This is a genomic window from Paenibacillus sp. FSL R7-269 (assembly GCF_000517865.1).
Lineage (GTDB): Bacteria > Bacillota > Bacilli > Paenibacillales > Paenibacillaceae > Paenibacillus_AQ.
The window spans coordinates 57672-108640 of sequence record NZ_ASPS01000014.1 but is presented as its reverse complement, the minus strand read 5'-3'; the positions used below and the strand labels follow the sequence as shown (position 1 = coordinate 108640).

The window sequence follows — 50969 nt, the reverse complement described above, 5'->3', positions numbered from 1 at the left end:
AAGAAGCGATATAACAGATAAGAGTCATGTAACAGACAAACCCCCGCCATTTTCAGTGAGATACTGAGAATGGCGGGTTTTTTTTAGATCGGGTTTAGCATTACTGTCTAGTAGTATTACTGCAAGTTGCAAGTCGATTACGAGCGGCCCGCTTTAGCCGCTGGACGGCTGGACGGACGACCGCTCTGGCTGCCGCCAGGTCTGCTGCCTGATGGGTTTGAACGGCCATATGAGCCGCCGGGTGATTTCTGACTCTGGATGCCACTAGGACGGCCGCTGGCATTAGCCTGACTCCCCGAAGCACCTCTCGCTCCACCGCCAGCATACCCGCTGCCCGATGCACTTCTAGTTCCACCGCCTGCATTACCGCTGCCCGATGCACCCTTAGCGCCACCTGCGTTACTGCCGCCCTGCTGTTTGCCTTGTGCGAACCATTCCGACTTCGGCTTGCGGGGCGGATTCGTCTTGGCTTTCTGCGACGGTTTGACCGGTGCTTTGCCGGGACGGTCTGCCAGCAATGCCAGATTGCTCTTAGACATCGGGTACGCATGATCCTTGACCTCCGGAATCGTCTTGCCGATCAGCTTCTGGATATCCTTCAGATACGGAATTTCCTCCGCTTCGCACAGCGAGATGGCGATACCGCTCATCCCCGCACGGCCGGTCCGGCCAATCCGGTGAACATAGGTTTCCGGGATATTCGGCAGATTGAAGTTGATAACATGAGATAGCTCATCAATATCAATTCCGCGCGCAGCGATGTCTGTAGCTACCAGCACGCGGGTCGCTCCGCTCTTGAAATTTCTCAGCGCATTCTGGCGCTCATTCTGTGATTTGTTGCCGTGAATGGCCTGTGCTGTAATATTAATACGGGTTAAATCCCGGGTTACCCGGTCCGCGCCGCGTTTGGTGCGTGTGAATACCAGTGCCGATACAATCGACGGGTCCTGCAGCAGACGGTTCAGCTGATTTTGCTTATTTCCGTTCTCCAGCAGATAAATCGACTGTTCAATTCTGTCTACTGTGGAGGATACCGGAGTGATCTCGATTTTCACCGGATTGACCAGCAGTGTCTTGACCAGCTGCGAAATCTCTGTAGGCATGGTCGCCGAGAAGAACAAGGTCTGCTTCTTGAGCGGCATCTTGGCGATAATCCGCTTCACATCATGAATGAAGCCCATATCCAGCATGCGGTCCGCTTCATCCAGCACCAGAATCTGCACATGCTGCAGATCCACACGCTTTTGGCTGATCAGGTCAATCAGTCGGCCCGGTGTAGCAATCAGAATGTCGGCACCGATGGCAAGCGCCCGCTCCTGCGCCTTCTGTGATACTCCACCGACAATGGCTGTCGAACGGATCGTTGTGAACTTGCTGTAGGCCTGAATGTTCTCCTGAATTTGCAGCGCCAGCTCACGGGTAGGCGTAAGAATCAGGGAACGGATGCGTTTGCCTCCGCCGGTTCTGCCCGGCTGCTGGCTCAGCAGCTGAATAATCGGCAATGAGAAGGCCGCCGTTTTACCGGTACCGGTCTGTGCACAGCCCAGGATGTCTCTGCCGGCTAATGCCGCAGGAATAGACTCTTCCTGAATAGGGGTTGGGGATGTATAGTTTTCCAGGCTAAGCGCCTTAAGAATCGGGGGGATCAGGTTCAAATCGTTAAATGTCATTTTATCTCCTTCATTGTGCATACATATATTGGTGAATCCTTAATTCCAGTACTGTGTATTCCTTTTGCGGCGTCTCCACATAGCGCTCAGCAAAGTTATAACACATAATGATAACACAGAAAAGCGAATATGAAAACTTTCATTTCTTTCATTTCAAAAAAATATATAACAAAAAAGCAGAGGATGGGTCCCCTGCTCTTGTCTTCACTATAATAAAATACTAGTCTAGGATTTCAGCGGTATCGCCATTATTGGCACCTGCAGCGTTAGCTTCATCGGTATCGATGTGCATATCCAGCTTGAAGCTGTCGGATACGCGTGCAATCACGTTCTCCAGCACCAGGCCGCGTTCGCCGCCCAGACGTACCTTCAGGAGCTGCTTATCGGCAATGCCCCAAGCTTCTGCTTCGGAAGTGTGGAAGTGGATGTGGCGCGCTGCTACAATAACGCCAGTCTCCAGCTCAACTTCACCGGCAGGTCCTTTAATCGTAATTCCTGGTGTTCCTTCAATATTGCCGGATTCACGGACAGGTGCCTTCACGCCGAGGCTGAAGGAGTCTGTGCGGGATACTTCCAGCTGCGAAGCCGGACGGGCAGGTCCGAGGATTCTAACTTTGTCGAACTTCCCTTTCGAACCAATTACAGCCACTTGCTCATTCGCTGCGAATTGTCCGGGTTGGGACAGAGGTTTGAACTCGGTCAATTGGTAACCTGGGCCGAACAATGCTTCTACGTGCTCCTGCGTAAGGTGAATATGCCGGGCCGACACACCTACGGGTACAGTCTTGCTCATTTTTAAGTCACTCCTTGTATTTTCTCTAGTATCTGTACAAGCCACTGAACATTATACATCTATTTACCCACAAATAAAAAGACCCGCATCACAATGCGAGGCTTTTTTCCGGGCATATTACGATTCTGTGAATGCTTCATCCTGGTTTTTCCAATTCATAGTCACTTCCTGGCGAGAACAGAGGCTCTATCTGCGGAAGAAGGCAGTTGTTCCCTCAAGAACCCTAGCGCATTCTCATATAGCCAGCCCCGTACATCAGCTTCGGGATAGTATTTCAGCAGCATATCGGCGAACTCCGCATATTGTCCCGGATGCTCCAGCCCTTCTACCCACGAGTCAATCCCGTCAAAATCCGAGCCGAACATCAGCTGTCCGCTCCCGCCAAGACCACAAACATGCTCAATATGCCTCCGCATATCCTCCCGCTTGGTCCCTCCTCCATCCCGCACGAACCAGGGGACAAAGGTAAGCCCGATTCGCCCGTCCTTGACAATCAAAGCCTTCAGCTGATCATCACTCAGATTGCGGGGATGACTGCAGACCGCAGCGCAATTGGAATGCGAAGCAATGAACGGACGGGCACTGAGCTCCTGCAGCTCCCAGAAGCCTGCCGGGGCTAAATGCGACACATCCAGCAGCATTCCACTCCGGTTGCACCAGTCGATCAGCTTCCGGCCATGCTCGGTGAAACCGCCATTCCGCCGCTCCAGCACGCCGTCCGCGGCCCAGTTAGCATAGTTCCAGGTAATCCCCAGGCAACGCACACCCAGCTCGAAGCATAACTGGGCATAGAACAGATTGCCCTCCAGACCGTCTACGCCCTCCAGAGAGAGCATTCCATAGGCTGAAGCAGTTAAGCTGCCTTCCTGCACTTCCTCCTTCCATCGCAGCCACTGAAGCCCTCCAGGACCAGTAACCTTTTGGTGAAAGCACTCGATTTGCCCCAGAATATCCTCGAATTTGGCCCTTCCGCGCACCGCAGACAAGTAGATGGCAAAAACCTGCAGTCCGACATTCCCCTCTGCCAGCCGCTCTGCGGTCACATCCAGCCGGGGATCATTCCTGAAGTCTATCCCTGGATTCGCCTGCAGCTTACTCAGAGCATCACAATGAAAATCCGCTACCCGCAGCTTCCTGTTTCCCATCATAGGTCAGCTCTCCTTCTTCCTTCACCTTATGAATATCTGAATGAACCGTTGACGGCCCAGTGTCTATTTTATATATATGCGCCTAACGGAAGCAGCAGTCAGCACAGCAAAAAGCCTGTTTACAGTGTAAACAGGCTTAATCTAAATGATTCACATTCACTTGATTATCTAGGTTCTACAATAAGTTTGATTGCCGTCCGGTCTTCCCCATCAATCACTATATCCGTAAAAGCCGGAATACAGATCAAGTCCACTCCGCTAGGTGCGACAAATCCCCGGGCGATGGCAACGGCCTTAACGGCCTGGTTCAGTGCTCCTGCTCCAATAGCTTGTAGCTCGGCCGATCCACGTTCGCGAAGAACACCTGCTAATGCGCCAGCAACGGAATTTGGATTGGATTTAGCTGATACTTTTAATACATCCATAGTAAGTACCTCCCCTGGGAAAATGATGGTGTTCTTCTTCCACTACAGTAGATGTTATTCGCTTCAGAAGAATTAATTCCTTCTTTTTGCGGACCTCTCCGGAGAAAATAGTTCAAAAGATACTCTTTTTCGATATAATAAATATCACACTTTACCCAAAACAAAATGAGTTTTACCGAATTAGCTCATCACCCATTCATCCTCACGCAGCCGGATCTTCTCCAGTCGTGTCGCTCTGCCTGTAGCTTCATCAAGTTCTGCGAATAGACCATGCAGCTGCCACTTGCCTTCGTCGACTACAAACCGGGAGGGAAGCTGAGTTGTAAATTTATAGATGATCGCATCCTTTTCCATACCCAGAATCCCTTCTCTTGAACCAACCATACCCGCATCTGTAAGATACGCTGTACCTCCAGGCAGGATCACATCATCGTTGCTCTGCACATGAGTGTGTGTGCCGACTACAATCGAAGCCAGTCCATCCATAAAATAGCCCATCGCTATTTTCTCAGAGGTTGCTTCCGCATGGAAATCCACCAGAATGCACTTATGCTCTCTGCGCAGCTCTTCCACAATCTCCTCGCCTACCCGGAACGGATCATCGATCGCCGGAAGAAAAGTGCGGCCCTGCAGATTCACAATCGCCAGCTGCTTGCCATTTCCCTTAACGACGGTGTACCCCCGGCCCGGTGTTCCCGGCGGGAAGTTAGCCGGACGGATAATCCGCGGCTCGTCGTCGATGAACTCAAAGATATCCTTGTTGTCCCAGGTGTGGTTGCCCATCGTAATGCCGTGGACACCCCAGTTGAAAAATTCGTTAGCGATGGCAGCGGTGATTCCTCTTCCGGCAGCGGCATTCTCACCATTGGCAATGATGATATGCGGCTGATATTTACTTTTCAGGGATGGCAGCATTTCACGCAGCGCTTTTCTGCCTGTATTGCCTACAATGTCTCCGATAAATAAAACTTTAATAATCTTCTCCTCCTAAATTTTTGGTTTGTGTATGCTCTGCCAACCATAAATCGCTGCTTAAGTATAATTTCACCTATTCTGCTTCATTCCAAACTCCACGGCGCGAGTGGCGCCTGGTAGAGCCTATTAGATAGTTCAGCAGGCTCCAATGTGAATGGGTATACCAGCAACTCACGGCGTGCACGCAAGAAAAAAGGCCCCGCAAGGGGGCCGATTTCCTTATTTATTTCGCATATTCTACAGCGCGTGTCTCGCGGATTACCGTAACCTTGATATGACCCGGATAATCCAGCTCACTCTCAATCATCTTCGTAATATCGCGGGCCAGACGGAAGCTTTCGGCATCATCAATCTTCTCAGGCTGTACCATTACGCGAACCTCGCGGCCCGCCTGAATGGCATAGGATTTCTCGACACCCTCGAAGGATTCCGAGATCTCCTCCAGCTTCTCCAGACGTTTGATGTACGTTTCCAGGGTCTCACGGCGTGCACCTGGACGGGCAGCCGACAAAGCATCAGCAGCTCCAACCAGCATAGCAATAACCGAGGTAGCCTCGCAATCTCCATGATGGGACGCGATACTGTTGATAACCACCGGATGTTCCTTGTACTTCTTCGCCAGTTCGACGCCGATTTCAACATGCGAACCTTCCACTTCATGATCAAGCGCTTTGCCGATATCATGCAGCAGTCCGGCACGTTTTGCAAGCACGATGTCTTCCCCAAGCTCACCGGCCATAAGTCCAGTCAAATAAGCAACCTCCATGGAGTGCTTAAGTACGTTTTGACCGTAGCTCGTGCGGAATTTCAGGCGGCCCAGAATTTTGATCAGATCCGGGTGCAGACCATGAACGCCAACCTCGAAGGTAGCTTGTTCACCGTATTCGCGAATCCGTTCATCTACTTCTTTACGGGATTTCTCCACCATTTCTTCAATACGTGCAGGATGGATACGTCCGTCTGCCACCAGTTTCTCGAGTGCCGTACGGGCCACTTCGCGGCGGATCGGATCAAATCCTGACAGAATAACGGCTTCCGGCGTATCATCAATAATAAGATCAATGCCGGTCAGAGTCTCCAGCGCACGGATGTTACGTCCTTCACGACCGATAATCCGGCCCTTCATCTCTTCATTCGGCAAGGTAACGACAGATACCGTAGTTTCAGCCACATGATCAGCCGCACAGCGTTGAATCGCCAAGGTGATAATCTCGCGGGCTTTCTTGTCCGCTTCTTCCTTGGCCTGCTGTTCAATTTCCTTGATCATCTGAGCAGTTTCATGGCGAACTTCCTGTTCTACATTGCTGAGAATGATACTTCTGGCATCATCGATGCTCAGATTGGAGATACGTTCCAGTTCAGTAACCTGATTCTTGTAAATAACATCAATTTGCTGTTGGGTTTCATCAATTCGTTTCTCTTTGTTAGCTACTTGTTCTTCTTTTCGTTCAAGCGATTCCATTTTTTTATCCAGCGATTCTTCCTTTTGCAGCAAACGTCGCTCTTGCCGTTGGATTTCATTCCGACGTTCACGAGTTTCTTTCTCAGCTTCGGTACGGATTCTATGAACTTCATCCTTAGCTTCGAGTACCGTTTCCTTCTTCAGCGCCTCCGCCTCTTTCTTCGCGTTCTCCACGATGACTACGGCTTCTTTCTCTGCGCTGGAAATCTTAGCTTCTGCAAGGGATTTACGAATAAAATAACCGAATCCAAAGAATGCTGCAGCTACAACGAGAACGATAATGACCCAGATCAATGGTTCCATCTGTTCACCTCCTCGTTGATATCCTCCAAGGTTCTTCCCTTGGGTATTTGTGCAGTTGTTAAACTATCCGTTCATCACCATACAAAAAACCGGTAATACACCGATTGCCATACTGCACATGCTGCACATGCACATTGCCCGCCTTATCCGGCGATTACATTTCATATGAGTTGTACGCGAACCGGAACATAAGAGTCTGCTTTTTGGGAAGGAAAAAGGATTCTTAGTTTATGCCGATTCATGTTATATTTTATTATTTATAAAAAGACCTTGTCAAGAGAGTCGATAACCGCATTAAAGTCAAGAGAATCAATCCGGGAAGTAAAACTCCTCTTCTTCCCCCTCAGAATCCTGCTCATCCCGCAAAATCCCGATCACCTGGCGTACCATTTCACCTGAGAATCCCCGGCGCATCAGGAACGCCCCTGTCTTCCGGCGTTTGTCGTTCACATCTCCCCGGATCATATTCCATTTCTTCCGTCCGGTCTGCAGTGCGCTCTCCAGCTCCTGCTCGGGTGTGATCTCATCCAGCGCTTCCGCAATCAGCGACTTATCGATCCCCTTCTCGCGCAGCTCCTGCCTGATCCACATTTTGCCCTTACGCTGATTCACAATCCGCTGCTCCGCCCACTGCTTAGCGTATAAGGGATCATCAAGCAGACGTTCCTCCTGCAGCCGGAGCAGAACTTCGGCAATAACAGTCTCCCCTATTTCCTTCTCCCTTAAACGGCGGGCCATCTCCTGTCCCGTTCTGGGCTTGCGCTCCAGATACCTAAGCCCCTCCACATACGCCCGCTGGCGCTCGTCTGCGGCAACGATATCCTCCAGATCCGCTTTTACAAAAGTACTCCCGGTAATCATCCGGTATTTAATCATGACATCTTCATGAACAGTCATGTTGTAGTCTCCGAAATGGATCAGATAACGATAGTTAGACTTCTTGAGCCGCTCCACCCGTGTAATTACCAGCTCTTGATCTCCCGGGAAATCCGCCAGCACCTGCTCATCCTGTTCTTCGAATTCCTCATCCAATTGTATAACCATCCTGCCAATCACCTACTTAAGCTGAAATATTTGCGAAAAGGCACCCTGTTACATCTTCACAGGGCGCCTATCCATCTTGACTTCATTATTCAATTAGAAGTAGAGGGGGATTTAATTACTCAATCTCAAGCAACAGCTTCTCTTCTTCCTCTTGCTCCGCAGCCACAGCCGCTTCGGATGGTGCCTCTACCAGAGTCGTGAGATTACTTGCCTCACGGATCTTGTTCTCGATCAGCAGGGCAATATCCTGATGTTCCTTCAGGAACTGCTTGGAATTCTCACGTCCTTGACCCAGACGTTCCCCTTCATAGGAATACCAGGCACCACTCTTGTTAACGATATCCATCTCTGTACCGATATCCACAAGGCTTCCCTCTCTGGAAATCCCTTCGCCGTACATGATATCTACATCTGCTTGCTTGAACGGAGGCGCTACCTTGTTCTTCACAACCTTGATCTTCGTACGGTTACCCACGACATCATTACCCATCTTGATACCCTCTACCCGGCGCACATCCAGACGGACGGAGGAGTAGAATTTCAGAGCGCGTCCACCCGGAGTGGTCTCAGGGTTACCGAACATTACCCCGATCTTCTCGCGAAGCTGGTTAATGAAGATCGCAATGGTGTTGGATTTGTTGATGGCACCTGACAGCTTCCGCAATGCCTGAGACATCAGACGGGCCTGCAAGCCTACGTGAGAATCACCCATGTCGCCTTCAATTTCTGCCTTCGGTACCAATGCTGCTACAGAGTCAACTACAATGATGTCTACTGCTCCGCTACGTACAAGCGCTTCAGCGATTTCGAGGGCCTGTTCACCTGTATCAGGCTGGGACAGCAGCAGTTCATCAATGTTAACGCCAAGCGCCTTAGCATACTTAGGATCAAGCGCATGCTCAGCATCGATGAAGGCAGCTTGTCCGCCCTGCTTTTGTACTTCTGCGATCGCATGAAGTGCAACCGTCGTCTTACCGGAAGATTCCGGTCCATATACTTCAATAATACGTCCTTTGGGAAGTCCGCCAATACCTAGTGCAATATCAAGTGCCAAAGATCCGCTAGGTACAACTTCCACTTTCATGTGAGTGGATTCTCCCAGTTTCATTACCGAACCTTTACCGAATTGTTTTTCTATTTGACGAAGCGCCATATCAAGCGCTGCACGACGATCTGACAATCAGACCACTTCCTTCACTGTTTATAGTATTATAATAACGTGTATTGAAGGTCTTGCCAAGTCTTTTTTCGAACATACATTCGTTTTTTTTACTCACAGGGATAATACTCCCTTTTATTGTAAGACATAGGCCTCCTTCCGGATGCAAGACTTTTGCAGGTACCTCTCTTCTGCTCATCACGTGAATAGGAACAACCTTAGGATAATTTGTTATACATAATATAAAACAAAAAACCGCAGCATGATTGCTCAAGCCACGGTTCTTCCGCATACATAAATTATATACCGCCTTGAACCGTTATTGCAAGGCCGAGCCTTCCAGGGGAGTGGCAACCTTGCGTTCTTCCAGCCGGCGCCACAGGCGGTACAGCAGCGCCTTAACGGTGCGCAGGCGGATGTTATCACGGGTGCCCTTCAGATTCAGCTCGTATACCTCTGTCTTGCAGCCCCTCTCAGCCAGTCCTACGAACACAAGCCCCACCGGCTTGCGCTCGGAATATCCCGGTCCGGCTACACCGGTAACCGATAAGCCGAAGTCCGTGTCACCGATCATTCGCACCTGCTCAGCCAGCACCTCCGCAACCTCGCGGCTCACGGCTCCCGGGGCATCCGGGCCTTCAAGCATAGCGGAGGGCACATTCAGCAGTTTTTTCTTAATATCATTGGAATAACACACGATCCCCCCGGCAAACATGGAGGCGCTGCCCGGGATATTCGTAATACTCTCCATCAGCAGCCCGCCCGTACAGCTCTCGGCAGCACTCAGAGTGAGCCCCGCATCCGCCATCCAGTCCACAATCAGCTGCTCCAGCGGCACATCGATGTTGGCATACAGATTCTCCGGCAGAATATCCGCAATCGTCTTCTCCAGAGCATCGAGCTTGACCATAGCCTCCCGTTCGGACGGCGCCTTGGTAGAGATGCGCACGGTCACTTCGCCTTCCTTGGCATACGGGGCAATCGTAGGATCACTCTGGCTGCGGATCAGATCAATCAGCTTGTCCTCCAGCAGCGACTCGCCAATCCCGGCGAACTTCAGCATCTTCGAGTAGAGCGGCATTTCACTAGTAAGTGCATGCTGCTGAAGCCATGGCTTGGCCTTATCCGTGAACATCGGCTTCATCTCCCGGGGCGGACCCGGCAGCACGATATAATATTTGTCCTCTTCTGCAAAAGCAATCCCTACCGCAAGGCCTGTATCATTGGACAGAGGAGTCGTCCCTTCAATGACAAGCGCCTGCTTGCGGTTATTCTCAGTCATTACAATCTTGCGGTCATCAAAGAAGCGCTGCACATGATCCATGGCCAGCTGGTCAATGTGCAGGGTCCGGCCAAGCGCCGCAGCCAGCGCATCCTTGGTCAGATCATCCTCGGTCGGACCGATGCCACCGGTGAACAATATAACATCCGCCCGGCTCTGAGCAATCCGGATCGCTTCCAGCAGGCGGCTTTTGTTATCTCCCACAACGGTCTGAAAATAAACGTCAATGCCTAATGCAGCCAGCTCTACTGAAAGAAACTGGGCATTGCTGTTCACGATTTGTCCAAGTAATAGTTCTGTTCCAACGGCAATAATCTCTGCTTTCATAGCTGACGTTCTCCTCCTGATTGTAGGTATTCTGCAAGGTTCAACCTGTTCCAGCATCTCAGGCTTTGTTCAAATCCAGCAGTTCCTTATTCTTCACGAAATAATCAATGCCAGAGTAAATGGTAATGATGGCTGCCGCCCAGATGGCAATGTCATCCACAGGAATGCTGACGAACTGGAACGGGAAATTGTTAAGCAGCAGCAGTGAAATGGCAACAATCTGAATCACTGTTTTTACCTTTCCCCATTTGCTTGCAGCCACTACCTTCCCTTCCAGCAGTGCCACCTGGCGCAGGCCGGTCACGGCAAACTCACGGCTGATGATAACAATGGCAATCCAGGAATCGCATCTTCCCATCTCGACCAATGAGATCAGCACGGCCGAGACCAGCAGCTTATCCGCTAGGGGATCGAGCAGCTTGCCCAGATTAGTGACCATGTTATATTTTCTGGCTATGTAACCGTCAATTCCATCGGTACTGGCTGCCAGCAGAAAAATAACCGCCGCGACCAAGTGATTAATTGAAAGCTGAAAGGAGCCCCAATGTATCGGTTCCGGATAGAAGCTGAAGTCCACCAGCAGAAAAAACATCATGATTGGGATAAGGCAAATACGCGCTAATGTGATACGGTTGGGTAAATTCACTGAAGGTTCCTCCCCTAGTCCATACGAATCCGGTATTACAGCATGTTCTTCAAAACTGCTTAGCTAGTATATTATAGCCATAAATAAGTGTCAAAAAAACATAAAGCACCCCGCAAGTAAGGTAAGTATACACTGCGGGGCACATGATCTTACTTTAAATTGTTAAACTGTAAATCAAGCGGCAAATCAGCCTTGCGTAAAAGCTGGATAATCTGCTGGAGATCGTCGCGGCTTTTACCGGTCACACGGATCTGATCACCCTGAATGGTGCTCTTGACCTTCAGCTTGGAATCGCGGATCAGAATATTGATCTTCTTCGCGTTCTCCTGGTCTATCCCTTGCCGCAGCCCCAGCCGCTGGCGCACCGTGCCGAGCGAAGCCGGCTCCACTTTGCCGAAATCCATATTCTTCAGCGTGATTCCCCGCTTCACCATCTTGGTCTGGAGGATATCAATTACTGCGTTCAGCTTGTATTCATCCTCTGAGGCGACTACAAGCGCATCCTTCTCCAGCTTCAGGCTGCTCTTGCTGTTCTTGAAATCAAACCGGTTCTCAATTTCCTTCTCGGTCTGATGAACCGCATTGGTCAGCTCCTGCATATCCATCTTGGATACGATATCAAATGAACTTTCTGAACTCATGGTTCCACATCCTTTAGTTACAATTAGTCTGTTCCTATTATATGAGATAGGCGCTCCTAAGTCTAATATTGGAAAAGAGTCAAGTGGAAACGGCATTCCGTCCTTTGTAAGGACGGTACCGTTTCAGCGAGAAATAGAAGGATAATTTATAGCGTGAACATATAAATTCTTATATTTGCACCTAAAAACACGCCTCCCGGAACCCGCCCGGGAGACGCTCACCTAAATATTATCTGCTGCGTGCAGGAGCCCGGAACATATCCAGAATCCCCAGCAGAACATGTGCCAGTCCAAAGCCCAGAATACCATATCCCCAGGCGCCCGGTGTCAAATAATACCCCAGGAGACTGACAATAATACCAAGCCCTGTTACAATCCAGCTGACGGTCATGAGAGAATACACCTCACTTTGGCGAGAAAACTGTTAAACACTTCTAGGTTCTCCAATCTGCCAAAGACTATACATTGGATCTACTATTCTCCGGTAGTACTCCCGCCAGTAGCGCCGTCCGTCCCGCTATCCAGTTCAAGCAGCAGACGCGAGGAGGTTTTGCCGTCGGTGATTGCCTGTCCGTTGACCGAAATGGCCGTAGCCGGTGAATATCCCGACTTGATATACATGCCTTCGCTGTCCAGCGTGAAGCTGAGATTATCGCCGGCCTTGGTGTTCCCGAAGCTGAGCTTTTCCCCCTTGGAGTTCTCGCCCTTGTACACTTCAAGCCAGCTGACTCCGGTTGAGGCAATCACTACTTGAACCTGGCTTCCGGCAGGCGCAGAGACCTTATAGATCGTCGTCTTGCCCGATTTACGGTCTTGAGTAACGGTAACAGCCCCCGGAGCAGCCGATGGAGACGGCTCTGGAGTAGCAGCAGGCGCAGTGGTTGCCGCCGCTCCTGCATCAGGTGTAGCTGCCGCATCTGCTGTCGCTGAAGGCACTGCACCTCCGCCAGCGGCAGTAGGTGAAGGCTTCACCTTGGCCGGATCTTGCGTTGCCGAAGTCATGTCTGCGGTATCCGCCTGCTTCGGGTCCTGTTGATTACTCGATGAAGTAGCATATAAATAGATGACCACCAGAATTAAAATCGGAAAGGTCCACATAAGCAAGGTCGGCAGCCACTTGGCGTTACGCTCCGTTTCAGGCTTACGGCTCCGCTTCTGGATCACGGTCTCCATAGTAGTATCGACGGGGGCGGCAGGCATATTGCCGTGCTCCTCCATCAGTTCATCCGGGTTAACCCCGACCGCCTCGGCATAGGTTTTAATAAAGGCCCGGACATAAAAACTGCCCGGAAGCACTTTATAATCCCCTGCTTCGATGGCTTCCAAATATTTTTTTCGGATCTTTGTTACTTCCTGGACATCATCAAGACTCATCCCCTTTTGCAGACGAGCCTCCTTCAAATGCCGGCCCAGTTCCGACATACCATCACCTCCTGAATGTTGTGTGAGCAATGCTCCTGATTAAATATATTAAAGATCTTCACTGTAGCTTGTCGTAAACGACTCGTACAATATCTCTTCGTTCGGTGCGTTGCGCAGCTCAATAATGATATCGAAGTCATCGAAGGTGAATTCGGACTCCCGCACAAAAATATCAGGATGCTCAATCACCTTGGTGCTTGCCATACTCATGACATTCTGCAGCAGGTTATAATGCTTCTCGTTCGAGCGGATAGTGCTGACGATCCCGTCAATGATAAATACATTATGCGGATTCATTTCGTCTTCGGCGAGCTGGCTGCGGACCGTCTGGCGCAGAAGTGTTGAGGAGACAAACGTCCAGCGCTTCATCGCACAGACGCTGCCGGCAATGATTGATTCCGTCTTGCCTACCCGCGGCATGCCACGTAGTCCTATAACCTGATTACCTTCTTTTTTAAACACCTCACCGAGGAAATCCACCAGCAGCCCGAGCTCATCGCGGGTGAAGCGGAAGGTCTTACGGTCATCTGAATCACGGTCGATATACCGTCCATGCCGGACGGCCAACCGGTCTACAAGCCGCGGTGTACGGAGTGCCGTAACCGTTATATTATCAACTTTCTTGAGCATCTCGCCCATCAGCATGATCTTCTCATCGTCGCTTGTTTCCAGCAGCATTCCGCGCGTCTTGCCTTCTACGCCGTTAATCGTCAGAATATTGACTTCCAGCATACCCAGCATAGAAGCGATGTCGCCTAACAGACCGGGTCTGTTCTTATGTATCTTATACTCCATATACCATTGTTTATATTCCACTTGTGCGCACCTCATAGATTCCTTTTCCCTGCATGTTGTTTCAGATACACGGGTCATGTTAATGATATAGAAAAAAAAATTGAAAGGCAAGGACACGATTGTAATAATTGCAGAAAAGCTCCCGCAAGGGGAGCTTCTTCCGCGCAACTATGCGTTTTTCTTCGCCAGTTTGACCATGAGTCCGGCAATGGTATGCTTCTCATCATCCGTTCCGACATCCCACAGCTCTTTAATGGCCCGGTTGGAATAGTTGCCCGGATCGACCTTCTTGTCGAGGAATTCCCCGATTTCGAACGCCAGCTTGGTGATGGTCTCGTCGCTCATCCCCATTTTTTCGGCCTGAATGACCCGGTCTCCCAAAAAGCTTTTCCAGGTATCAAAGTTCTTCACTACGGAATCTGTTGACATCTTAAATCCTCCTCAGGTTTGTAATGATATTGAGATTTAGAAGCAACAGTTATAATATGTCTCAAGCCGGAAGTTCTTATGCTGGAGCATTTCTCCAGAGCAGGCTCATGGTTCCTGGCATTATACCGGTAATTAAGTAATCCAGCCGCCGTTCGGACTGATGACCTGCCCCGTAATATAACCCGATTCAGGCAGCGCCAGAAAATAAACAAGCGAGGATATATCCTCAGGGGTAGCCAGTCTCCCCGCAGGGATCTCGTCCTCCAGCATCTTCAGCTCATCCGCTTGCAAATTGGATAGCATGGCCGTGTGGACCGCTCCAGGCGCAACAGCGTTCACAGTGACCTTGGAGGGGGCCAGCTCCTTGGCGAGCGCCTTGGTAAAAGCATTCACTCCGCCCTTGCTTGCTGAATAAGCCACTTCACAGGATGCGCCCGAGATCCCCCATACGGAAGACACATTAATGATCCGGCCGTAACGCTGCGTGACCATATAAGGCATGAAAATCTGGCTGCACATGAAGGTGCCCTTCAGATTCACCGCCATGATATCGTCCCACTCCTCCTCGGTCAGATCGGCTAACATGCCATAATGAGCTTTCCCGGCATTATTGACCAGGATATCCGGCATCATGCCGCTGCTCTCCAGCCTTTCGGCCATGCGTACGAGCTGACTGCGGTCTTTCATGTCCGCCGCTACGGTCATTACCTTTGCCCCCAGCGCCAGACAGCGCCGGGCCACATCATTTGCCGCTTCATGCGAATTCATATAATGTATCACAATGTTCATTCCCACCGAAGCAAAACGCTCAGCGATCGCGCCGCCGATTCCCCCGCTGCCCCCGGTAATGAGCACTGTCATTTCGCCAATCGGTTTGCTGTCCTCTCCCGGTAACATCATTAAGGACTCACCACCAGCGACACGGCCAGCTGCTCCCAGTTCACATGGGCATGAAGCCGGACATTGACTTCATCCAGAGTGATCGATTCATACAGGGGAAGCACTTCAAACAGATCTCCTCCACGGAACTGGTACCGCGTGAACTCATGGGCAATGCTCTCCGGCGAATTCAGCATCCGCAGGAAGCCGCCGATTTTCTTTTTGCGGGCCCGTTCGAAATCCTTCTCCGCGAAGCCCGTCTCCAGAATACGTAGAACCTCTTCCTTAATCCGTTCAAGCAGCAGTCCCGGATCTTTGGTATCGCCGCCGATCGCCGAGAATGCATACTCCGCAGAGCTGTTAAATTCATGGCCGAAGCTGTCCGAGATCAATTCCTCGTCATAGAGCTTCTGATACAATGCCGTACTGCTGCCAAACAGCAGGTCCAGCATCAGCTTCGTGGTCAGATCACGGCGCACCGCTGCTTCACCGCTTAGACCATCCACCTTATCCTTGAATCCGAACATCATTTTGGGAATGGAAACAGCAAGTCTGCTCTCCACATGCTTTGAGGCTACCTGATCAGGCTCCTCCGCGAAGATACGAGTAATTTCACCCTGCTTCTCATAGCTCTTGCCCTGCTGATTGCTGCGGATCAGTTCAAATACCTGCTTGGGGTCCACCCCTCCGACAACGAACAACAGCATGTTGCTGGGATGATAGAAGGAATTGTAGCAGGTGTACAGCGTTTCCTTCGTGATGGTTGAGATGGATTCGATAGTTCCGGCAATATCAATGTGAACCGGGTGGGTAGCATACATCGCTTCAATCAGCCCGAAATAGACGCGCCAGTCTGGATTGTCGGCATACATATTGATTTCCTGCCCAATAATCCCCTTCTCCTTCTCCACGTTCTCATCGGTGAAATAAGGACGCTGCACAAAATCAACCAGGGTGCTGAGATTCTGTTCAATATTCTCTGTGGCCGAGAAAAGATAGACCGTCTGGTCGAAACTTGTGAAGGCGTTCGCCGATGCGCCATTGGACGCAAAGGTAGCAAATATGTCGCCTTCCGGCTCCTCGAACATTTTATGTTCCAGGAAGTGGGCAATTCCGTCCGGCACTGTAGTCTCCTCGCCGCCTGCAACCTTGAAGTGATTGTCTACTGATCCATATTTCGTGGCAAAGGTGGCGTAGGTTTTGAGAAAAGCCGGCTTCGGCAGCACATACACCTGCAGTCCGTTATCCATAACCTCGTGATAAATTGTTTCTTGAAGCCGTTCGTAATGGAGCTTCTCCATTCCTATTCCTCCTTCCCTGTCAGGAAATAAATCGTATCCAGCTCAAAAGTATCCGCAGCCGCCTCAACTTCAGCTGCCCCCATACCGTCAACCTGCTCCATCAGCTCCTGGGCAGAACGGTCTTTGCCGGATAGCTGGCGGTTGAAATCAAAGGAGATCATCTCAAACGCCGAATCCTGAATCTCGGACAACAGGTTGCGGATCATCGCCTTGGTCTGGCTAAGCTCCAGGTCAGTGATATTGCCGGCCTTCAGCTCATCCAGCTGCTTGCGGATAATATCAACGGCTTTGCCGTAGTTCTGGGTCTCAATCCCCGATTGAATCGTCCCGATGCCTTTATGCCCGTCATAACGGGAGGAGGCGTAATACGCCAGACTCTCCTTTTCACGCACGTTGACGAACAGCTTCGAATGCGGGTAACCGCCAAGAATGCCGTTGTACATCAGCGCGGAAGCGTACCGGTCATCTTTGTAGGTAATAGAGGTCCGCAGCCCCATATTCAGCTTGCCTTGATTCACATCCAGCTTCTCCTCCACCGTCCGCACTTCCGTAACCTTTACTGGAGTGAAGTCCGAGGTGTAGCCTCCGGCTTCAGAGTGATGGGCCCGGCCGAAATGAGCTGTCACCAGCTTCTCGACTTCCTCAGGTGTGGTGTCGCCCACTACATACAGATCGAGCGTAGCTCCATTCAGCCAGGAGGTATAGCTCTGGTACAGCGTCTCAGGCGTAATAGCATCCAGATCGGCCCGTTGGCCGAGGGGATGAAGCCGGTAAGGCTCGTTGCGGCACATTTCCTCAATGCAGCGTTCTGCCGCGTAGCGGATTTTATCATTCACAATGGATTCCAGCTTCTTGCGGATCGTCTCGCGTTCTGTAGCTACATAAGAAGCCCGGAAGCTTCCACTCTCAAGCAGGGGACGGGTCAATACTTCTCCCAGAAAGGCAAAGGATTCCCCAAGCAGGCTCTCCTTGCTCTGCACAAAGGAATCATTGATGGTATCCATCCGGAACTGGACAATCTGGTAATCCCCGCGTTTGTAAATATCGAAGCCGAAGCCTGCACCGTACAGCTCCTCCAGACGCTCACGGAATTGGGTAGTCTCCGGGTAGGACGCTGTCCCCCGGCGGAGTACAAACGGAACCAGTGCTGTTGAGGTTACTGTACTTTCTTCAAGCGGAACGCCTGCATACAGTGAGATGGCGAACGTCTTGAACGCCTTGGTCGGCAGAACATGTATACGCATGCCTGCGGCATGGCCATGTTGAAATCCATTATTAGTCAAGTCCAAAACTCCTTTGCAGCGTGGATTGATGCTCTATAACAAGTTTATGAAGTATTATCCATTCTAAACCATTCCAAAGTAAGGAAGCAACCGGAGGACAGCGTACCGGTTGCTCTTACGGAGGGTTGTATACAGACACTTTAAGCTACATGCAGAAGATATGTTGGCCGATTGTCTTCACCTGCGGACGGGACCAAATCCACTTGGAGGTCGCCGTCTTGGGATTGAAGTAATAGATACAGCCGCCCGACGGGTCCCAGCCACTCAGTGCCTGCTGTACTGCTTTGCGTGCCTGTTCATTAGGCTCCAGATAGATCTGGCCGTCAGCTACGGCGGTAAAGGCTCCCGGCTGGAAAATGACGCCCGAAGGCGTGTTCGGGAAGCTTGGGGATTTCACACGGTTGAGAATGACTGCAGCTACGGCCACCTGACCTTCAAAAGGCTCCCCGCGTGACTCACCGTAAACCGCATTAGCCATGATCTTGAGGTCATTTTCGGACAGGCCCATCGTATTGCCGGAGGCCAGCTCAGCCGTATTGGATTTGGCCGCAGCTGCGCCGGAGGGCGCTTTTTTCTGGGCGGTAGTTGCCCCCGGTGCTGTCGGCTTCCAGGCTGTAGTCGCATTGTACAGCTTAAGCTTCGTCTTGGCCCCGACCACCCCGTCAGACTTCAGGCCGAATTTCCACTGGAACCAGGTGACGGCATTTTTGGTTTTGGTCCCGAACTGACTGTCAATCTTCCCGTTAAAATAACCCAGGTGCTTCAATCTTCCCTGAAGCTCATAGACATCCTGCCCCGAGGAGCCTACCATAAGCGGAGTTGTGCCGAACACAGGCATGACTTCCTCCTCTTCATCAGGGATGTCTGCGGCAACCTGTTCTGCTGCATATGGCTTGGCAAAGATCAAATCATGATCTTTGAAGACTGCACCTGCAAACGGTGCAGCTGCAAGGGCAAGGGTAACTGCGGCAATGATCCACTGCTTATGTTTTGTCATGGGATTCGCTCTACCTTTCTCTTGGAAGTTCTGCATGAATGGCTAAAGTTATTATGACGACTGGCAGGACTTCCTATGCATGACCGCAAAGCAGGGAACGGTAAATCCATTGCAACTGAGAACGATTATCAACTATACTTGAGCTAAGAAACAACAGGAGTTGAGAAGAAACATGGATTTTAAGGACCATATTGTACTGTGGAATCATGCTACTGTAGAAGTTATCGATATCCGCAAGGCCTCGTTCACTTCTGGACAACTTCCGCTGAAGTACCGCCTTCCGGCTAGTACATACCTTTATATCGTTCGCGGCAGCGCAAGTGTGCTTATAGATGACAGCCCCTATGAAGTAAGCGGCGCAAATGTATTTCACGGGGGCAAAGGTACCATTATCAAATTGCTGAAAACACAGGAAATAATGGATTATTACCTTATTATGTACCGTTCAACGTTAACCCTGCCCGCCCGGCGCAACCTAACAGCGCTTCTGGAACGCAGCAGACCTTTTACCGGAACCTATCACTTCAGTCCTGTCTATCCCCTTCCGCTGTATGAGATTCTAGACCGGATGTATGGTGATTGGCAGACACGCCGCACCCTGGAACATCTGCATGTCAAAGCCCTGTTCTATCAATGGGTCCATGAGCTGCTTCATCAGATGCAGGGGCAGGAGCTGCACCCGCTTAGAGCAGATGTGCTCGACCAGGCTGTACGCTATATGCACGATTCTTACAACAGGCCGTTCACCCTGGATACATTTGCCGGCACTCTGGGCACCAGCCCGAGGACATTATCAAGGTTATTCCGCAAGCGGCTTCAGACTAGCCCTGCCCAATATCTGGTTCAGATTCGCATGGACAAAGCCCGTGAGCTGTTGCTGGGCACAGAGTCCACACTGCATGATATTGCTGCTGCTGTAGGCTACCCGGATGCATATTCTTTTGGCAAAATGTTCAAGAAGCACTTCGGAAACTCGCCGGTGAGGTACAAAAATTCTATGCAGGCTGCTTTACCTTGGCGGGATATGCCATCTGCGCTGTCTGCATATGACATTGCCCGTGAAGGAACTCTCCGATATATTGATGATGATAATCATTATCAATATGAACTAAAAGGAGCGTCATCCATGTTCAGAACGGCCAAGCCATCTCTAATGTTTACCTTGTTGTTATGCTTCACCATAGTATTAAGTGCCTGTGCCTCAGGGAATACCGGTTCTAACGCAGCAGGCAATGCCAGCCCATCGCCGGCCTCTTCTCCTGCAGCCACATCACTCGCCACAACTTCTCCAGACCACACCGCAGCCGAGGCACAGACCCGGACAATCGCTACTATAAAAGGAGACATCGAGGTGCCCGCCGATCCTCAGCGTGTCGTTGTGCTGTACTTGCTGGGCGATGTTCTGGCGCTGGGCATTATGCCCGTAGGTGTGTCTAGTGTAAATGAAGGCGCTGCGTTCGAGAACGAATTGAAGGATGTACAGAAGCTGGGAAGTTGGTTCGAGGCCAGCCCGGAAGCTGTCTTATCACTTGATCCCGATCTGATTATCGTTCCATCCGAGGAGACCTACAATGCATTGCATGACATTGCACCCACCGTGCTGGTGCCTTATGAGAAAATGACTACCGCTGAGCGGGTCAGCTTCATTGGATACACTCTTAACAAAGAAGATCAGGCCACCAGCCTCTTAAACGACTTCAATGCCAAGGTGGAGAACAGTAAGCAGAAGCTGCAGGAAGCGGGAATTCTAGATTCGACGATCTCCATCATGGAAGGCGGCGAAAACCGCAGTATGTTGGTGATTATGAGCAAACAGTATGGCCGGGGTTCACAGGTCTTATATGAATATCTTGGCATGAAGGCACCGGAGAAAATTCAGCAAAAAATAGATAGCAAGACTGATGTAGGCGGCGAGTCTGTATCCTTTGAAGTCATTTCCGATTACAGCGGAGATTATATCTTCCGTTCATCCTATGACGGGATGACTGATCTGACGGGGGACCCGCTCTGGAACAGCATTCCGGCAGTCAAGGAAGGCCGGCTGATGAATATCGACTTCGGATTATCTTACTATAATGATATCTACTCCCTGAATGCACAGCTGGATTACATGGTTGAGCATTTGCTTGCAGCACCGCGGGTGAAGTAATACCAATGGCATCATTCGCAAAATAAACGTAGGCACAAATCAAACAGAGCAGCGCTCCCCTTATATTGGAGAATCGCTGCTCTGTTTTTAGATGTAAAACATCCTATAATAAGGTCTTTTATATAAATATTGTTGCTGATTCTCCGCTTTGATACAATGAGGAAAGAATACTTCTTAGGAGAAGGGAGTTGTACATTTGAAAAGAAAATATGGAGACCGTTCAGATTGGAAACGTGTATTGGAAAGAGAATACGCCCAGTCATATCTTGAAACGGATAATTTTAAAGGCTACTTATCACTTCTGAAGATTGCCAAAGTTAAAGAGCCGTTGTACGTAAAATACTTTGATCAAAAGGTTTGCATTGTAAATGATGGTTATTCGTGGCTTCAACAATTCCCTCTTGATAAGCATCATTCAGTGACTACAATGTTTGACGAGCAAGGGCAAATTGTACAGTGGTATATTGATATATGCTATAGGAATGGTGTAAGTGAGGATAACGTGCCTTGGATGGACGATTTGTTCTTAGATATTGTCGTTTTGCCGTCAGGTGAAGTAATCCAAAAGGATTCGGATGAACTCGATGAAGCATTGCTTCAGGGCAGAATTGACAGCTCTCTATATAACCTCGCAAGACAAGAGGCAGACTTAATTAATTCCCTTATCAAAGACGGGAAATTCACCTTGTTGCAGCTTTCAGAGCAACATCAAGATATTCCTGTACATATACTCCAAACGTAAGCCTGATAAAAAATGAACAACTCACCAATTTATGCTGGGATTGTTCGGGACACATAACATCAATGTTATCGAAAAGAACCTTAAAATAAAAAGCTGTCCCAAGCAGCAAATGGCTTGCGGGACAGCTTTTTGCATTTATGAAGTCAGTCTACCATGCTGATACTGCTCCAGCGACATCAGCACCTCACGCGGCTTGCTGCCCTCGTAAGGGCCGATTACGCCTCTGGCCTCCATTGAGTCGATCAAGCGTGCGGCACGGGTGTAACCGACGCGCATACGCCGCTGAAGCAGCGATACAGAGGCCTGCTTGGCTTCCAGAACAATCTGGACAGCCTGTTCATACAATTCATCCTGCGGCTCCTGATCCTCGCTCAAGGTGTCGTCTACCTCAGGCACAAGCGATTCATCATAATTCGCTTCCCCCTGGCTGCTGACATACTGCACAATCGTCTCCACTTCCTGATCGCTCATGAAAGCACCCTGAACACGGATCGGCTTGGAAGCCCCCATCGGCAGGAACAGCATATCGCCGCGTCCGAGCAGCTTCTCGGCACCCGGCATATCCAGAATGGTCCGGGAGTCCACATTCGAGGAGACTCCGAAGGCAATACGCGAAGGAATATTCGCCTTAATCAGGCCGGTAATAACATCCACCGAAGGACGCTGTGTGGCGATAATCAGATGAATCCCCGCCGCCCGCGCCATCTGGGCAAGCCGGCAGATGGCATCCTCTACATCATTGGCGGCAACCATCATCAGATCGGCAAGCTCGTCCACGATGACAACGATATACGGCAGTACTGCTGCCGGATTATCCTTCATCAAGTTGTTATAGCCTTCCATATTGCGTGTGCCGGATTTGGAGAACAGTTCATACCGCTTCTCCATCTCCACCACAATCTTCTTCAACGCCAGACTGGCACGCTTAGGGTCTGTAACTACAGGGGCGAGCAAATGCGGAATGCCGTTATATACATTCAGCTCAACCATCTTAGGGTCAACCATAAGGAATTTCACTTCATTCGGCTTAGCCTTATATAGAATGCTGGTAATAATACCATTAATGCAGACCGATTTACCGGAGCCGGTTGCTCCTGCTACCAGCAGATGGGGCATCTTGGCGAGATTGCCGATAATCGTCTGGCCTGAGATATCCCGTCCGAAAGCAATGGATAGCCGCGAATCCGCCTCCTGGAAAATCTGTGTCTCCATTACTTCCCGCATGGTGACGACCGAGACTTCTGAATTCGGCACTTCAATGCCGATGGCTGATTTGCCGGGAATCGGCGCTTCCATACGGATATCCTTGGCAGCCAGTGCCAGCGCGATGTCATCGGTGAGATTGACAATCCGGCTGACCTTCACGCCGATATCCGGCTGAATCTCATACCGGGTCACCGCTGGTCCACGAACCACTTCCAGCACCTTCGCCCTTACACCGAAGCTCTCCAGTGTAGCCTCCAGCTTGCGTGCCGTCTGCATATAATCATTCTGATCGCCCGCCTTCGCCCCGTTATTGGGCTTAGCCAGCAAACGGAACGACGGCAGCTTGTACGGCTTGGGCGGAGGTGGAGGCGGTATAACCGGAGCCGATGCCCCCTCCTCTGACGTTCCCAACAGCCCGTCCAGCTCCACAGGCAGGATATCCTCCTCGGATCCCCCTGACGGAGCAGGATCTGCTCCCGCTCTCGTCAGGTTACCAGCGCCTGTACCAGTGGCGGCACCGCCACGCGCCGCTGGTGAGAACTCGCTCCATTCCTCCCGGTCCTCGGCATTCAGCCCTTCAGAGCGGATATGCTCGAAGAAGTCCCGGATGATCGGCGTAACAGGCTCAAGCTCCTCATACGGGAAGTCCTCCTCGCCATACTCCTCCAGAGGAGCTCCTCCCGCTGCTGTCATTCCGGAGATGACCGGACCCGTACGCGGATCAGTAATGATAATATCGGGCAGCTCTACCTCCAGATCATCCATGACTTCCGGCTGATTCTGGCGGGCAGACCCGCTGAACCATCCGGTAATTCTACCCAGCAGCTTCGACTGTCCGCGTCTTGGCAGCTGCTGATCCGATCCGTCATCCTCTTCGAAGTAATCGTCATCATCCGCAGGTTCAGGCGTTGTAACTCTGCTGGCTCTAGCCGGTCTGCTGTTCACCACCGGAACAGCAGCAGGGCGGTTAGCCGCCCGGAGCTTAATTCCTTCAATCAGCTTGACGGCCCTTACCCGGAGTAAGGTAAACAGCTCTACATAGGAGAGATTAGTAATCAGCATGAAGCTGATGGCCAGCAATACAATCATCAGCAGCTTAGCGCCCAGATTGCCGAACAGCCATAGGAGCGCAGCGTATTCAAGCGCGCCGATGTACCCCCCGCTGATATCCTTGCCCAGCATGTATACGCTGCTGTCGCCGGCGCCCGGTGAGAGGGCGCCGGATAAATCATTATGTATTTGAGACAGTACATTGCCCGGATGCAGCATCCCAATTGGACCCAGCTTCTGCTGCATAGCCGATATGGTACTCATCAGGCACATGGACAACAGCAGGAGCAGGCCGCCGGTATAGCGGCTGTTCCAGGTGGACGGCCATTTCCTGTGAATCATTACCATCAGGCCGTAGAAAATACCCGCCAGCGGCAGCACAAAATAGAATCTGCCAAGCAAATAGCCCGCCATGCTTGAGAGCGTACGGCCGACAGCCGCTTCCCCTGACAAAGCAATGACGGAAATCGTAATCAGCAGAATTCCGTAGATTTCATATTTTAAAACACTGCCCAGCAGTGCTTTCTTCTTCTTTCTTCTCCGTTTAGCCACGCCAGCCACCCCCGAGTCAACATTATACCATATAATGGCGTGGCGTACCTATGTTCTCTTTTGTCAGAATATGCATCTTTAGGCTGTTTGTTCGCACTTAGCGGTCCAGTTGAACGATAGCACCCGGGGAGAAGGCCGCATCCAGATATTTATCCAGCGGACACTGCAGCAGCCGGACCACCTTCGCCTGGCCTCCATCCAGCAGTTCAACCTGCATCAGCATGCCCTGAATAGTCATCTCCTGCACGGGAGTGGCATAACTGAGCGCCCCCTCGAACACCTGCTCCATTGGCAGAATGGTATAAAAAGTCATTGGGTCAGCCCCCCTTGCGGAAGCGTATCGTTCGTCATAGCTGGCACAGCGGCAATCATCCGGTTCAGGTGGGCCAACGCGGCGCCGATTCCGCCCACTTCATCCATCAAGCCGAATCTGACGGCATCCTGACCACCTACTGCGGTACCGATGTCCCGGTTAAGCTCTCCGGTCTTGAACATCAGATCCTTGAACTGTGATTCCGTGATGCGGGAATGAGAGGTCACGAATTTCACCATCCGCTCCTGCATCCGCTCCATGTACTCGAAGGTCTGCGGCACGCCGATCACCAGGCCGTTCATCCGGATCGGATGGATCGTCATGGTTGCACTTTCAGCAATAATAGAATACGTGGAGGATACCGCTATAGGCACGCCGATGCTGTGACCGCCGCCGATAACAACTGTGACCGTAGGCTTCGACAAGGAAGCGATCATCTCCGCTATAGCCAGCCCAGCCTCTACATCCCCACCAACCGTATTAAGAATAATCAGCAGCCCCTTGATGGTCTTATTCTGCTCGGCGGCAACAAGCTGGGGAATAATATGCTCGTATTTCGTGGTCTTGTTATGCGGCGGCAAGACGAAATGCCCTTCAATCTGTCCAATAATCGTCATACAAAAAATATCCGGCTCTCCTGTCGGAACCGCTGTCTGCCCCAATTCCTTAAGCACCCCCACAGGTCCCGGTATTCCAGGAGGAACCGGCTCATTCACTGCGGGCTTTATCTCCCCTGGCAGGATTTCTTCGTAACGCCCTCCGCCCGCCTTGCTTGCTTCTGTAATTTCCATCGTACACAGCGCTCCCCTTCTGCCTGCAACACCCGTGTGCTTCAGGATTCTGATTTCTGTTAGTATGACATTCCGGAGGACTTCCTTATACACCATAACCTTGAACTATCACATAGAGACGGCGGGCGCTCCTCAGAACGTCCGCCGTCATTGCCGGTTAATATTTGTCCACCACGGCTCCCAGTACTGCTCCATGCACATAAGCCTGGCCTTTCAGACTTTTCAAGCTGTCAGCCTTGCCGGTCACAACTACGCCCAATATCCGGACATCACCGGCTTCCGGCGCCGCCTTATCCTTTTTCAAATAATTGTAGATCCGCTGATATTCACTATAATGAATGTCTTTCTTGCTAACACCGACCTCCACTGAGCCAATGAAATCATCAGGCTTCGCCTGATCCCAATCCGGCTGAACACCAAATCCGTAGACTCCATAATTCGCACTCATCGGGGCCGGATAGTTCATTTTAGCGGGATCATTCTCATTTGGATACGGCTTGAAGTTGAACCCCTCGCGGTCATCATACGTATCGACCCAGTACCAGACTGGCTTTGCGCCTGCGGGTAGCAGGCTTTTCACCTCTTCAAACGAATAATCCTTGTCAAAGGATACGGCCAGTTCCACCCGTTTGTCTGCGTTCATCTTGTCCAGCTCGGGAAGATCATTTAGAATGCTACCGCCGTAATCGACGCCTGGAATATAGAATGCAAGCTCCCTCTGCCCGTTATAGGAATTATACGCCCGGTAATACTCATAACCTTCCTGCTTCATCTTGGCATCCTGTACGGTTAGATTATTAGAGCCTCCATAGGCACCTGTTGTGAAAGGGAACCACCAGGCGTTGTAATTGAGCCATCTATTCTTCCAGGGAACGGGCACATCATCGACGATTTTATAGGTTTGAAGTTCAAGGACTCCTGATAGAAAACCTCTATTGTCCCTAGTGCCTGAATTAAATTCATTAGGGCTGCTGATCCTCATATACTGCTGCTCACTGTACAGGGCATTGGAGGACAGGCGGCCTACCAGTTGCGCTGCACCGTAGAATACGACAATCAGCATAAGCACACTGACCACAACTGAAATCAGGATACTGCGAATCATGCTCTTCCGTTTGGTTTTTTTCAGGGTCTGGATAATATTCTGGTCTTCTGCTTCTTCCCATGGGGCTGTCATTCGCCCTCACCTCCGTATAATTGTTGAAATTGCTGTCTGGCCCGATAAAGAGTAGCTTTCACTCTTCCTTCAGAAATGCCGAGCATGGCGGAGATCTCCTTGTAGGATAACTCCATTTCATATTTCAGCAGAATCAGCTGCTTATTCACCGGATGGAGCCGCGCCAACACTCCTTCAATCTCTTCCTTCCGTTCCCTGCGCAGCAGCACCACTTCCGGCAACTCCTGCTCATGGGCCGGATGTTCCTCCACTTCCTCGCCACTATACTGATATCTCTTCTGACTGCGGCAATGGTCAAAATACCGGTTAATTGCGACCTTGTACAACCATGCGCTGAATTTGCGCTCATCGATCGCATCCAGATACAGCAGCGCCTTGTACACCGTGTCCTGCACAATATCTTCTGCATCTGAGGCTCCGGCGCCGAGGCGGATCAAGTAGCGGCGGATCTCCGCCAGTTTGGGTTGGAGCACCTTCTCCATGTCTCTTGGCTCCATGCTGCACCTCCTTGCCTGTATAACGGTCAGGTTGCCCAAATGTTGTTTTGTGCAGCGAAAAAAACATAAAAAAGCCCCTTTCCCCAGAAACCGTCCAATATTTCCGGGAAAAGAGGCTATTGCCAAAAAGCTATATTGTTAAGAAATGCTTCTCTTATACTTCCATAATAATCGGCAGGATCATCGGTCTGCGGCGGGTCTGCTCATAGAGGAAACGGCCGAGAGAGTCTTTGACACTAGTCTTCAGGGAAGCCCATTCATTGACCTTCTCACTCATCAGACGCTGCAGCGTTCCCGAGACAATGCGGTTCGCTTCGTCCAGGAGACCTTCCGATTCCCGCACATATACGAATCCGCGTGAGATGATGTCAGGACCGGAGACAATCGCTCCGTTCTGCTTGCTGAGGGTAACCACAACCACCAGAATACCATCCTGCGACAAAAGCTTACGGTCACGCAGCACAATGTTACCTACATCGCCGACACCCAGCCCGTCGATCAGTACGTTACCGGCAGTTACCTTACCCGCTCTGCGGGCAGCTCCACCGGAGATCTCAATCACTTCACCCAGCTCGGTGATGAAGATATTGCTTGGCTCTACGCCAACAGACTCCGCCAGAAGTGCATGCTTGCGCTGCATCCGGTATTCACCGTGGATAGGCATGAAGTATTTCGGCTTCATCAGGTTGAGCATCAGCTTCAGCTCTTCCTGGCTGCCGTGACCGGATACGTGAACGCCGGAGTTGGAGCCGCTGTATATAACGTTGGCACCCAGACGGAACAATTCATCAATGGTACGGCCTACATATTTCTCATTACCCGGTACCGGTGTAGCCGCAATAATAACGGTGTCGCCCGGCATAATATCTACCTTGCGGTGGCTGGAACGCGCCATGCGTGTCAGCGCCGACATCGGCTCGCCTTGGCTGCCTGTACACAGTACTACAACACGGTTGCCTGCCATTCTGTTCATCTCTTCAGGCTCAATGAGCATGCCGTCAGGGATATGCAGATATCCAAGCTCGGAAGCAATGGATACTACGTTAACCATGCTTCGTCCAATAACGGTAATTTTGCGTCCGGTTGCTTCAGAAGCGTTCACTACCTGTTGAATACGATGCACGTTGGAAGCAAAGGTTGCTACCACCACACGCTGTTCAGCTTTGCGGAAAATATCCTCCAGCACGATGCCGACATTCTTCTCCGAAGGTGTGAAGCCCGGCTTCTCGGCATTGGTGCTGTCTGACAGCAAGGCCAGAACGCCCTTCGATCCGATCTCAGCCATGCGGTGCAGATTGGCAAATTGACCGTTGACTGGCGTGTGGTCGAACTTGAAGTCACCGGTGTGGACAACGTTGCCCTCTGGTGTCTCAATGCATACCCCGACAGAATCCGGAATACTGTGATTCGTTCTGAAGAAGGTTACCTTAAGCGATGTGCCCAGTTCAACCTCGGAATCCTCGTTAATCAGAATCCGCTTAGTTTCACCCAGCAGGTTCGCTTCCTTGAGCTTGTTCTCTACAAGGCCCAGGGTCAGTCTTGTTCCGTATACAGGAACATTCAGGTTCTTAAGCACATAAGACAATCCGCCAATGTGATCCTCATGTCCGTGGGTAAGTACAATTCCTCTTACCTTGTCACGGTTCTCAGTGAGGTAGGAGATATCCGGTATTACGATATCAATACCCAGCATATCTTCTTCAGGGAACTTCAGACCGGCGTCTACGACTACAATGTCGTTACCGTACTGAACTACGTACATGTTCTTGCCAATTTCACCGACTCCGCCAAGTGCGAATATCGTCAGTTTGTCGTTGTTGTTATTGTTTTTTTTGGACAAATGAATCTAACCCTCCTATGATGTTGGACGTCATACTTTTTATTTGTTAACAATGAGCTTCAATATTTCAGCGGCGCTGTAATATACATCAAATTGCTGTTAACTCCTTATTTCGACAAGGAATTCCCGGTAAGTCTGTATACTTGCGCAAGTCTAAACTCCCGAATCCGGGCAGTAATATCCTCTTGAAGCGGGCAAATGCCCTCAAAATTCCACCACCGCGCCCCTCGCGCGTAAATCCGGCATATTTAGCACAGACTTATTCAAGGACCTATCCTGTCTTACAATGCAATAAATCCGCATTGCCGGAAGATTACCGCATATTCAATTAACCGCACCAAGTCACTTAAGTTCATTATACATGATTTTTTTGGCAAAAGACAAGTCACCCTGTACCTGGTCCTATTCTTTCCTTAACAAACAGCCAATATTTGAGGAAAAGACAAGCAAAAATCGCTGCAATACCTGACTTTTTTAACATAGAGTTAATGCAGGAGAAATAAATACCAAATGAGCTGCGGTGCATGAAGTCCTTATTATCAAAAAACCGGCCGCTCCATGAGAGCGACCGGTTGCCTTTGTAACTATCTTCACCTAATTCACTTATCCATGCCTGGACTATCTTGTCTTAGTAAGGCCGCAATGAAAGCCCCCTCTTCTTCCGTCGGTGAAACCAGCGGCAGACGGACCGAGCCGACATCCATCCCGCGCAGCCCCAGTGCATACTTCACTGCCGAGGGATTGGGCAGCGGCTGAGGACACTCGAACAGCCCCTTGAAGACCGGAAACAGCTGCCGGTGAAGCTCGCCTGCACGGCGGACATCGCCGGAGTTGAAGGCCTCGATCATCTCCGACATCTGCGCTCCCACAACATGGCTGGCCACACTGATGATACCGTGGCCCCCCACAGCAAGCGTCGCGAGGCCGGCGGAATCATCTCCGGTGTAGACATGGAAGTCTTCAGGACAAGCTGAGGCAATCCAAGTAATCTGGTCTACCGAAGCACATTCCTTCGTGGCCACAATATTAGGAATCTCCGCCAGACGCAGGGTGGTAGCTACACTCATGCTTACTGTCGTTCGTCCCGGCACATTGTACAAGATGCAGGGCAGCGAAGTCGCGGCAGCAATTGTAGAGAAATGCTGATAGAGCCCTTCCTGATTCGGTTTATTGTAATAAGGGACGACCAGAAGCACACCGTCCACGCCGATTTTCTCGGCTTCCTTAGTGAGCTCTATGGAATGTCTGGTGCTGTTGCTGCCGGTACCGGCAATAATTTTACAGCGTCCGCCTGCCTGCTGCTTCACGAAGGAGAACAGCTTCAGCTTCTCCTTATCGGTTAAGGTCGGCGATTCGCCGGTGGTTCCGCAGACTACGAGCGCAGCAGACTTTTGTTCCTCGATCAGAACATCGACCAGCCTTGAAGTTGCTTCCCAGTTGATTTCTCCTTCCCCGTCAAACGGGGTTACCATTGCGGTGATCAGTCTTCCGAAATCCACTTTGAATTCCTCCTTGTCAGCGGTGCAATTCAAACTTGGCATGCAGGGCGCGAACCGACTGCACCATATCTTCTTTTTTCACGAGAACCCAGATGGTTGTGTTGGAATCGGCAGACTGCAGAATCTGGATGTTCTGCGAGCTGAGCGCCTCGACGATATGCGCCATGATTCCCGGAACGCCGTTGATGCCTCCGCCGATGACGGAGACCTTGGCACAGCCGGACAAGCTCTTGGGACGCAGGCCCAGCTCTTGAAGCGCGGCAATCGCCTGCTCCGACTTGTCATCGAACACTGTATATACGGCCTCGGTCGGTGTCACATTGATAAAGTCCACGCTGATTCCGTTATCGGCCATACTCTTGAAAATCTGCAGTTGCACGCCGGTGCCGTTACCCTCCGGACATTCCACCGAGATCTGCGTAATATTACTGACATAGGCAACACCAGTGACGAACCGGTCCACGACTCCATGGGATACATCGCTGAAGCCCTCTGGATGGGTCACAAGCGTCCCTTCCGCTTCGGAGAAGGTCGAGCGTACACGCACCGGAATCTGGGCCTGCATGGCAATCTCCACAGCCCGCGGATGAATGACCTTGGCTCCCTGATACGCCATGTTACAAATCTCGGTGTAGCTGACATAAGTAAGCTGCCTTGCATCTTCCACAATCCGCGGATCAGCGGTGAGAATTCCGTCCACATCCGTATAGATATCTACCATATCCGCACGCAGCGCGGCCCCAAGGGCTGTAGCTGAGGTGTCGCTTCCTCCGCGGCCCAGCGTGGTGAAATCACCCGCTTCAGTCTGGCCCTGGAAACCGGTTACTATTACTACTTTATGCTCACGCAGTTCCCGTAGAATGCGTTCTGTCCGCACATCCAGGATTCTGGCATTGCCATAGCTGTTGTCGGTCAGGAATCCGGCTTGCGCCCCTGTCAGCACCGTCGACCGAATGCCCTCCTGCTCTAGCAGACCGCACAGATTGGCCGCCGAGATGATCTCCCCGCAGCACATCAGCAGATCCCGTTCCCGGTCCGGCAGTGAATTCCCGCTCTGAACCGCCAGATCAAGCAGTGTATCGGTAGCATAGGGTTCCCCCTTGCGGCCCATAGCCGAGACTACAACCACCAGGCTGAACCCGCTGGCCAGCTCCCGTTTGACATGACGGATTACGTGTTCTCTGGCCACTGGTGTGGAGAGTGAGGTTCCGCCGAATTTTTGCACCAAAATACCCATGTATAATTCCTCCATTACTTCTCTCAGCAGAACTACTGAACCCTACGTGAAATAAATCACCCCGCGAGGCAGAAGTGTTCGTAGCCGCGATAACCTGACTCTTATTATAGCGTAAAATTGTTTGTGCCGCCCCCGGGATGAGGACGGCAGAAATGAAGCTTATGGGTCCGTCAGCTAAAATTCGCTCTTCCGGGCCAATCCTGTGCTGATTATATAAGCTATGCAGAATGAAATCGTTGTACCAGCATAGGCTGCAACTGGTTGCCCTGCAGGGCGGCGTAGCAGGCCTCAGGAATGAGATCCATCTGCGCCACCAGCGAATTCGGCTTCCCCTCCGGGTTATCCTGTCCGAACGGGACGAAATAAATATGTTTGGCTACCAGTAGCTTCGCAATATTCGCCGCGTTAAGTCCGAGTCCGTCATTCGTCGAGATCGCCAGCACCAGCGGACGCCCGTTGCGCATCTGTGATTTGGCTGCCATCAGCACCGGACTGTCCGTCATCGCATTCGCCAGCTTGCTTGTTGTGTTCCCTGTGCAGGGAGCAATCGTCAGCACATCCAGCAGCTTGGAAGGACCCAGCGGCTCCGCTTCAACAATTGTAGAAATGATATCATTCCCTGTTATATCTTTCAACTGTTTTAACCAATTTTCCGAGGTTCCAAAGCGGGTGTCCGTATTCAGTACCGAAGCAGACACAATCGGCACCACATTCGCTCCTGAGTCCATGAACCGCTGAATCTGCGGCATCACCTCAGCGAAGGTGCAGTGTGAGCCGGTAATGGCATAACCTACTGTTTTTCCGTGCCAATCCATTCATTCATCCCCCCTGATTAAAGTCTCGTCCGATATCGACTGTACCAGTGCACCTGCCATAATGATTCCGGCGCTCTTGGGGGCAACAATCCCGGGCAGGCCCGGTGCCAGCATCGCCTTGATCCCGCGCTTCTCGGCATAACGGAAGTCGCATCCGCCCGGTGCGGACGCCAAATCAATGATCACGCAGTGCGGCTGAAGCCGGGACAGGACCTGAGCGTTGATAATCATAGCGGGTATGGTGTTGAAGATCAGATCCGCCTCTGGTGCATGCAGCAGCAAATCCTCTGTCATAAAAGGCTTCCAGCCCATTTCCGCCGCTCTTGCAAAGTGCTCCTGCTTCCTGACGCCTACTTTGACCGTTGCTCCCATTCCCTGGAGCGTTCTGGCCATGGTGAACCCGGTCCGGCCAATTCCCAGCACCATCGATGTGGAGCCGTGTATGGTAAAGTCCGTGTTCTGTATGGCCATCACCAAAGCTCCCTCCGCTGTCGGAATAGAGTTATAGATCGCCACATCGTCCCTGTTCAGCAGTTCCACCAGCTTCAGGGAATGAACGGCACAAAGGCCGCGCAAATAGTTTTTAGCCATGCCGGTGTATACGATTGCCCGGGACGGCAGAGCCGCAATATGCTCCTCCTTCAGCTGGAGGCGTTCCGAAGAATATAACGCGTTAATGTACCCCTCCTCATCGCAGCCGACCGCCGGCAGCACCAGCACATCCGCTTGACCAAGCAGCTCAGTCGACAGCAGTTCCAGGCTTACCCCCGGGCATGGGGCATCCCATGTATCGAATCCGGCAACGCTTACGGCCGCATCCAATTCCACACATTTCCGAATCACTTCAATTTGTCTCGCGTCCCCGCCCAGGAACACGATCCTGATGCCAGTAAGCATAGGGATGACGCTCCTTTCCACAACCACATTCGACTATAGAGCATCTTATGCCGGAAGCCGCCGATGGGTGAAGAGCGGAGAAGAATTCTAATTCCCGGCAATACCTATAGCTTAAATAAGCTAACAAAATAACCCCACAAAGTGGGGCTTTAGCTTCGAAGATGACTCAGGTACTTTGCGGGGACCCCAAAACATATAAATTTAAAAAAAGCCTGCGGCTGCACCCGAAGGTGCATTTCCGCAAGCTTATTAGTACAGCTATAAGTTAAGGAGGGCTTATTTGCCAGTATGCCCGAAGCCGCCGGCTCCGCGAGCCGTGTCGGACAACTCATCCACTTCCGCCAGAGTCACTTCCGGCACAGCCTGGAATACCATCTGGGCGATCCGCTCGTTGCGGGCAATCGCAAACGGCTCCTGTCCCAGATTGATCAGCAGCACCTTAATTTCGCCCCGGTAATCCGCATCGATGGTACCCGGTGTGTTCAGGCAGGTGATGCCATGCTTGAGGGCCAGCCCGCTGCGCGGACGGATCTGCGCCTCCAGCCCGCCTGGCATCGCCAGTGATATGCCAGTGGGGATCAGTGTCCGCTCGCCCGGAGCAAGCACCACAGGCTCTCCTACAGCGGCATACAGGTCATACCCCGAGGCCTGCTCGGACATTTTGCAGGGCAGCAGAACATCCTCATTCCCTGGCAGTTTGTTAATTTGTACGTAATGAGGCAAGATCATCTCTCCTAACATTGGCTATCGCTTTATCTGTGGAACCAACCATTGCCAGGGACAACGGCTGTGCGAACATAAAGTCCAGCAGAGCATCGATATCCTCCATGGTTACAGCTCCGATTTTGGCTATCATTTCATCCAGCGTATCCTGACGGCCGAGCATCAGCTCATTTTTGCCCATCCGGTTCATCCGGCTGCCCGTGCTCTCCAGGCTGAGAATCAGGCTCCCCTTGAGCTGCTCCTTGCCTTTACGCAGTTCGTCCTCGCTCAAACCGTTCACAGCCAGATCACGCAACATCTCTTTGATCAGCTCCGTTACTTCCTTGGTCTGCTTCGGCGCTGTCCCGGCATAGACCGTGAACAAGCCGCTGTCAGCCTGGGCACTGTGGTACGAGAAGACCGAATAGGCCAGACCACGCTTCTCACGGATCTCCTGGAACAGCCGGGAGCTCATGCCGCCGCCGAACGCATTGTTAAGGAGCGCCATCGGATATTGCAGCGGCCCGCCGCTGCGGACACCCGGCAGGGAGATGCAGATGTGATTCTGCTCGGTCTTCTTTTTGTGGAATACCAGCTCCCCCTGATATGCAGGCTCAGTCAGTTCCGGCGCTTCACCATGATTCGTGAAGGAACCGAAATGCTGCTCCAGCAGCGGGATCAGCCCGTCGTTAATATTACCGGCTACGCTGATCACTGTGTTTTCGATGGTGTACTGCTCGTTCATGTAAGCACGCAGATCATCCGGCGTCATCTCCAGCAAGCGGTCCTTCAGCCCGAGGATCGTATAGGCCAGCGGGTGCTCGCCGTAAGCGGCAGCACACATCAGCTCATGGACAAGATCATCCGGTGTGTCCTCGCACATGGCGATTTCCTCCAGGATGACATTCTTCTCCTTGGCCAGTTCCTCGGCATCCATCCGTGAACGGAAGAACATATCTGCCAGCACATCCACAGCAATCGGCAGATGCTCATCCAGCACCTTAGCATAAAAGCATGTATATTCCTTCGAGGTAAAAGCATTGACGTTCCCGCCAATGGCATCGAACTGTTCGGCAATATCCTTGGCGCTATAGCGGTCTGTCCCCTTAAAGAGCATATGCTCGATGAAATGGGAAATCCCGTTGTTTAGCGGGTTCTCATTGCGGGAGCCCGTCTTAACCCAGATTCCGAAAGATACGGATCGGCCGGTCGGGATCTTCTCGGTAACCACCCGGAGTCCGTTTGATAATAATATTTTGTCCAATGTGTAATCCTCCTGGCACAGCCTTGTTCTGTCTGTATTTGTTATTCGCGCCTCTTATCCTATCAGAAATAGGGCGTTCACTCAACTTCCGCAGTCACGATACGCTCAGCGGAGAGCGTCTGACTGACGGTTCCCAGCTGCAGGCCCTTGGCTCTGATCCCCCGGATCATCCCTCTCAGCGCTTGCGAGGAGGATGCCGTCGGATGCATTAAAATTAGGGTTCCCGGCTCTACCCGCCTGCTGATCTTGGCAACAACTGATTCCGGGGACGGATTGCGCCAATCAACCGTATCCAGCGTCCATAATACCGTCTTCAGTCCCAGTGAGGCGGCGATTTCCACCGTCTGCTGATTAAAGTCTCCTGACGGCGGAGCAAACCACTTATTCGTCACACCCAGGCTTTCCTTCAGCAGCTTCTGCGTTTTCTCAATCTCTGCAGTGGCACGCGTCCGGCTTAGAATACTCATCTTAGGATGCGTATACGCATGGTTCTCTACCTCATGCCCGCGCTTCAGCATCTCTGCTGCAAGCTCCTTGTTGCGGCTTAACCAGCTTCCGTCCAGAAAAAAAGTGACCTTCACCTTCTCCGCATCCAGAATGTCCAGCATCGGAAGGATATACTCATTCCCCCAGGCCACATTAATCATCAGCGAGACCATCGGCTTCGCCGGATTCCCCCGGTAGATCGGCTGTGCTCCCAGATCATCCAGTGATACCTTAGGCTTAATCTGGCGGTACATCAGCTTAAGCCCTGCTTCGGGTCCCCGTAAAAGCGCGCTCCGGTAGGTTGCCTCCACATCGACCTCCAGCCCGTTATACCCCGGTATGGCTTTCCATACCCGGTCCACAACAGCATTCACCGGCTGCGCATTCAGCGCCTCGGCCCGGCGGGTAATCTGAGCGCGCAGATCATCCTCTGTCTGATTCAGAGCATAGCTCATTACGGCTGCATCCGCCTGAGGCTTAAGCCCGGCAATCATCTCTTTCACGGGTCCGTTCGTGCTGCCAATTCCAATTACTACTGCGATGCAAGCCAGCACGAGCGCCGCCTTGTCCGTCTTCATGACGTTATACCTCCCTGGCACAAACGGTCTGTTTCGTCTCCGCACCAGGGTCAAGCCGTGCGGGGACGCTTTGTCCCAGCCTATGTATGCAGAGTGCAAATTATGCATACTGCATCTATGACGCCTGCAAGCGGGTAAGGTATAACCGTCAGTCAGGACGGTAACGCAGCGTATACTTTTCCAAAAAAAAGAGCCAGAACTGTACTGCTTCTGTCTCTTCTTCTTATCTATAGTAAGGATAACGGTGAAGCGTCAGCGTAATGCTTCTTACGCCTTCGCTCCGCTCTCTGAAGTCAGTACAGCTTTGCGTGACAAGTTGACGCGGCCCTGCTGGTCGATCTCTGTTACCTTCACGGTGATCGTGTCGCCAATCGCCACAACATCTTCCACCTTCGCCACACGGTCTGTGGACAGCTGGGAAATATGCACAAGGCCGTCTTTGCCAGGGATCAATTCAACAAAAGCGCCGAATTTCTCAATGCGTCTAACCGTACCCACATAAATCTCACCGACCACAACTTCCTTTACAATACCCTCAATGATGCCACGGGCCTTCTGGATCATAGCTTCATCAGAAGAACCGATAAATACGCGGCCATCCTGTTCGATGTCAATCTTCACGCCGGTTTCTTCAATGATCTTGTTGATGATTTTACCGCCGGCACCGATTACATCACGGATCTTGTCCGGATTGATATTGATGATAATTATCTTCGGAGCATATTTAGACAGGCTCGTTCTTGGAGCTGCGATCGCTTCATTCATTTTGCCCAGAATAAACATCCGGCCTTCTCGTGCCTGCTCAAGCGCCTCCTGCAGAATCTTGCGGTCGATGCCGTCGATTTTGATATCCATCTGAATCGCCGTTACGCCTTCTGCTGTACCCGCTACCTTGAAGTCCATATCGCCGAGGTGATCTTCCATGCCTTGAATATCGGTCAAGATGGATACATGCTCCCCGTCCTTGATCAGACCCATCGCTACACCGGCTACAGGCGCCTTGATAGGTACCCCTGCATCCATCATCGCCAGAATACTGGCACAGATACTTGCCTGGGAGGTGGAGCCATTGGATTCAATCGCTTCGGATACCAAACGGATAGTGTACGGGAATTCAGTCTCACTTGGAATCACCTTGGACAACGCGCGTTCGCCGAGTGCCCCGTGCCCGATCTCGCGGCGTCCCGGTGCTCTTAGCGGACGGGCTTCCCCTACGCTGAACGGAGGGAAGTTGTAGTGGTGCATGAAGCGCTTGGTTTCAGCCGGATCAATACCATCCAGAATCTGCACATCGCCCAGTGCGCCCAGTGTACATACGCTGAGGATCTGTGTCTGGCCGCGTGTGAACAGACCGGAACCATGCGTGCGCGGCAGAAGAGCTGTATCACATTCGATCGGACGGATCTCGTCCAGCTTCCGTCCATCCGGACGAACCTTGTCATGTGTGATCAGACGTCTAACTTCATCCTTCACGATATCATGCAGGGCTTCCTTAACATCCTTAAGAAGCTCTGGAGTTTCTATGTATTTCTCTGCGAAATACGCCACCGCTTCGTTGTTCACCAGATCAATAGCATCCTGACGGGCATGCTTCTCGGCAATTCTTACAGCTTCCACCAGACGGCTCTGCGCAAAAGTACGAACCTCTGTATTCACATCCGCATTAACCGCATGCAGCTTCACAGCCATCTTTTCTTTACCGGCAACGGCTACGAGTTGTTCAATCACTGCCACAATCTTGCGGACCTCGTCATGTCCGAACATGATCGCTTCAAGCATTACTTCTTCAGTCACTTCATTGGCTTCTGCTTCTACCATCATGATGGCATCCTTCGTACCGGCCACAACCACATAGATATCGCTGATTGCTTGCTGGGCTTGATCAGGATTGATGATGAATTCCCCGTTAATCCGGCCGACAGCCACGCCGCCGATGGGTCCGTTGAACGGCACATCAGAGATACTGAGCGCAGCGGAAGTACCGATCATGGCCGCAATATCAGGCGCACAGTCCTGATCCACACTCATTACCAGGTTCAAGACTTGAACGTCATTGCGGAATCCTTCCGGGAACAATGGACGAATTGGACGGTCTGTCAGACGGCTGGACAGAATTGCTTTCTCGCTCGGACGTCCTTCACGTTTGATGAATCCGCCCGGGATTTTGCCTACTGCATATAATCTTTCCTCATAATTCACTGTAAGCGGGAAAAAATCCAGATCTTTAGGCTCACTGGATGCTGTAACCGTACACAATACTGAAGTATCCCCGTAACGCACCATCACGGCTGCGTTCGCTTGTTTGGCCAGACGGCCTGTTTCCAGCACAAGGCGTCTTCCGCCCAGCTGCATTTCCACACGTTGTTCCATAAAACCCCTCCTTGAATGGTAATAATACGTTCCTGTATGTTCTACAAGCAAAAACGGCTTGTCCTCCGCAGAAGTGCTATAGCCGTTTTTGCGAATGCTATCAACTTGTCAACTGTAAAAGTTTACCCTAAATTTTCAAAAAGCAACCCGGCTGTCCCGCTGTCGCTCGTAAGAAGGACATACGGTATACAACCAGGCTGCTTTTGGGCTGAGCTTATGGAAAATTAACGACGCAATCCCAGTTTTTCGATCAGGGCGCTGTAACGTCTGATGTCTTTGTTCTTCAAATACGCCAGCAGTTTACGACGTTGTCCAACCATCTTCAGCAGTCCACGGCGGGAATGATGATCCTTCTTGTGCGTACGCAAGTGGTCAGTCAAATTAACGATGTTCTCCGTAAGGATAGCAACTTGCACCTCAGGGGATCCAGTATCGGATTCGTGAGTTTTGTGCTCGTCGATCAATTGGTGTTTACGTTCTTGAGTCAATGCCATCCTGTTCACCTCCTTCATTATAATCGCCAGTAGCCTCGTCACCGTCGGTGAGAACAAGTAACCAAGCTAAGGTTCTGATGCTGTCATTCCAGCAACGTTAATCAGTATAGCACCTTCACAGACAAAAGTAAACGGCTTGTCCGGAAAGATTAGGAATGATATCCCAGCAGCCCTTTGGCTGTCTCAGCATCTGCACCGATCTGTGCAATCAAGGCATCGATGGACCCGAACTTGCGTTCAGACCGGATATAGGAAACCAGCTCCACCTTAAGCTCATGCCCATAGATATCTGAGGCAAAATCAAACAGGTGTACCTCAAAGCTCGGAGTGGTCACGCCTTCGTGAAACGTTGGCTTCACGCCGACATTCATCACCCCGTACAAGACCTCATTCCGGTAAAAGACCTTGACGGCGTATACGCCCTTGGCCGGAATAACATAGCGGTCTTCGAGCTGCAGGTTGGCTGTCGGAAAGCCGATGGTCCGGCCACGCTTCTCCCCGTGCCCTACGGTACCGCGCAGGTGATAACAACGTCCAAACCAGGCATTAGCCTTACCCAGTTCCCCGCTCAGCAAGCTCTTGCGGATACCTGAGCTACTGACCTTCTCTCCTTCAAGCAGGAACGGGGCGACCGTCTCTACCTTCATCGCACCTTGTCCCAGCTCCGAGAGCCTGTCCGCATCTCCCTCACCTTTGTAGCCGAAGCGGAAGTCGAACCCTACAACTGCAGTTACAATCTGCAGCGGCAGCAGCATCACAGAGACAAAGTCCGCCGGACTTACCCGGGAGAGCTCTTCATTAAATTCAATTATATATAAAAGCTCAACACCCATCCCGGCAAGCAGCTCCTGCTTATCCTTAGAGGGGGTCAAGTATCCCTCATAATCCCCTTTGCCCATAACATCCTTGGGATGGGGGTAGAAGGTCATCACCGCTGCGGGTACACCTGCCTCGCGGGCCAGAGCAACAGCTGATGTGATGACACTGGCATGCCCGAGGTGCAGTCCATCGAACTGTCCCAGGGCAACTACTTGAGGCTGCGCATACTGTGCTGCCGCCTCAGGCAGCATCGGATAGCTTAACGTTACGGTTCTCACGCTGTTTCTCACCTACATTCGCAAATAAATTAAAGTTTAGACCTGGGCAAACACCTTGACAGGTGCAATAGCTCCGTTAGCCTCCAAAGCATAAATACCGAGGAACTCCCCTTGCTGATCATAGAGACGGAAATCTCCGGCCTGCTTCACTTCCGGCATTACAAACCGGGTCGACAGACGTTGCCCCTGCAGGGCTGCTTTCTTCTTCTCTGCGGCAACGGTATGTCTGGGCATATGTGAAATCGCCTCGTCAGCAGCAATCAGATGCTCATCCAGTGTGCCGCCTTCCTTGTGCTGCGCAATTTGCTCCAGAGTCAGGCAATGACTGGCAGAGATCCCGGCAGACATCGTCCGCTCCAGCTTCACCATTACACCGGGAAGACCGAGCTTACGTCCGATATCTACACAGAGGGTACGGATATAGGTCCCCTTGGAGCATAACGCCCGGAAAGTGATCTCCGGATAGTTGCCATTCCAGACCATCTGCTGCATCTCAATCTCATAAATCTCCACTTCACGGCTCTTGCGCTCTACGGTCTTGCCTTCCCGGGCCAGCTCGTACAGACGCTTGCCGTCCACCTTCACTGCGGAATACATCGGCGGCACCTGTGAGATCACGCCCTGGAAGGAGTTCAGCACAGCCAGCACTTCGGCTTCTGTGACATGAACCTCCTCCACGGATTCCGTAATCGTCCCGGTTAGATCCTCTGTATCGCTGGCCATTCCCAGCCGCAGCGTGGCGACATATTCCTTGGGCAGCTCCTGAATATACTCCACTACTCTAGTAGCCCGGCCTAGACAGAGCGGCAATACTCCGGTTACCTGAGGATCAAGGGTCCCGGTATGTCCAATCCGCTTCATGCCCAGAATGCGCCGCGCCTTGGCCACAACATCATGTGAAGTGAACCCTGCCGGCTTATATACAGCCAGAACTCCTGTAAGCTCACTCATAAATGACGTTTGACCTCCTCCAGCACCTGTGTCACAGCTTCTTCCAGAGTTCCATTAATACGCGCGCCTGCTGCCCGGGTGTGTCCTCCGCCGCCGAAGGCTTGTGCAAGTGCGGCCACATCCACCTTACCTGCTGAACGAAGACTGGCCTTCACCGCATGGTCATCAATAACCTTGAACAGAATGCCTACCTCTACACCGCGGATATTCCGCGGATAGTTGACAATCCCTTCAAGGTCCTCATTGGCCGCTCCAGAGTCCAGCATATCCTTAGGTGTAACATACACCCAGGCTATATCTCCTTCAGAGCTGAGCTGTAATGTGCTAAGTGCACGGTTTAGCACCTTCACCTGGGGAAGCGTCATCTCTTCCAGCAGGGTCTCAGCCAGGTCCGGTCCATTCACACCCAGTGTCAGCAGTTCGGATACCGCCGCCATCACTTTAGGAGAAGTATTGCTGTAACGGAAACCGCCGGTATCCGTTAACAGTCCAGTATAAATGGCTGTGGCAATATCAATATCCCACTTGAGTTCAAAGGTCTTCAGCAGATCGAACAGTATCTCTGCTGTCGCTGCCGCATCCGGCTTGATGAGGTTCACCGCGCCGTAGCCGTTGTTCGTTGGATGATGGTCAATATTCAAGATCAGTGCATCACTGGTGAAATGCTGCTGGGTCAGCCCTACACGCTGGAAATCCGCACAGTCAACACATATCACATGGCTGTACTGGCGGGGCAACGAACCCTCAGACAGATTGACAATCTGATCGGCATGCCATAAGTATTCCATTCGCTGCGGAATCTGGCCTTCATTCAGCATCAGATATTTTTTGCCCAGACATGAGAGAAGCCAGCCCACCGCAAGGGTGGAGCTGACTGCATCTCCGTCCGGCTGAACATGCGACACTACAAGATAATCGTCGTGTTCCAGCAGAAACTTACGCGTCTGCTGGAGACTTTGTTCATAGCTCTGCATTCGCCGTCTCCTTTATGTTCCGTGGCCTATTCGTTTTTGCCGATTTCGCCGAGCAGCTTCTCAATGTGACTTCCGTAAGCAACGGATTCGTCAATCTTGAAGATCAGCTCAGGCGTATGGCGCAGGCGGATCGCTTTACCAAGCTCCGAGCGGAGAAAGCCATTGGCCTTCTCAATCGCTCTAAGTGAGTCTGATTTCTGCTCCTCGTCCCCGAATACGCTCAGGTATACCTTGGCCTGTGACAGATCGTTCGTCACATCTACGCCAGTTACAGTTACGAACCCGACACGCGGGTCCTTCAGTCCGCTTTGGATGAGCTGGCTCAGCTCTTTCTTAATCTGCTCGCCAACCCGTCCCGCTCTGATTTTAGACATCTTATTTCACCTCTTCGCTTAGCGCTCTACCGTTTCCATGATGAATGCTTCGATAATGTCGCCTTCAACGACATCATTATAGCGTTCCAAAGTTATGCCACATTCATAACCCTGTGCCACTTCTTTTGCATCATCTTTGAAACGCTTCAAGGTGTCGATTTTGCCTGTGAAGACAACGATACCGCTGCGGATCAGGCGCATTTCAGCATTGCGGGCAATTTTGCCGTCGGTAACCATACAACCTGCGACACTGCCCACTTTGCTGATTTTGAATACGTTGCGCACTTCGGCATGACCGATAACGTTTTCTTTAAATATAGGATCAAGCATGCCCTTCATGGCACTTTCGATCTCTTCAATGACATTGTAGATGATGTTATGCAGTCGCACATCCACCTTCTCCTGCTCGGCCGCCGCTTTCGTCTGGGCATCCGGACGAACGTTGAAACCGATCACGATAGCATTGGAGGCTGCTGCCAGGGTAATATCGGATTCCGTAATCGCGCCGGCACCGCTGTGAAGGATCTTCACGCGTACGCCTTCGACTTCGATCTTGGCCAAGGAGCCCTTCAGCGCCTCTACCGAACCCTGAACGTCACCCTTGATGATAACGTTGAGATCCTTGATCTCGCCGTCCTTGATATGCTTGAACAGATCATCCAGCGTAACGCGGGTGTTCGTGTTCAGCTCGGACTGGCGCTGCGTTGTAGAACGTCTGTCAGAGATCGCGCGTGCTTTACGCTCATCTTCGAAGGCCATGAACGGATCGCCCGCCTGCGGCACCTCGGTCAGACCGGTAATTTCCACTGGAGTGGAAGGTCCCGCTTCCTTGATTTTGCGTCCCTTGTCATTCACCATGGCGCGTACGCGGCCGAAGCAGTTACCCGCTACAAATGCGTCTCCGACCTTCAGCGTACCATTCTGCACGAGAATACGGGCAACCGGTCCACGGTTCTTGTCAAGCTCAGCTTCTATAACAGTACCGCGTGCCCGTTTGTCCGGGTTCGCCTTGTACTCATTTACTTCGGCAACGAGCAGGATCATTTCCAGCAGCTCTTCAAGGTTAATGCGCTGCTTAGCCGACAGGTTGACGAAGATTGTATCGCCGCCCCACTCTTCCGGCACCAGCTCATAGCTTGTAAGCTCCTGCTTCACCTTGTCAGGGTCTGCGCCCGGCTTGTCGATCTTGTTAACTGCCACAATGATCGGAAGTCCGGCTGCCTTGGCATGGTTGATCGCTTCTACAGTCTGAGGCATTACGCCGTCATCTGCCGCTACAACGATAATCGTCATATCTGTAACCTGGGCACCACGGGCACGCATGGCGGTGAAAGCTTCATGGCCCGGAGTATCAAGGAATGTGATTTTCTTATGATTAATCTCAACCTGATAGGCACCGATATGCTGCGTAATTCCACCTGCTTCGCCGCCGGATACATTCGTGGAACGGATGGCATCGAGCAAGGTTGTTTTACCATGGTCAACGTGACCCATGATCGTTACAACCGGTGGCCGGGTCATCAGATCATCTTCGGAATCGTTCTCTTCCACGGTCTCGAAGCTGTCTTCATCAACCGGAATCTTCACTTCTACTTCTACGCCGAATTCGCCGGCCAGCAGCAGAATCGTATCGATATCAAGCTCCTGATTGATGGTGGCCATAACCCCCATCGAGATCAGCTTCTTGATCACTTCCGAAGCATCCTTGTGAAGCAGCTTCGCGGTTTCACCCACGGTCATGCTGCCACGGACAATGATCTTCTTAGGTGTGTTGTCAATCTTCTCACGATATACGGTCGGCTGGTTTCTGCCGCGGTTGTTCTTGCCGCCACGGCCGCGATAGTTGCCGCCCTTGTTGTCGTCGTAACGTTTCTGGCCGCTGTTGTTGCCACCAGGTCTGCCGCCAGTGGTGTTCTTCTTAGGGCCGTCGCTGCGTGAGAAACCTCCGCCTGCATTGCCTTGACCTTGCGGACGGTCACCTGTACGTGGTGCGCTGCCTTGTCCTTGCGGACGGCTGCCGCCAGTAGAGCTGCCTTGTGGACGGCTACCGCCAGTGGAGCTGCCTTGTGGGCGGCTGCCGCCAGTAGAGCTGCCTTGTGGACGGCTACCGCCAGTGGAGCTGCCCTGTGGGCGGCTGCCGCCAGTGGAGCTGCCTTGTGGACGGCTGCCGCCAGTGGAGCTGCCTTGTGGACGGCTGCCGCCAGTGGAGCTGCCCTGTGGGCGGCTGCCAGTGGAGCTGCCTTGCGGGCGGCTGCCAGTCGAACTGCTTTGTGGACGGCTGCTGCTTGAACTGCCCTGCGGGCGAGAATTCTGAGCGGAGCCTGATGTTTGTGTTCTGCGGGAATCTTGTCCGCTTTGGGGCCTTGGGGACGTCGTCGATTGGTTGTTGTTTTGGTTACTGTTCATACCTACCTGCTTTTCCGATTGAATTTTGTTGGTATTCTGAGCACTGCGTACTTCGGCGGTTACCGTTCCGGGAGTTACCGGACGGCTGCTGGTGCCGGTGTCCCGCTTGGCTGCAGCGTTTGACTTGATGTCCTTGAAGAACTGTTCAACTTTGTTCACGGAGCCATTCTCCATGACACTCATATGATTATTCACCGGGACATCCAAACGCTTCAGAATGGTAATAATTTCTTTACTGCTCATGTTCAAAGACTTTGCATATTCGTATACGCGCAGCTTATCCTTATTATCTTCTTTAGTCAATAACTCCACCTCCGACAGTATCTCCAAGCGTTCTGGAGACCATTTCCGCGAATCCTTTATCCGTAACGGCCAGCACTACGCGCTGGTCCTTACCAATACTTGCACCGAGTTCATCCCGGTGAAATGCGATTACTAGTGGAATATCGTAGGTCCCGCATTTATCGCGGAACTTCTTCTGGGTATTATCTGAAGCGTCACCTGCCAGGACGACCAGCTTCGCCTCTGAAGACCGTACTGCCTTAAGCACAGCCTCATCGCCGGTGACAATCTTGCCTGCTCTCATCGCAAGCCCTAAATAAGAAAGTGTCTTACTCATTGTCCTCACTATCCTTCGCTGCCAAAAACTGCTCCTCCACGGATGCAAAATCCCGGGCAAGCTGGGCATAGATTTCAGGACTGACCTGACATTTCAATGCCCGGTCAAGTGCTTTGGTCTTCTGTGCTAGCTTAAAGTATTCCAGTTTACCGCAGATATAAGCGCCACGGCCCGACTTCTTGCCTGTCAGGTCAATCAGCACCTCGCCTTCAGGCGTTCTCACCACGCGAATCAGCTCTTTCTTGGGCATCATCTCCTGGCTGGCAACGCATTTACGCAGCGGCACCTTTCTTTGCTTCATAACAAAGCACCTCCCGTCAGTCAGCATTCATTAATCGATGGAGACGGAATCCTGATGCATTTCATCATTGGACGATCTGGGTCTGCCGTATTCCTGCTCCGCCTGCGTCTCGCTCTTGATATCGATCTTCCAGCCGGTCAGCTTAGCGGCAAGACGGGCATTCTGCCCCTTGATGCCGATGGCCAGTGACAGCTGATAGTCAGGAACAATGACGCGGGCCATTTTCTCAGGTTCAAAGACTTGAACCTCAAGCACCTTGGACGGGCTAAGCGCATTGGCTACGTACTCCTGCACCAGCTCGGAATATCTGACAATATCAATCTTCTCACCGCGAAGCTCAGTCACAATGGTCTGTACACGTGTGCCTCTCGGCCCTACGCAAGAGCCGACCGGGTCCACTTCGGGATTGCGTGAGAACACGGCGATCTTGGAGCGGAAGCCAGCTTCGCGGGCAACGGAACGAATCTCCACCACCCCGTCAAAAATCTCCGGCACCTCCAGCTCGAACAGACGCTTCAGGAGACCTGGATGACTGCGGGACAGCATAATCTGCGGCCCTTTGGTCGTGTTCTCCACCTTAGTGATATAAGCTTTGATACGCTCGCTCTGCTTGAACTTTTCTCCAGGCATCAGCTCGCTCAGCGGAAGAACCGCCTCGATTTTGCCAAGATCCACATAGATGTTGCGCATATCCTGACGCTGTACAAGGCCGGTTACAATATCATCTTCCTTGTCGATAAAAGCGTTATAGATCAGGCCACGTTCCGCTTCGCGGATACGCTGGGTAACCACCTGCTTCGCAGTCTGGGCGGCAATGCGGCCGAAATCACGCGGCGTGACTTCCTGCTCGGCGATATCCTCCAGCTGGAAATGCGGGTTGATCTCCCGGGCAGCCAGGAGCGAGATCTCGGTCCGTGCATCGAGAACCTCCTCCACAATCAGCTTGCGGGCAAACACCTTGATTACGCCTGTGTTACGGTTCATATCCACACGCACATTCTGCGCCGCATTGAAATTGCGTTTATAGCTGGAGATCAGCGCCGCTTCGATGGCTTCAAACAGCACATCCTTGCTGATGCCTTTCTCCCTTTCCAGTTCATTCATAGCTTCAATAAACTCCATACTCATGAAATTCCGGTCCCCCTTTCAAGACGTTAAAAAATAATGGCCAACCTCGCACTGGCGACCTTGGCGTAAGGTACCACATGTTCTTTTTTGCCCGCGGAGATGAGCAGTTCCTCGTTCTCGAACGAGAGCAAACGACCTTCGAATTCTTTGAGTCCTTGAATCGGCTCATAGACCGTTACATATACGTCCTTGCCTACCGCCTTGGTGACATCCGCAGCTTTCTTGAGCGGACGCTCAGCTCCCGGCGAAGAGACTTCAAGGAAATACGCTTCGGAGAACGGATCATTCTCATCCAGCTTCTGGCTGATATATTCGCTGATAGTACCGCAGTCATCGATATCGATGCCGCCCTCTTTGTCTACGAATACGCGCAGAAACCAGTTGGAGCCTTCCTTCACGTATTCAACGTCCACCAGTTCGAAACCATTGTCCTCGAGATAGGACCCGAGCAGCTGCTCTACCGTTTGTTTAATTTTGGATTTGGGTGTGCTCAAAAGAAGATTACCTCCACGAACTTGTCTTTTGCTATATACCAAAGATAAAGAGTGGGTTTCCCCACTCTTTACACAACGGACTTATCTCATTATTACCAAAAAAATTATACCATAGAGAGGCAGCACTGACAAGTACCAGCCCTTGACTCCCCTTTCTAAGAGGACATTAAAGGGCTGTATATGCCATCACTTGAGCCGGTTGTCAGAACAGTGAAAGCTGGTTACTCTCCGGTAATCCCCGGAAGCAGCCCATTCCCGTAAGCAGCTCAATCACCGTTTTACTGGCCTTGGATTTCTGCTGGAAATCCTCAATTGAGAGGAATTCTCCTGCATCCTTGGCAGCGGCGATATTAATTGCAGCATTATCCCCGATTCCCGCAAGCGAGGAGAACGGAGGAATCAGGCTGGTGCCGTCCACCGTAAATTTGGTAGCATCCGAGCGGTACAGATCAATGTTCTTGAAGGTAAAGCCGCGTGCAGTCATCTCCAGGGCCATCTCCAGGACCGGAAGCATGGCTTTTTCCTTAGGCAGCGCCTGGAAGCCCTTGGATTCGATCTCCACAAGCTGGCGCGCAATGGCTTCGTAGCCTTTACAGCACAGCTCGATATCGAAATCCGCCGCGCGGACCGAGAAGTAAGTCGCATAGTATTCTATCGGATGATACAGCTTGAAGAAGGCTGTGCGCACCGCTGAAATAACATAAGCCGCGGCATGGGCCTTCGGGAACATGTACTGGATTTTGAGACAGGAATCAATGTACCACTGCGGCACCTTGCAATTCTTCATCTCCTCAATCCACTCCGGCGGCAAGCCCTTCCCTTTACGCACGCTCTCTGTAATTTTGAAGGCCAGACTGGCATCCATCCCCGTCTTATAAATCAGGTAGAGCATGATATCATCACGGCAGCCGATTACCGTCTTAATGTTACAGGTATTGTTCTTAATCAGCTCCTGCGCATTTCCCAGCCACACGCCGGTTCCATGGGACAGCCCGGAAATCTGCAGCAAGTCGGCAAAGCTGGAAGGCTTGGCTTCAACAAGCATCTGGCGGACGAACTTCGTTCCCATCTCCGGCACTCCATAAGTGGCCACCGGGGTACGAATCTGATCGGGTCTTACCCCGAGCGCATCCGTGGAGTTGAACATGCTCATTACCTTCGGATCATTCATTGGAATGGTCGTCGGGTCCACACCGGTCAGATCCTGCAGCATCCGCATCATGGTCGGATCATCGTGGCCGAGAATATCAAGCTTCAGCAGGTTCGCATCGAAGGCGTGATAGTCGAAATGGGTAGTCTTCCACTCGGCTGTAACATCATCCGCCGGAAACTGCACGGGAGTGATATCTTCAATCTCCATGTAATCCGGCAAAACTACGATACCGCCGGGGTGCTGCCCCGTACTGCGCTTCACACCGGTACAGCCGGCGGCAAGCCGTCCGACCTCTGCGCCGCGCCAGCGCTTCTGGTGATGTTCTTCATATTTCTTGGTGAAGCCGAAGGCGGTCTTCTCCGCTACCGTACCAATGGTTCCCGCGCGGAATACATTGTCCGGGCCGAACATTGTTTTGGTGAAATTATGGGCGTTCGGCTGATACTCCCCGGAGAAGTTAAGGTCGATATCGGGAACCTTGTCCCCTTTGAAGCCCAGGAAGGTCTCAAACGGAATATCCTGACCTTCTCCCTTCAGCTTCCCGCCACAATCGGGACAGTCCTTATCCGGCAAGTCGAACCCGCTCGGCACACTTCCGTCCAGGAACCATTCGCTGTGCCGGCATTCCGAATTGGTACAAATATAGTGAGCCGGAAGCGGGTTAACCTCCGAGATTCCAAGGAATGTTGCCACTACAGACGAGCCTACCGAGCCACGGGAACCGACGAGATAACCGTCCTGGTTCGACTTTTTGACAAGCCGTTCCGAGATCAGATAGTTGGCGGAGAACCCGTATTTAATAATAGGGGCAAGCTCCTTCTCCAGACGGGCAACCACAACCTCCGGCAGTTCCTCGCCGTAGATCGATTTGGCTGTTTCATAGCAGGTATTGCGGATCTCATCATCCGCACCTTCAATAATAGGCGTGAAGAGATCGCTTGGGAACAGATCGTATTCTTCGAACCGCTCAGCCAGCTCAACAGTATTCGTGACCACGACTTCCTTCGCTTTGGCTGCACCCAGGTATTCGAACTCGGCAAGCATCTCATCGGTTGTACGGAAGTGGGCATCCGGCTTGTTCTGGTCTTTTAGCGGACTGAACCCCGTAATCCCGTGGATCGTAATATCGCGGAACAGCTTATCGCGCGGCTCCAGATAGTGCACATTCCCAGTGGCTATCACCGGCTTATTCATCTGTTCGCCGATCTCACAAATTTTGCGTACAACACCCCGCAGGTCCTCTGGACTCGCTACGAACCCTTTATCCACCAGATGCATGTACATGGTCAGCGGCTGGATTTCCAGCACATCATAGAACTGGGCAACCTCAATTGCCTCTTCCACGGTCTTGTTCAGCACAGCCTCGAAGAACTCGCCCCGCTCACAGCCGGATATGACGAGCAGTCCGTCACGATGTTCTTCAAGCTTCGATTTGGGAATGCAGGGTACGCGCTTATAGTACTCGGTATGCGACATAGAGATCAGCTTGTAGAGGTTTTTTTTGCCGATCGGATTCAGTGCATAGATTCCGCAGTGAAACGGCCGTACATTCGACAAGTCATTGCCTACATAATCATTCAGCCGGTCCAGCCGGGTCATGCCCTTCATCTTCTCCGCATCGGACAGCAGACCGTTCAGAATCCCGCCCAGTGCAATCGTATCATCCACCGCACGGTGATGGCTCTCCAGCAGTACCTTGTACTTGTCAGCAAGCGTATTGAGCCGGTGGTTCTTCATTTTGGGGAAGAGCAGACGCGCCAGCTCCAGCGTATCCAGTGAAGGATTTGGCAGCTCCGGCTGCCCCAGCTTCTTCAGAGAAGCTTGAATGAATC

46 protein-coding genes (1 of these 46 only partly in view) are annotated in these 50969 nt (G+C 51.7%); 2 read left to right on the top strand and 44 right to left on the bottom strand.

Translation table 11 applies throughout. The annotated features are described in order from the left end of the window. Positions 1-137 precede the first annotated feature (137 nt). The 19 genes from C162_RS06645 to sleB form a co-directional block, all read right to left on the bottom strand. A complete protein-coding gene (locus tag C162_RS06645; protein ID WP_036692685.1) occupies positions 138-1670 on the bottom strand; it encodes a DEAD/DEAH box helicase in 1533 nt (510 codons plus the stop codon). 220 nt (positions 1671-1890) lie between these two features. Then, on the bottom strand, positions 1891-2463 hold the full coding sequence (gene pduL, locus C162_RS06640; protein ID WP_036692683.1) for a phosphate propanoyltransferase: 573 nt from the start codon (positions 2461-2463) through the stop codon (positions 1891-1893). 161 nt (positions 2464-2624) lie between these two features. Beyond that, a complete protein-coding gene (locus C162_RS06635; RefSeq protein WP_036692682.1) occupies positions 2625-3611 on the bottom strand; it encodes a dipeptidase in 987 nt (328 codons plus the stop codon). A gap of 164 nt (positions 3612-3775) precedes the next feature. Further along, the gene (locus tag C162_RS06630; protein WP_019910496.1) at positions 3776-4036 is read right to left on the bottom strand and encodes a stage V sporulation protein S; all 261 of its coding nucleotides are present in this window, start codon (positions 4034-4036) and stop codon (positions 3776-3778) included. A gap of 180 nt (positions 4037-4216) precedes the next feature. Continuing rightward, on the bottom strand, positions 4217-5011 hold the full coding sequence (locus C162_RS06625; protein ID WP_036692681.1) for a TIGR00282 family metallophosphoesterase: 795 nt from the start codon (positions 5009-5011) through the stop codon (positions 4217-4219). Positions 5012-5234: 223 nt separating this feature from the next. Then, positions 5235-6776: a ribonuclease Y gene (gene rny / locus C162_RS06620; RefSeq protein ID WP_036692679.1), complete on the bottom strand. Its 1542-nt coding sequence runs from the start codon at positions 6774-6776 to the stop codon at positions 5235-5237. A gap of 309 nt (positions 6777-7085) precedes the next feature. Further along, on the bottom strand, positions 7086-7820 hold the full coding sequence (locus tag C162_RS06615; RefSeq protein ID WP_036692677.1) for a regulatory protein RecX: 735 nt from the start codon (positions 7818-7820) through the stop codon (positions 7086-7088). Positions 7821-7935: 115 nt separating this feature from the next. Then, complete coding sequence (gene recA, locus C162_RS06610) at positions 7936-9000, bottom strand: recombinase RecA (protein ID WP_036692675.1); 1065 nt, start codon at positions 8998-9000, stop codon at positions 7936-7938. Between the two features lie 298 nt (positions 9001-9298). Further along, positions 9299-10588 carry a competence/damage-inducible protein A gene (locus tag C162_RS06605; RefSeq protein ID WP_036692673.1) on the bottom strand — a complete coding sequence of 430 codons (1290 nt, stop codon included), beginning with the start codon at positions 10586-10588 and terminating at the stop codon, positions 9299-9301. A 58-nt stretch (positions 10589-10646) separates the two neighbouring features. Further along, entirely contained in the window at positions 10647-11234 is a 588-nt protein-coding gene (gene pgsA / locus C162_RS06600; protein WP_036692672.1) for a CDP-diacylglycerol--glycerol-3-phosphate 3-phosphatidyltransferase, read from the bottom strand. Positions 11235-11383: 149 nt separating this feature from the next. Further along, entirely contained in the window at positions 11384-11875 is a 492-nt protein-coding gene (locus C162_RS06595) for a YajQ family cyclic di-GMP-binding protein (RefSeq protein WP_036692670.1), read from the bottom strand. 229 nt (positions 11876-12104) lie between these two features. After that, positions 12105-12266, bottom strand: a complete 162-nt coding sequence (locus C162_RS36600) for a hypothetical protein (RefSeq protein WP_179090467.1) — start codon at positions 12264-12266, stop codon at positions 12105-12107. A gap of 83 nt (positions 12267-12349) precedes the next feature. Next, the gene (locus C162_RS06590; RefSeq protein ID WP_036692669.1) at positions 12350-13297 is read right to left on the bottom strand and encodes a RodZ domain-containing protein; all 948 of its coding nucleotides are present in this window, start codon (positions 13295-13297) and stop codon (positions 12350-12352) included. Between the two features lie 48 nt (positions 13298-13345). After that, positions 13346-14113, bottom strand: coding sequence for a DUF3388 domain-containing protein (locus C162_RS06585; protein WP_036692668.1), 768 nt, complete (start codon positions 14111-14113; stop codon positions 13346-13348). 147 nt (positions 14114-14260) lie between these two features. Continuing rightward, a complete protein-coding gene (locus C162_RS06580; protein ID WP_036692667.1) occupies positions 14261-14521 on the bottom strand; it encodes a DUF3243 domain-containing protein in 261 nt (86 codons plus the stop codon). A gap of 132 nt (positions 14522-14653) precedes the next feature. After that, positions 14654-15421 carry an elongation factor P 5-aminopentanone reductase gene (gene ymfI, locus C162_RS06575; RefSeq protein WP_036692664.1) on the bottom strand — a complete coding sequence of 256 codons (768 nt, stop codon included), beginning with the start codon at positions 15419-15421 and terminating at the stop codon, positions 14654-14656. Further along, positions 15421-16701, bottom strand: a complete 1281-nt coding sequence (yfmH, locus tag C162_RS06570) for an EF-P 5-aminopentanol modification-associated protein YfmH (protein WP_036692663.1) — start codon at positions 16699-16701, stop codon at positions 15421-15423. The genes ymfI and yfmH overlap by 1 nt, the downstream gene beginning before the upstream one ends. 2 nt (positions 16702-16703) lie before the next feature. Beyond that, a complete protein-coding gene (yfmF, locus tag C162_RS06565) occupies positions 16704-17984 on the bottom strand; it encodes an EF-P 5-aminopentanol modification-associated protein YfmF (protein ID WP_036692662.1) in 1281 nt (426 codons plus the stop codon). Between the two features lie 145 nt (positions 17985-18129). Next, complete coding sequence (gene sleB, locus C162_RS06560; RefSeq protein ID WP_036692692.1) at positions 18130-18981, bottom strand: spore cortex-lytic enzyme; 852 nt, start codon at positions 18979-18981, stop codon at positions 18130-18132. Between the two features lie 172 nt (positions 18982-19153). On the opposite strand from sleB, the gene C162_RS06555 reads away from it, so the two are divergent. Together C162_RS06555 and C162_RS06550 are read left to right on the top strand one after the other, a co-directional pair. Next, a complete protein-coding gene (locus C162_RS06555; RefSeq protein ID WP_036692661.1) occupies positions 19154-21130 on the top strand; it encodes a helix-turn-helix domain-containing protein in 1977 nt (658 codons plus the stop codon). A gap of 196 nt (positions 21131-21326) precedes the next feature. Then, the gene (locus C162_RS06550; protein WP_036692660.1) at positions 21327-21872 is read left to right on the top strand and encodes a DUF402 domain-containing protein; all 546 of its coding nucleotides are present in this window, start codon (positions 21327-21329) and stop codon (positions 21870-21872) included. 135 nt (positions 21873-22007) lie between these two features. On the opposite strand, the gene C162_RS06545 is transcribed toward C162_RS06550, so the two are convergent. The 25 genes from C162_RS06545 to C162_RS06425 form a co-directional block, all read right to left on the bottom strand. Next, positions 22008-24680, bottom strand: a complete 2673-nt coding sequence (locus C162_RS06545) for an FtsK/SpoIIIE family DNA translocase (protein WP_036692658.1) — start codon at positions 24678-24680, stop codon at positions 22008-22010. Between the two features lie 97 nt (positions 24681-24777). Further along, positions 24778-24993: a YlzJ-like family protein gene (locus C162_RS06540; protein ID WP_036692657.1), complete on the bottom strand. Its 216-nt coding sequence runs from the start codon at positions 24991-24993 to the stop codon at positions 24778-24780. Then, positions 24990-25784: a ClpP family protease gene (locus C162_RS06535; protein ID WP_036692689.1), complete on the bottom strand. Its 795-nt coding sequence runs from the start codon at positions 25782-25784 to the stop codon at positions 24990-24992. Before C162_RS06535 ends, C162_RS06540 begins: the two co-directional genes overlap by 4 nt. Before the next feature lie 157 nt (positions 25785-25941). Next, positions 25942-26961, bottom strand: coding sequence for an anti-sigma factor (locus tag C162_RS06530; RefSeq protein ID WP_036692655.1), 1020 nt, complete (start codon positions 26959-26961; stop codon positions 25942-25944). Further along, entirely contained in the window at positions 26958-27458 is a 501-nt protein-coding gene (locus C162_RS06525) for an RNA polymerase sigma factor (protein ID WP_036692643.1), read from the bottom strand. Before C162_RS06525 ends, C162_RS06530 begins: the two co-directional genes overlap by 4 nt. Positions 27459-27612: 154 nt before the next feature. Further along, positions 27613-29298 carry a ribonuclease J gene (locus C162_RS06520; RefSeq protein ID WP_036692641.1) on the bottom strand — a complete coding sequence of 562 codons (1686 nt, stop codon included), beginning with the start codon at positions 29296-29298 and terminating at the stop codon, positions 27613-27615. Between the two features lie 599 nt (positions 29299-29897). Then, positions 29898-30797 carry a 4-hydroxy-tetrahydrodipicolinate synthase gene (dapA, locus tag C162_RS06515; RefSeq protein ID WP_036692639.1) on the bottom strand — a complete coding sequence of 300 codons (900 nt, stop codon included), beginning with the start codon at positions 30795-30797 and terminating at the stop codon, positions 29898-29900. A gap of 16 nt (positions 30798-30813) precedes the next feature. After that, positions 30814-32034 carry an aspartate kinase gene (gene dapG, locus C162_RS06510; RefSeq protein WP_036692638.1) on the bottom strand — a complete coding sequence of 407 codons (1221 nt, stop codon included), beginning with the start codon at positions 32032-32034 and terminating at the stop codon, positions 30814-30816. A gap of 218 nt (positions 32035-32252) precedes the next feature. After that, positions 32253-32849: a dipicolinate synthase subunit B gene (locus C162_RS06505; protein WP_036692637.1), complete on the bottom strand. Its 597-nt coding sequence runs from the start codon at positions 32847-32849 to the stop codon at positions 32253-32255. Beyond that, positions 32850-33746: a dipicolinate synthase subunit DpsA gene (gene dpsA / locus C162_RS06500; RefSeq protein ID WP_036692636.1), complete on the bottom strand. Its 897-nt coding sequence runs from the start codon at positions 33744-33746 to the stop codon at positions 32850-32852. A 276-nt stretch (positions 33747-34022) separates the two neighbouring features. Further along, entirely contained in the window at positions 34023-34475 is a 453-nt protein-coding gene (gene dut / locus C162_RS06495; protein WP_036692634.1) for a dUTP diphosphatase, read from the bottom strand. After that, complete coding sequence (locus C162_RS06490) at positions 34447-35712, bottom strand: M16 family metallopeptidase (RefSeq protein WP_036692633.1); 1266 nt, start codon at positions 35710-35712, stop codon at positions 34447-34449. The genes dut and C162_RS06490 overlap by 29 nt, the downstream gene beginning before the upstream one ends. A 77-nt stretch (positions 35713-35789) precedes the next feature. Next, on the bottom strand, positions 35790-36776 hold the full coding sequence (locus tag C162_RS06485; RefSeq protein ID WP_036692631.1) for a polysaccharide deacetylase family protein: 987 nt from the start codon (positions 36774-36776) through the stop codon (positions 35790-35792). 267 nt (positions 36777-37043) lie between these two features. Beyond that, positions 37044-39146: a polyribonucleotide nucleotidyltransferase gene (gene pnp, locus C162_RS06480; protein WP_036692629.1), complete on the bottom strand. Its 2103-nt coding sequence runs from the start codon at positions 39144-39146 to the stop codon at positions 37044-37046. A gap of 224 nt (positions 39147-39370) precedes the next feature. After that, entirely contained in the window at positions 39371-39640 is a 270-nt protein-coding gene (gene rpsO / locus C162_RS06475) for a 30S ribosomal protein S15 (protein WP_019910460.1), read from the bottom strand. Positions 39641-39789: 149 nt separating this feature from the next. Further along, on the bottom strand, positions 39790-40737 hold the full coding sequence (locus tag C162_RS06470) for a bifunctional riboflavin kinase/FAD synthetase (RefSeq protein WP_036692627.1): 948 nt from the start codon (positions 40735-40737) through the stop codon (positions 39790-39792). 36 nt (positions 40738-40773) lie between these two features. Then, positions 40774-41688, bottom strand: coding sequence for a tRNA pseudouridine(55) synthase TruB (gene truB / locus C162_RS06465; RefSeq protein ID WP_036692625.1), 915 nt, complete (start codon positions 41686-41688; stop codon positions 40774-40776). Continuing rightward, on the bottom strand, positions 41685-42662 hold the full coding sequence (locus C162_RS06460) for a DHH family phosphoesterase (RefSeq protein WP_036692623.1): 978 nt from the start codon (positions 42660-42662) through the stop codon (positions 41685-41687). Before C162_RS06460 ends, truB begins: the two co-directional genes overlap by 4 nt. 26 nt (positions 42663-42688) lie before the next feature. Then, the gene (rbfA, locus tag C162_RS06455) at positions 42689-43036 is read right to left on the bottom strand and encodes a 30S ribosome-binding factor RbfA (RefSeq protein WP_036692621.1); all 348 of its coding nucleotides are present in this window, start codon (positions 43034-43036) and stop codon (positions 42689-42691) included. 18 nt (positions 43037-43054) lie between these two features. Further along, entirely contained in the window at positions 43055-45745 is a 2691-nt protein-coding gene (gene infB, locus C162_RS06450) for a translation initiation factor IF-2 (protein ID WP_036692620.1), read from the bottom strand. Beyond that, complete coding sequence (locus C162_RS36335) at positions 45738-46061, bottom strand: YlxQ family RNA-binding protein (protein WP_036692617.1); 324 nt, start codon at positions 46059-46061, stop codon at positions 45738-45740. The genes infB and C162_RS36335 overlap by 8 nt, the downstream gene beginning before the upstream one ends. After that, complete coding sequence (gene rnpM, locus C162_RS06440; RefSeq protein WP_036692616.1) at positions 46054-46362, bottom strand: RNase P modulator RnpM; 309 nt, start codon at positions 46360-46362, stop codon at positions 46054-46056. The genes C162_RS36335 and rnpM overlap by 8 nt, the downstream gene beginning before the upstream one ends. A 30-nt stretch (positions 46363-46392) precedes the next feature. Continuing rightward, on the bottom strand, positions 46393-47490 hold the full coding sequence (gene nusA, locus C162_RS06435; RefSeq protein WP_036692613.1) for a transcription termination factor NusA: 1098 nt from the start codon (positions 47488-47490) through the stop codon (positions 46393-46395). A gap of 26 nt (positions 47491-47516) precedes the next feature. Then, positions 47517-47984 (bottom strand): ribosome maturation factor RimP, encoded by a 468-nt coding sequence (rimP, locus tag C162_RS06430; RefSeq protein ID WP_036692612.1) that lies wholly within the window; start codon positions 47982-47984, stop codon positions 47517-47519. Positions 47985-48186: 202 nt separating this feature from the next. Beyond that, positions 48187-50969: the 3' portion of a PolC-type DNA polymerase III gene (locus tag C162_RS06425; protein WP_036692610.1), read on the bottom strand. 1549 nt of this gene lie beyond the right edge of the window; 2783 of the gene's 4332 nt are visible here — the last part of the coding sequence; its start codon lies beyond the right edge, outside the window; the stop codon is at positions 48187-48189.

Excerpts from the sequence above, each read along its gene's own strand:
- ymfI (WP_036692664.1), bottom strand. The coding sequence starts at position 15,421 with ATGATGTTACCGGGAGAGGACAGCAAACCGATTGGCGAAATGACAGTG.
- rny (WP_036692679.1), bottom strand. The coding sequence starts at position 6,776 with ATGGAACCATTGATCTGGGTCATTATCGTTCTCGTTGTAGCTGCAGCA.
- dpsA (WP_036692636.1), bottom strand. The coding sequence starts at position 33,746 with ATGCTTACTGGCATCAGGATCGTGTTCCTGGGCGGGGACGCGAGACAA.
- C162_RS06525 (WP_036692643.1), bottom strand. The coding sequence starts at position 27,458 with ATGGAGCCAAGAGACATGGAGAAGGTGCTCCAACCCAAACTGGCGGAG.
- C162_RS06460 (WP_036692623.1), bottom strand. The coding sequence starts at position 42,662 with ATGCAGAGCTATGAACAAAGTCTCCAGCAGACGCGTAAGTTTCTGCTG.
- C162_RS06555 (WP_036692661.1), top strand. The coding sequence starts at position 19,154 with ATGGATTTTAAGGACCATATTGTACTGTGGAATCATGCTACTGTAGAA.
- C162_RS06485 (WP_036692631.1), bottom strand. The coding sequence starts at position 36,776 with ATGAAGACGGACAAGGCGGCGCTCGTGCTGGCTTGCATCGCAGTAGTA.
- C162_RS06540 (WP_036692657.1), bottom strand. The coding sequence starts at position 24,993 with ATGACTTTTTATACCATTCTGCCAATGGAGCAGGTGTTCGAGGGGGCG.
- rbfA (WP_036692621.1), bottom strand. The coding sequence starts at position 43,036 with ATGTCTAAAATCAGAGCGGGACGGGTTGGCGAGCAGATTAAGAAAGAG.
- C162_RS06595 (WP_036692670.1), bottom strand. The coding sequence starts at position 11,875 with ATGAGTTCAGAAAGTTCATTTGATATCGTATCCAAGATGGATATGCAG.
- C162_RS36600 (WP_179090467.1), bottom strand. The coding sequence starts at position 12,266 with ATGACCGTCAGCTGGATTGTAACAGGGCTTGGTATTATTGTCAGTCTC.
- pnp (WP_036692629.1), bottom strand. The coding sequence starts at position 39,146 with ATGGAACAACGTGTGGAAATGCAGCTGGGCGGAAGACGCCTTGTGCTG.
- C162_RS36335 (WP_036692617.1), bottom strand. The coding sequence starts at position 46,061 with ATGAGTAAGACACTTTCTTATTTAGGGCTTGCGATGAGAGCAGGCAAG.
- rpsO (WP_019910460.1), bottom strand. The coding sequence starts at position 39,640 with ATGGCATTGACTCAAGAACGTAAACACCAATTGATCGACGAGCACAAA.
- nusA (WP_036692613.1), bottom strand. The coding sequence starts at position 47,490 with ATGAGTATGGAGTTTATTGAAGCTATGAATGAACTGGAAAGGGAGAAA.
- C162_RS06535 (WP_036692689.1), bottom strand. The coding sequence starts at position 25,784 with ATGGAAATTACAGAAGCAAGCAAGGCGGGCGGAGGGCGTTACGAAGAA.
- C162_RS06615 (WP_036692677.1), bottom strand. The coding sequence starts at position 7,820 with ATGGTTATACAATTGGATGAGGAATTCGAAGAACAGGATGAGCAGGTG.
- rnpM (WP_036692616.1), bottom strand. The coding sequence starts at position 46,362 with ATGAAGCAAAGAAAGGTGCCGCTGCGTAAATGCGTTGCCAGCCAGGAG.
- C162_RS06605 (WP_036692673.1), bottom strand. The coding sequence starts at position 10,588 with ATGAAAGCAGAGATTATTGCCGTTGGAACAGAACTATTACTTGGACAA.
- C162_RS06630 (WP_019910496.1), bottom strand. The coding sequence starts at position 4,036 with ATGGATGTATTAAAAGTATCAGCTAAATCCAATCCAAATTCCGTTGCT.
- C162_RS06580 (WP_036692667.1), bottom strand. The coding sequence starts at position 14,521 with ATGTCAACAGATTCCGTAGTGAAGAACTTTGATACCTGGAAAAGCTTT.
- sleB (WP_036692692.1), bottom strand. The coding sequence starts at position 18,981 with ATGACAAAACATAAGCAGTGGATCATTGCCGCAGTTACCCTTGCCCTT.
- pduL (WP_036692683.1), bottom strand. The coding sequence starts at position 2,463 with ATGAGCAAGACTGTACCCGTAGGTGTGTCGGCCCGGCATATTCACCTT.
- C162_RS06590 (WP_036692669.1), bottom strand. The coding sequence starts at position 13,297 with ATGTCGGAACTGGGCCGGCATTTGAAGGAGGCTCGTCTGCAAAAGGGG.
- yfmH (WP_036692663.1), bottom strand. The coding sequence starts at position 16,701 with ATGGAGAAGCTCCATTACGAACGGCTTCAAGAAACAATTTATCACGAG.
- C162_RS06530 (WP_036692655.1), bottom strand. The coding sequence starts at position 26,961 with ATGACAGCCCCATGGGAAGAAGCAGAAGACCAGAATATTATCCAGACC.
- C162_RS06505 (WP_036692637.1), bottom strand. The coding sequence starts at position 32,849 with ATGGATTGGCACGGAAAAACAGTAGGTTATGCCATTACCGGCTCACAC.
- C162_RS06645 (WP_036692685.1), bottom strand. The coding sequence starts at position 1,670 with ATGACATTTAACGATTTGAACCTGATCCCCCCGATTCTTAAGGCGCTT.
- C162_RS06635 (WP_036692682.1), bottom strand. The coding sequence starts at position 3,611 with ATGATGGGAAACAGGAAGCTGCGGGTAGCGGATTTTCATTGTGATGCT.
- dapG (WP_036692638.1), bottom strand. The coding sequence starts at position 32,034 with ATGGGTATTTTGGTGCAAAAATTCGGCGGAACCTCACTCTCCACACCA.
- truB (WP_036692625.1), bottom strand. The coding sequence starts at position 41,688 with ATGAGTGAGCTTACAGGAGTTCTGGCTGTATATAAGCCGGCAGGGTTC.
- dut (WP_036692634.1), bottom strand. The coding sequence starts at position 34,475 with ATGATCTTGCCTCATTACGTACAAATTAACAAACTGCCAGGGAATGAG.